Here is a 56694-nt window from a genome sequence, read left to right on the forward strand (position 1 = left end):
TGATGAACACCTCCATAATAAAGAAATGCTTCTTCGATTGAAGTGCTTGAAGTGTTATCCTTTAGTTCTCTTGGTGAACCAGATGCAATTAGCTTTCCATCACGAAGCATTCCCAGCTGGTTGCATTTTTCTGCTTCATCCATTACATGTGTTGTGACTAAGATCGCTGTACCACTCTTGCTTAGCTTATACAGTTCATCCCATATAGATTGCCTGAGAACTGGATCGATTCCTACAGTAGGTTCATCTAGAATGAGGATCTTCGGGTCATGCAAGAGTGCAGCAGCTAAAGACAACCTCCGTTTCATGCCCCCGGAATATTGATTAACGGGTTTTTGCAGGAAGTTTGTAAGGTTTACGAGGTCTGATGCCTGATCGATCCGTTCTTTTTGTTTTTGTCCCTTTAAACCATAAATAGAGGAGAAAAATTCAAGATTTTCCTTTCCGCTTAATTCTCCATAAAGAGCATCAGATTGAGCCATAAATCCAATTTGTGACATGGTGTTAAGTTTTGGCATATCCGAATCAAGAACACTTATACTGCCAGTTGTTGGGGTTTCGATCCCTGCAATCATCTTAACAAGTGTTGTTTTCCCAGCACCTGATGGACCCAGCAATCCATAGATTTCATTTTTGTTCACCGTTAAATCAATGTTCTGTAACACTTGATGAGATCGATAATTTTTAGAAACATTTTTCACTTGAATTACGGTTTGCATATGGAAACCACCTCCAGAATTAAAGTGAGTAATCACTCATTAATAAATATCATATGCGGTAGGATTCAAATCGTCAAGTGAGTACTCACTCATTTTCATGTGAGGTTATAGTGGGAAAATTTGTAATCAAATTTCTGTTAACTGAAAAAGCTATTCATTTAGAAAAATAGGAACACTTAAGATTCGTTTTTCCAGGGAGTAAGGGAGTCGTTCTCTCGATAGGATCTAGACAAAGCTTTGTATTTGAAGCGATAAAATTGGAAAGAACCATTCACAGGTAAAGGGAATGGTTCTTTTTTATGCTTTAGTTAGAGTCTTGAGCTTTTTTGTAACGATATTGCTGCCATCTGAACCTGATAAAGCACCCGATACAAAAGCCAAGTATGGCTACGAACGAAGCTGTTGCAACCATTATAGTAGCAATCCAAGCTAGAGTACTCCATCCCATTAAATGACTTAAAAATCCTACAGTAAGGAGTGAGATCGCAATCAATTGATTAAACTGTTGCTGATCTTTATCTTCTGGAATGTATTCAGAAGGTTTCTTTTTCAAGAATAATTTAGCAGCTCTCATTATAGGATTGTAATCGAAGAACATACCTAGAAGTCCAGCAATTAAAGGAAATAACAAAAGCCAAGTTTGACCAGAAAGCCATGTTGCTAGCGTTGATAAAAAAATGAACCACTGATTTGTTCGCACTAAAGGTCTTGGAATTGAAATGGAGGAGTGGGACATGTAAATCCGACCTTTCTCATAGGTTTAGTTATCTTATTGTAAATGTATTCGTCAGTAATGTGAAGTGTTAATCCTTATTAATGAAAGAAGGGGATTGTTTGTTATAACAAGAATGTCTTATAGCGAGGTGAGAATAATGAAGATAAAAAGAGACGATCGTGATGTGCATTTTCAGTATGCGAAGGAGATTGAGGAAAAGCTAAAGAATGATACTTTTGCAGAGTGGTTAGGTATTGAATTAGTAGAGGTTGGACCAGGAACGGCAGTAGCACAAATGACAATCTCTGAAAATATGCTCAATGCTCATGGTACAGCACATGGTGCTGCATTATTTGCCATTGCTGATTTTGTCTTTGCTGTAGCATGTAATTCCTATGGAAAAACATCAGTAGGACTTTCTGTAAATATTGGATATCACGCTGCATGTCAAAGTGGTGATAAAATTACAGCAAGAGCTATAGAGATTAAACGTAATCATAGAACTTCTTGGTATGAAGTGAGAGTGGAGAACGATAAAGAGCTTGTTGCTCATGTGAGCGCTCTATCTTATCGGAAGAATGAATATTTTGTAGGGACAGAAGAAGGGTAAGTGGATTCACAAACCTGAAAACAACAAACGACGAAGTGAGGTTGGTACGGCCTCACTTCGTCGTTTTCTTATATTATCTTAACGTTTTTTTAATATATTTTATTGTCTTTCTTAAATCTTCTGCTGTTGGTCGTCCGAAAGGTCCTGTTTGAATATCAAAATAGACAACTCGTTTTTGATCATCAACTAAAAATAACGCTGGTTCTCCATGTTCACCATGATCTTCATATAATTTTCCGTTATGGTATTGAACCCCATATGTTTCTCCCGCCACACGCTCTGTATCACTGAAAACAGGAAAAGAAAGGGAATGTTTGTCCTTCATCTTCTTTAGATTTTGTTCTTCATCAGTAGAAATCGCGATGATGTGAGTATTCAATTCTTTGAATGTATCAATATTTTGCTCTAGCTCTTTCAATTGATCATTACATACCGGGCACCATTCACCACGGAAGAAGACAAGTAAGTGAAAACGATCATCTTTTTCAAGGTGATTGTAAAAGGAGAAAGATTCTCCGGTTTCGGATTTAATAGTAAAGTCAGGTGCAGTGTCTCCTGTTTGTAACATGTGAACATCCCTCCAAAATAAGTTTCTTCTTTAGGTATTCCTCTTGCAGAAAATTTTAAACTCTTAAGCTTTTTAATTCTAAAAAAATCACTCTTCATACTAGGTCATATCTACGTCTAGATGAGGAAAGAAGTAATAAAATAAGAGTCTAATCAATGACTTTATTCCTATTTTAAGTTAAAACTTTTAAAAATTAGTAGTTTATATTTGTTTTTGTTAGAATAGTAAAATTCTTCTTTATTTTCTGTAAATTGGGCTCTATATTAGAAATTGTAGTTCAACACCAAATTAGAGGAGTGAAGTAAATGATTAAGAAGATTGCCACGATGGCAGCGGTTTTACCATTAGTAGTTTCACTTGCAACACCAGCGGCAGCTGCAAAAAGCACAGAGGTGAAAGCAAAGGTTACACCTCAAGAAATTATCGTAAAATTTAAAGACAGCGTGTCAGAGTCAAAAGTAAAGTCGCTAGCAGTAAAAGGAAAAGATGAAGTAAAAGAAAAAGGCTCTAAGTTTCATGTAATCAAAGTAAAAGACGGAAACGTAGATGCAGCCATTGCAGAATATGAAGCGAGTGGAGATGTAGAGTATGCAGAGCCAAACTATACATACCATGCGAGCTGGACTCCAAATGACACGTATTTCTCAAACGGAGTACAATATGCACCTCAAAAAGTAAGTGCTCAATCAGCTTGGGACATCACACGCGGTTCATCTACTACAAAAATAGCAATCATTGATACAGGTGTTGATTACAATCATCCTGATCTAGCTGGAAAAGTCATTAAAGGGTATGACTATGTAAGTGATGATTGGGATCCAATGGATCAGAACGACCACGGAACACATGCTGCTGGTATCGCAGCAGCTGCAACGAATAACGCTAGAGGTATCGCAGGTATGGCACCAAACGTATCTATCTATGCTGTACGTGTACTTGATGCGAACGGAAGCGGATCTCTTGATGATGTTGCGAACGGAATCTACCATGCTGTAGATAACGGATCAAAAGTAGTTTCACTAAGTCTTGGCGGACCTGGATCTGCAACTTCATTACAAAACGCAGTAAACTATGCGGTCTCTAAAGGAGTAGTTGTAGTTGCCGCAGCAGGTAACGAAAACACTTCAGCACCTAGCTACCCAGCATACTATTCGGGTGCCATTGCAGTAGCTGCAACTGACCGCAATGACCTTCGTGCTTCTTTCTCTAACTATGGATCTTGGGTTGACGTTGCTGCTCCTGGTGTAGACATCGCTTCTACTGTACGTAATGGAGGATATGCTTACATGTCTGGTACATCCATGGCTTGTCCTCTAGTAGCAGGTGTTGCAGGCTTACTTGCTTCACAAGGAAGAAGTGCTTCTAATATCCGTGCTGCAATCGAGAACACTGCAGATCCAATCTCAGGAACAGGATCTTACTACTCTAAAGGTCGTGTAAACGCAGCAGACGCAGTACGCTACTAATCTTTTATTTATGCTTTCAAACTTCCAAGGCTAGATTTGTTCTAGCCTTGGAAGTTTTTTATTTGCCATAGTTTAATAGAACTAGCAAATCTCGTCGAATCGTGTTGGAATTTAAGGATAAGGACATATGTTCGCATTGCGTAAAATGTCGATGTAGACTTAATAGCTCATTTTAAATACAGGACTTGTGGTAACTTTTAACAATTTGGTAGAATAGTAATATAAATCCTCAACTAGAATCTTTTTTCTTACGTGTATTACATTCTATAAGAAGGGAGGTTCAGAAATTCCCCTTGTATTTCCTAGCGTCACTTTCTTTACAAAACATTCTTTTTAAATAAAAAGGAGGTAAAGATGATGAGTGAAGTTTGCTTAATTCCGTTTGTGTTAGAAGAAGTCATAGAAGAATCAAAAGAAGAGATTCCATACGGAGTCGAGATGATCAATGCACCAGCTTTTTGGCGTGAAGGTGAAAAAGGACAGAGTGTGGTTGTTGCAGTACTAGATACAGGTTGTGACACGAGCCATCCGGAGCTTGCTGAAAGAGTCATTGATGGACGGAATTTTGTTGATGGGAATAAAGAAGATTATCAAGATGCCCATTATCACGGAACACATGTTGCAGGTACGATTGCAGCTACTTTAAACAATGCCGGTGTAGCTGGTGTGGCTCCAGATGTGAAACTCTTGATCTGTAGAGTTCTTGGTAAAGATGGCGGTGGATCATATCAAGGAATCATCGATGCTATTGATTACTCAGTCAAATGGAGAGGAGAAAACGGAGAAAGAGTACGTGTGATCTCGATGTCTCTTGGTGGACCGACGGATGTACCTGAGTTACATGAATCTATTCAAAGAGCCGTATTGGAAGATGTGCTTGTAGTCTGTGCAGCAGGTAACGAAGGGGATAATAAGGAAAATACGAATGAGCATGCTTATCCTGGCGCGTATAAAGAGGTCGTTCAAGTGGGTGCAGTGGATGCTAAAATGAAACTTGCTCCGTTTTCAAACACCAATGATGAGATTGACCTTGTTGCTCCGGGCGTTGATGTTGTTTCAACCTATCCAGGAAATAAATATGCAAAGTTATCTGGAACTTCTATGGCGACGCCTCATGTATCGGGAGCAGCTGCATTACTGATTGAACGAGAAGAAAAATTGTTTGGCCGTGAACTTTCAGAAGCGGAGGTTTACGCTCAATTGGTAAAAAATACGTTAAGTATCGGATTAACAAAGAAAGCAGAAGGAAATGGATTGCTAGTTTTAAATGCACAAGAAAAAGCAGTTTGCGATCAGGAGAATTTAAGAGCGATGAGAACTCCTATTGAAACGGCTGCAGCGAAAGAGTCAGATTCATAAAGTTTGCCCCGTTTCTTAGGAAGAAAGGGCGTGTATGGGGATGGCGTACAAAATTATTGCGTTGCTGATCAGCTTTGCGACACTATGCATTAGAATCTATGAAGAGATGAGCAGACGAGCAAAGAATCGGGCAAAAGAAGAAGAGCTTCAAAAGAAAAAGAAAAGAAAGCGAAAGAAAGCAGTAAAGAAAAAGGAAAAGGAAAAGGAAAGTGCTTAAATGAATAGATGGAATAAAAGCTGATTCAGTGAGATGAGGTATTTTCACATGGATTAGCTTTTTTGTCGTTTTTTTAAGTACTCAGAAAAATGTGTTCGTATTTATTAATGCTCTTTGAAAGCAGTTGATTTCTGCTCCAGGTTGTTCGCTTTTCATTGGGGGAAAAAGTACTGGAAAGTTGCTTCTATGATTTGAAAAGAAGTAATATATGAGCACTACTGTAAAATAGAGAGGAACGTAACTATGCTTTTATTAGGCATTCTACTTGTAATTGTAGCTGCTGTATTTTTATTTATGATGTTTCATCCTGTTTTTGGAAAGAAACCTTCAAAACATGATAGGAGCACCTATGAACCAGTTGAACACTATCAAAAAGGTATTTTTACCAATCAGATAGAAACAGTGATGACTTCCGACCTACGCTCTATGCTCCCTGTATTAAAAGAATTTTTAAGTGGAAGCCCGAATCGTCAGCCTAAGAAAGCAATTCCTATACACTCGTTTCAGTTACCTGAAAAAGCAAATCATGAAACAAGGGTAACTTGGTTTGGACATTCAGCATTATTGATAGAGATGGAAAAAAAACGCATACTCATCGATCCAATGTTCGGCTCCGCGCCATCCCCGGTTCCCTGGTTTGGAAACAAACGTTATAGCAAAGAACTGCCTTTTAAAATTGAAGAACTTCCCCAAGTAGATCTAGTGGTTTTGTCACATGATCATTATGACCATCTGGATTATGGAACCATCAAACAACTCAAACATAAAGTGAAACAGTTTGTTGTCCCGCTTGGTGTTGCTGGACATTTAAAGAGGTGGGGAGTGGAACCAGAACGTATAAAGGAATGTAATTGGTGGGATGAAATAAAAGTCGGTGAAATTTCATTAATCTGTGCGCCAGCACGCCATTTTTCAGGAAGAAGCATAACTGATCGTAACTCAACTCTATGGTGTTCTTGGATTATTCAAGGAAAGCAATCTAACATTTATTTTAGTGGAGACAGTGGATATGGGCCACACTTTAAAGAGATTGGAGATCAATATGGACCATTTGATCTCTCTTTAATGGAATGTGGACAATATCATGAGAAGTGGGCTGCGATACATATGATGCCTGAAGAAACAGTACAAGCGCACATTGACGTAAGAGGCACAGTCATGATTCCAATCCATTGGGGAGCTTTTACACTATCTCTGCACGATTGGACAGACCCTGTTGAAAGAGCTGTAAATGCTGCCACAAAAATGAATGTTAAAATATGTACACCTCAGATTGGTGAGACAGTAACTCTTGGCTCAGAGTTACGATCTAGCTCCAAGTGGTGGAGAGAGAATACAAATTTATAAAAAAGAGTGCTCTTCACTTTGGAGGGCACTCTCTGCATGTATTCATTAACTTTTCCACAATTCCATCAGAGGACCATCACTTCCAAAAAGAGGATCTTTATCAGGTAAGGGTACGAGCATAATATCATCTAATACAGCAGGTCGATCAGCAGGTTCACCCTTTTTTAAGTTGTGCTCCATACCGTTTGGGTAAGCTCCAGCTACTTTGAAATCCGTGCTGCTACCGATACACTTATGTCCAGTACCAGCAGGGAGTACGATGACATCCCCTTTTGAAACAGTAACTGACACGCCATCCTCTCCTCCAAGAAGAAGGACAGCCTCGCCGCTCATAACTCCGAGAACTTCATGTGTATTGCTATGATAATGATGATAATCAAAAACACCGTTCTTCCAACCATTTGTCCAACCGTTTTGTTCAAAAACGTCTAATGCATCCTGTGGCTCTTTTAATTTACCTACGTATAGCAAAACTGGCCAGGAAGGATGATTCGGAATCTTCCCATCGTCTGTAAAGAATAAAGTTTTGACATCTTCGCTAAGCATTTTCATACCATATAACCCCTCCCCTGTTTTCGTATCCATTCCCTTATTTTTATGAAAAGAAACCCGTCTTCTTTCGGAAAAAATTATAGGAGAAAAAAGAAAATAAGAGCAATAATGCGAAATTCCTCAATAAATGACGAAAACTTATGTGTTAAAAAAAGTTTTCTTTTATGTGAAAAGAGGTATTAGATAGTTACGTATGATAAATGTTAGTGAAAGGTGGAAATCAGTATGAAGTACAAAGCGAAGGACTGGCTCCGGTTAACGCCGAATGAGAGATACCTGCTTTTATTCGCTGTTTCCCAACTCCAGAAAAAGCTGAGAGCAGGTTAAAAGAACCAAAAAAATAAATTTAAGGCGTTTTCGTTGCCACAACTCCCCCTTGTTTGGTTAAAATAAGAATACAAGATAAACAGGGAGGAACACAGGATGATGACTGACCTCAATACATGGTTCGATAAAGGCATGACACGCTATGCATATATCCATTCAATGAAAACACACAAGGAAAACTTGCTTACGATATATAATTCATTCGTACTGCCTGAACCTATGAAAGATGCGTTGCAAGGCATCCAAAAAAACCGGTTGAGAGCGATCGTTATTACCGAAGATTGGTGTGGCGATGCGATGTTGAATCTTCCTGTTTTTATGCGCATGGCAGATGAAGCACTTATAGATATCCGCTTTATCTTACGCGACCAGCATCCGGAATTAATGGATCGATACTTAACTGCAAAAGCAAAATCAATTCCCATCATCATCTTTATTGATGAAAAGGGCAAAGAGGTTGTAAAGTGGGGGCCGCGTGCACCAAAATTGCAGCAGATCGTAGAAGAACGCAAAAAGAAGATACCTTCTAAAGAAGATCCACGATATGAAAAAGCATTCAAACTATTTGCTGATCGTATCTCTAGTTTGTTTACGACTGACCATGCTCTTTGGGAAGAAGTAAGCCTTGATATCATAAAAAAATTATTAGCTAAACTTAATGTTAACAGCCTGTAAATAGGCTGTTTTTTGTTTTGTGTTAAAATGAAGAAATTGATGCCATATAAAAGAATTAAGTTTGAGGTGTACGATGAAAAAGAAAGCAAATGTTATTATTCTCGCTGGCTTTTTAGGAAGTGGAAAAACAACGTTACTCAAACAGCTGCTAGCGTATGAAAAAGAACATAATCATAAAACGGCTGTGTTGATGAATGAGATCGGGAAAGTTTCAATAGATTCTGATAGTGTTCCAGAAGATGTGCCACTAAAAGAACTTCTCAACGGCTGTATATGCTGCTCTTTATCAGATCAGCTTGAAAAACAGCTTTGGGGACTTTGTAAGGAAAATGAACTGGATACTTTGATCATTGAAGCAACAGGTGTAGCTCATCCTATAGATGTTCTTGATGCCTGTTTGTCACCGTATCTAATCGACAATTTACAGATATCAGGAATTATTTCAGTCATGGACGCGCCTCGATGGTTGGATCGTGAGGGAATGAATGTTCAGGCGAAAATGCTCATGATGGAGCAGATCAAACACGCCGATTACATCGTGTGGAACAAAACAAGCGCTTTGACGGAGAAACAGAAGAAGCAACTGACGAGTGATTCAACAAGGTTGAATGAAGGAACTCCTTTTGTATTAACAGATTTTGCAAAAGTAGAACTATCTCAACTTTTTTTACTTTCGGTAAAGAAACGATCAGAACATCAATCTGTGTCAGCAGAAAAACTAAAAGTGAAAACATTTATGTATATGTTTGAAGCACCTGTGAATAAAGAGTTGTTTGAACACTGGCTCAGAAATGTACCTTCATCAATCTATAGAATTAAAGGGTATATTCAATTTATAGATCAAATTTATCTCTTTCAGTACTCATATGGATTGCCTACATATGAAAAAGAGTTGATGAAGATGCCGCTAAGACTTGTTTTTATTGGTGAAGATCTTGATCCTGATCAGTTAACTAGAGGGCTGAGTGAAGTTGAAGTAAGAAGTAAATAGAGAAAAGAGAAAACACTTGTGACTTTAGGGTAATAAGTGTTTTTTTGTTTTTAAGTTTTCTGATGAGAAAAAGAGGATGCACGATTCCATGTAGCATGAAGATGATCCCAAAGGAAAGCAAAAACATTCCTAATCCTATTAGCCACTTTTTGTACAATTGAATCTCTCCTTTGTAAAGAAATTCGGTTTATTTTATGCTATTCTTTTATTATCATTATTTTCCAATCCTTATTGAAGGAGGTGCTATGATGAAAATGAACTTAATGACTCATGACCATCGAAACATTCATTCTGAGATCTATAAAATGAAGATGAGACCAGTTGCTGTTCGTGAGATACCAGCTATGAAGTATGTTACGCAAGAGATGAACACGAAATATCAAATGGATTGGGCAGGTAGACCTGAACCAGTTGATGAGCAATGGATCGTCTGGAAAGTCGTAAATCAGCTTAAACATTTAACAAAAAATAAGTTGAGATATAAATTTACTCTTATGCCTCACGAGATTTTATGGCATGAGAAGAATGATAGCAGATCTCTTACAACTCAAATGATGCAAGTACCTGATTGTATAACCGAAGAATTATTTGATGAAGCATGTTTTCACGTTGAAAAGAGATTAGGAAAGAAGCTTTCTACACTACAACTCATTTCTAATGAGTCGCTCACTTGTGTTCAAAAGTTACATAGAGGTCACTATCGAAACTCAATTGAGACTTTAAGTGAAATCATGAACTTTGCTGATCAAGAGAGTCTTTCACTGAAATCAAGTTATAAAGAAATCTATTTAACTCCTGCAATGAAATGTCATAAACCTGAAACATGGCAAACAGTTGTGAGTGTGGAGATTAATAAAAGTCAGCCAGGAGTACGAAATGAATGAAGACAAAATTAAATTTAAATTGGAATTAAAAGAAGATAAGGAATCAACCTATGCATTTCGTTTAATATTTACTTTCTTGATCGTTTGTCTTTTGTTTGTTCTTGTTGTAGATATAGATGATCAAAGTGTTGAGACACAAGGAATTGCTAGACAGTGGGGAGAGGCCAAGTTAATAAATAATGAATCAATGCAATATACATTACTCTCCGATTCAGAAAAAATGAAATACGTGGATATAATTTCAGAAACTAATAAAGAAGAACAACCTACATACTCATTTAAAGAGTTAGATCAGTTTGAATATCGTATAAATAGTAAGGAATATATTTACAAGCTTCACTACTACAAAATGGAATCCTGTGCAGATTGTCAAAAAGATGTATGGGTTCGTATAAAGAAAGAGGATTCCGGTTGGTTTGTATCTCATACGAACTATTCAGAATCTAAAGCTGAAAAGAAGATTCGTAACGTGCAAGGAGAGCAGATTCCTACTTCTGAAAAACAAGAAAAAGAATTGGAAGAAAATAAGTCTTTTATCATGAGGTGGCTGAATTAGCTTTTTAAAACAAGGAGTGCTTATATTGAAATATCGATATTGGGGAATTACGTTCGTTATTATAGGTGCACTAATTATGCTAAGTTCTTTTATGATAGATACTGAACATGAAAGGCTTATTTGCATAGGTGGGGGTAGTTTATTCTTCATCGGTACTTTGTTAATACCGGATTATGTAGTTAATTCTAGAAGTCATACGAAGGATAGGTAAGAGCTGCATCGTTATGAGTGCAGCTCTTTTTCTTTCAACAAATCATTGAGGGAGGCAAATATATAATGAGGAGTTACACCTAATACATCCATTGGCTGATTTCCTCTATTGATCCATGCAGTCTTAAAACCATATGTTGCTGCACCCGTTATGTCCCAATAGTTAGAACTCATGAATAAGATTTCATCTCGGTTTACTGCTAACGTCTCTTGAGCATACTGATAGGCAGCAGGTGCAGGTTTATATTGTTTAACATCCTCAATGGATAATATATCTAGAACATCAGTCAGTTCTCTCTTTTTAACTAGTGGCTTAAGCATCTTATATGTTCCGTTAGAAAAAATAACTTGTTTTACATTATTCTTTTGTATCTTATGAAGAGTGTCGTGAACCTCTTCATAGACTTGCAACTCTAAATAAGCTTCCATTAAGGAATCAAGTGCATCTTCTTTGCATTGTAGAGAGAATTTTTTTAAAGTATATAAAAGAGCATTGCGTGTGATTTCGGAAAATGGAATGTATGTTCCAGTTAGTTGGTGAAGCATGAAATACTCTACTTGTTTTTTTCGCCACTCTTCACTAATGGCAGCACCATGACTACTAAAAAGAAATTCGGCTTTTTCAGTAACTGAATGTACATCGAAAAGCGTTCCGTATGCGTCATAAACATAGGCTTTAATTGTCAATGAAGCACCTCCTCATAATACAAGGTTACCCGAAATCATAGCTGCTTAACTTCAAAAAAAATTTTTAAAAAATTTAGGTGAATTTCCCTGTCATTGAGGGAATAGATAACAATGAGGTGATAATAATGAAAATGCAATTGTATCTATTATTTGGTTTTATCTTCGCACTGATCATAGCAACATTCGCGGTCATAAACGTTGGTGATGTAGAGATCAACTACCTCTTTGGAACTGCCAACTGGCCATTAGTACTCGTCATTTTAGGATCAGCCGTAATCGGTGGCCTATCAGTCGGACTATTTGGTCTGATTAAAGTAATTCAACTGCAGCGACAAGTGAAAAAGTTGCACCAGATCCATAATGAAAAAGAATCTTGGAAAGAGGAACGTATTATTGAAAATTCTGCTGAAACTGAAACTCCAACAGAAGAAATTCCTCATGAAAAAGTAGATGAAAACAAGTAGATGCTAAAAAACCCTGTGATTAGTCTTAAGAGACTTCTCTCAGGGTTTTTAAAATGTTACTAACTTATACTTGAAAGCGGTCACAAAAAACGGTAAGATAACAACTAATCAATTCCAAAACGTTTTGGAGGATGCGAATGGCTACAATTAGAGATGTTGCAAAAAAAGCAGGTGTATCTGTTACAACGGTTTCGAGAGCGTTGAACGGCTACTCTGATGTAAACGAAAAGACAAGGGAAAAAATTAAGGTGATCGCTCAAGAACTTAATTATAGTCCCAGTTTGCTAGCTCGAAGTCTTGTGATGAAAAAGACGAAAACCATTGGATTGCTCGTATCTGGACTTCGAATTGAAGGAAGTAAAGATAATTTTACCTTTGAAGTACTCTGCGGCGTTAATGACTGTGCTGGAGAGCTTGGATATGAACTAGTATTAATCAGTACAGATTCAAAAAAACAACAGGAAAAAACGTATAACCAGCTGTGCAATGAAAGAAAAGTAGAAGGGGTGATTCTGCAAGGAATTAAAACAGACGATCCTTATTTGGATGAGGTATTAAAAAGCGATATTCCTTGTATTCTAATCGATATACCGATTGAAAGTGAATCTGTTGGATATGTTACAACCGACAACAAAGGCGGAGCACAAACAGCGGTAGAGCATCTCACTGATCTCGGACATAAAAACATTGCGATGATTAATGGGCACAGTCAAGCTTTTGTCAGCCGGGAACGGTTAGCAGGCTATCAGGAAGCATTACAGAATAAAGAAATTCCTTTCAACGAAGAGTATGTTGTAAACGGTGCTTTTTTAGAGGAATCGGCAGAACTTGAAACAACCAAACTATTAAGTAAACACCCTGAGATTACAGCGCTGTTTTGTGCCAGTGATCTAATGGCGATGGGGGCTATGAGAGCCGCTAAAAAGATGGGTAAGATACTACCAAAAGATCTATCTGTTGTTGGCTATGACAACATTATCCTATCCGCTTATTCAACGCCTTCTCTATCTACGATTGCACAAGATCGCTATAAATTAGGGTTTGAAGCTACTACACTTCTAACGAAATTGCTAGAAGGAAAGGAAGTTGAAAAGAATAAAGTTCTTCAGACTGCATTCATAAAAAGAGAATCAACAACCGAAAACCACAGATAGTGGTTTTTACTTAGACCAAAACCGAAAACGTTTTGGAAACAACCATTCTTAATAAAAACAGGAGGATTCAGCAAATGAACTACCGTGTAATCAAAGAAAACGATCTATTTTTTTTAACAGATGACAAAGGTAATATCCCGAAAGAGAATGATTACGGACTAGGTTTGTATACGAAAGACACCCGGTTTCTTAGCAAGTTCGATATCAAGATAAACGGTCAAGATCCCATTCTTCTATCTTCATCTGCGGATGAGAATTATGAAGCTGAAATCCTGCTAACCAACCCTCACATGGAAGAAGACGGAAAACTCATTCTATGTAGGGAATCTGTAGAAATCGAAAGAAAGCGCTTAATTTATGATGGAGTTTTATACGAAACACTTAATCTGAAAAGCTATTATCCAAAGCCGGTAGATTTTGAAATTAGTGTTCATGTTGATGCTGATTTTACTGACATGTTTATTATTCGCGGGTTTCAATATGGTGAAATTGGAAGAAGGACGGGCGAAGAAGTTACAGAGAACTCTATCAATTATTTTTATAAGGGCGCAGACGATATTGAACGTGGGACGAGAGTTCAATGGGATCGAGATGCAAAGTCAGTTGATAGGGACGGATCTATCGCATTTGATTTTCATTTGAATCACGGTGAGACCGAGACGGTTACGTTTTCTGTAACTCCAGAAATAAACGGGAAATCAGGAACAGTTATGGATCCTAAGAAAGCGCTTCAACTACTTAAGACTTCATACAAAGATTGGGAAAGAGACACAACAAAAGTTCAAACAGATCATAAGCCTCTTCAACGACTTGTTGACAGAGGAATTATGGATCTTCGCGTATTGCTAACAGATATTGGGCATGGAGCATTTCCGGTCGCGGGGTTACCTTGGTTTGGTGTTCCTTTCGGAAGAGATAGTTTGATCGCTGCGCTTCAGATGCTTGCCTTTAATCCTGAAATCGCAAAAGGCACTTTATTAACCATGGCATCTCAACAAGGTACTAAGGTAGATCCATGGCGGGATGAGCAGCCTGGAAAGATTATGCATGAAATTCGTTACGGAGAACTAGCTTCTACAAACCAAGTTCCTTTTACACCTTATTACGGGACGATTGATGCAACACCTCTGTTTTTGGTTCTTTTATCTGAGTATACAAAATGGACAGGTGATTTAACTTTGGCAGATCAACTGCAGCCGAATGTAGAGGCTGCACTGAATTGGATCGATGAATATGGTGATCGTGATGGTGATGGATTCGTAGAATATCATCAAGAATCGAGTAAGGGAATCGCGAACCAAGGGTGGAAGGATTCCGGAGATTCTATCGTGCATCGAAACGGAGATTACGCTGAAACACCGATCGCGTTATCAGAGGTTCAAGGTTATGTATATCAAGCTAAAAACGGTATCGCCGCCATTTTCGAAGTACAAGGAAAAGTGGAGGAAGCAAACAGACTTCGTAATGAAGCTGAAAAGCTAAAGAGATTGTATGATGAGAAATTCTGGATGGAAGAGCAAGGGTTCCATGCGATTGCGTTAGACAAGGATAAAAAACAGGTAGGTACATTAACGACCAATCCTGGTCATGTTCTTTTTGCAGAGATGCTGGACGATCATAAAGCAAGTAAGGTGATAGAAAAACTTGTTTCACCTCGTTTTTTCTCTGGTTATGGTATTCGAACGATGGCAGAAGAAGAAGCCGGGTACAACCCGATGAGTTACCACGATGGTAGCATATGGCCACATGACAACAGCATGATTTTGCTTGGAATGAGTAAGGTTAACCACCAAAGGGATGCAAACACTGTGATATCAGGATTGATTAAAGCTGCTAGTCACTTTGAATACGACAGACTTCCTGAGCTTTTCTGTGGATATGGTTCTAAAACAGGAAGAGCAGTAAAATATCCGGTCGCGTGTTCACCTCAAGCTTGGGCTGCAGGAACACCATTAGTTTTCATCCAAACCATTCTTGGTTTATTTCCTGATAGTTTAAATAAAGTCGTTCACCTCTCTCCACACCTGTTAGAGAACATGAATGAGCTTAGAGTAGATGGAATTAAGATTGGCGAAGGACATCTTTCTGTTCATGTTCGACGTGAGAAAGAAAAAACGATAGTGGAGATTAAAGAGAATACGACAGGATATCAAGTGATTCAAAAATAGTGTGATTCATCACCTTAGTTTAGTTAAAGAAGGGAGCTTGAGAAAATGAGGCGTACAAAGTGGCTGTCTACGTTAAGTATATCTTCATTGCTTCTAGCAACGATATTATCTGGCTGTGGAAATGAAGAAAGTCAATCAGAAAAAACAGAGATCGTACTGAGTGGATGGGGAGGGAATCCGACTGAGAAGAAACTTTTAGATGAAGTCCTTTCAGATTTTGAAAAAGAACATCCTCACATCGATGTGAAATTGAATACAATCAGTGATCAGTACATGGACGTACTAAAGACCCGATTGATCGGAGGTACTGCAGCAGATGTATTCTATCTTGATGCTTTTGAAGCCCCTGCTTTAATCGAGACAGGCGCTGTTGAACCGCTCAACAAATATGTGACTCAAGACTTTGATCTAGCAGATTTTGAAAAGCCGATGCTTGACGCCTTTAAAAAAGGTGAGGAGCTTTATGGTTTACCAAAGGATTACTCAACACTTGCTCTTTTTTATAACAAAAAGATGTTTAAAGAAGCCGGAATTACAGAACCTCCACAAACGTGGGAAGAAATGGAGTTAGCGGCTAAAAAGTTGACCTATCAAGAAAAGCAAGTATACGGACTTGGTATGCTTCCACAGATTGAACGGATGTATTATATGGCAGAATCTCGTGGTGGACAGGTCATCACAGACGGTCGAGCCACTTTTGCTGACGATAAAGTCGTAGACGCCATTCAGCCAGTTGTTGATATGCACGTGAAAGATAAGACTGCAGCAACACCTTCAGAAGTGGGTGCAGGGCAATCAGCTGGTGAGATGTTCGGTCGCGGCAATGCAGCAATGGTAATGGAAGGAAATTGGAATATCCCGTTTTTAGAAGACACGTTTCCAGAGCTCGATTATGGAACAGCTGAATTGCCGACTGTAAACGGTAAAAAAGGAACGATGTCCTTCACGGTCGGATACGCTATGAATGCAGAATCAGAGCATAAGAAAGAATCTTGGGAACTGATTGAGTATCTCACGGGTAAAGAAGGTATGAAGAAGTGGACGAGCAAAGGTTTTGCACTTCCAACAAGAAAGTCTGTAGCCGCTGAACTAGGATTCGATCAAGACAAACTACGCGGTCCGCTTGTTAGCGGAGCAGAATATGCAACTGTATGGCAGGATGGGCCAACATTGCCAATCGTGATGAACAATTTTAACAATCAATTCCTGAGTGCGTACTTGGGTGATCGACCTTTAAAAGAAGCATTAAATGATGCAGAAAAACAGGCGAACAGAGAGATAAAAGTAACAGAATAATAACTTATGAATCGAGGTGAACCATGTGAAGATGTTATCAAAAAAAGATAGAAGAGAAGCAGGGCAAGGGTATCTATTTCTACTGCCAGCGCTGCTCGTGTTAGGCGTATTTGTAATCGCACCGATCCTTTATGCTGTGTTTCTGTCCTTTCATAAAGTAGAACTGATCGGCGGAGCCACCTACGAGTTTAGAGGTCTTGATAACTTTATGAAAGTAACATTTGATGATCGAGCCATTATTGCACTCAAGAACACGGCTATCTATGTTGCAATCGTAGTGCCAACCCAGACGTTCCTAGCTTTAGTATTAGCAGCTTCATTGAATGCAGGGCTCAAAGGTCAGAAGTTCTTTCGCATCGTATACTTCTTACCAACGTTAACTTCATCTGCTGTGTTAACACTTATTTTTATGTGGATGTATAATCAGAACGGATTGATTAACTATGTCCTAAAGTTCTTAAATCTACCAACGTATAACTGGATTGGTGATCCAGACGTAGCTCTTATCGCTATCATGATTATGAATATCTGGGCAACAGCACCGTTTTTCATGGTTATTTATTTAGCTGCTCTTCAAGACATTCCAGATAGTCATTATGAAGCTGCTGAACTCGACGGAGCAGGTCCGATTCAAAAGTTTTGGCATATTACGGTTCCAAACTTACGGCCGGTAACATCCTTTGTAGTGATCATGGGTCTGATCGGGACATTCCAGCTTTTCGATCAATCTTATATTTTCTCTGGAGGGTCAGGCGGACCGAACAACTCCACTCTAACGGTCGTTCTCTTAATCTATCAATATGCATTTAAGACACTAGGAACGATGGGTTATGCTACAGCTATCGCTTTCATGCTTGCCATCATCATCTTAGTTGCAACCCTTTTACAGCGCAAATTTTCAAAAGAAGAATCACTATACTAAGGAGGAGATACCATGAAAAAACGTACGGCTGGAAGAAAAGCTTTGTATGTAATCCTTGTCGTTTACGCAATCATCACCGTTATTCCGTTTTTGTGGGCACTGTCTTCTTCCTTTAAAACACTTGGTGAGATCGTAAGTGGATCGATTAATTTTATTCCAAAAGACTTTACACTTGATAACTATAAACAGATCTTTACGAGGGAGCCACTATTCGGAAGATGGTTGTTTAATAGTTTGTTCATTGCAACAATCGGAACCCTATTAAACTTATTGTTCAATTCTATGGCTGGATATGCACTCGCAAGATTAAGCTTTCCAGGGAAAAAGAGCATCTTCTTAATGATCTTGGCCGTATTAATGATTCCTTTCCAAGTAACGCTCATTCCAAACTTCTTAATACTTAAAGAACTTGGATGGCTGAACTCGTATCAAGGAATGATCATTCCAGGTGCGGTGAACGCGACGTTTATCTTTATGATGAGACAGTTCTTTATCAATTTTCCAAAAGAAGTCGAAGAAGCTGCTGCGATCGACGGGCTTGGACGCTTCGGTACATTTTTCCGTATCGTTTTGCCTCTTGCAAAACCAGCGCTTGCAGCTCAGACGATCTTCGTGTTCATGGCGTTCTGGAACGACTTTATGAGACCACTCATCATTTTGTCCGATCAAGACATGTTCACTCTGCCACTAGGACTGAACTCGTTCAAAGGTCAGTTCATTTCATTTTGGAACTATATAATGGCCGCATCGATGGTCTTTACTTTACCGATTATTGTCCTGTACGCTTTCTTTAACCGATATTTTGTAAAAGGAATCAAGTTTACAGGAGACAAATAAAATGATTGAAGTGAAACTGGCTTGAGGTGTGGGAACTAAGCACACAGATAGCCAGTTTTCTTGCTAAAAAACCACTAATTTCACGGTAATCTTTTTTTTATTCACGGTAATCAACATTTTATTCACGGTAACTGCACACAATTTCACACATAAAATAATTTAAACGATCTTCGACGATAGTCGACAAGCTCATTAAGTGTATTAATGGAGTAAATCATTCCAGTCTTTTGAATGGTTTACTTATAACATAAATGTTAACCAGATTTCAATTTAAGTTGACGTAATTATGAACCTTCGCTATTCTAAATCGTATACAGAACTTATATTTGGAGGTTTATTAAAGATGACAGCACAAAGAAATGGCTTGAAAACGATCGATATTACGTTAGTCGGAATGTTTGTCGCTCTTATGGCGATAGGTGCAAACATCACGACCATGTTTCCTTTCATGGTGGTTGGGGGAGTGCCGATCACGCTGCAGACCTTTTTTTGTATTCTAGCAGGAGCCTTGTTAGGAAGTAGATTAGGGTCCATCGCGATGAGTGTATACGTATTAGTCGGATTAGTCGGAGCCCCTGTCTTCGCTCAATTTAAAGGTGGCTTTGCAACAGTGATCAGCCCGACTTTTGGATTTTTATTATCGTACATTTTAGTGGCATATCTTACGGGTCTGATCATTGAAAAGTATGGCGGAAAAACTTCTTATATTGTAGCAACACTTGTAGGAACAGCGATTAACTACATTGTAGGGACAAACCTAATGTTCTTGGCGTATAAAATGTGGGCAGATGCACCAGAAGGTTTCACATATTCTATGGCATGGGCGTGGATGATGGTTCCACTACCTAAAGATATCATTCTAGCCATTTGTGCAGCTATGTTAGCTCCGAGAATTAACTTTGCACGTAATAAGACGATTTCTCAACGAACAAAACATGCATCATAAAGGAGTGCAGTAAAGATGATATGGAATGCTCTTGCGAATAAAGTTTTGAGTGGGGAAGAGATTACGAACGAAGAAGCACTTGATATTTTGAATTGTCCAGATGAGGATTTGCTCTTGCTTCTGCATGGGGCTTATCAAATCAGAAAGCATTATTATGGTAATCTAGTGAAACTCAATATGATTATTAATACAAAGTCAGGCGCATGCCCAGAGAACTGTGGATATTGCTCGCAATCTATTGTTTCAACTGCACCTATTGAGACTTATCGAATGATGGATAAAGATGAGATGGTTAGAGGGGCTGAATCAGCTTATAATTTGAACGTTGGAACATATTGCATCGTTGCGAGTGGTCGCGGACCCTCTAATCGAGAAGTAGATAAAGTGGTTGAAGCTGTCAAAGAAATCAAAGATACATATGGCTTAAAAGTATGTGCTTGTCTAGGAATCTTAAAACCTGAACAAGCAGAGCGTCTAAAAGAAGCGGGTGTCGATCGATACAATCATAACTTAAACACTTCAGCTCGGAATCATAAAAATATTACAACGTCTCATACATATGATGATCGAGTGAATACGGTAAACATTGTTAAGGAAAGCGGAATCTCTCCCTGCTCAGGAGTTATCGTTGGTATGCGAGAGACGAAACAAGATGTTATTGATATGGCAAGAAGTCTTAACGTACTAGACGCAGATTCTATTCCAGTGAATTTCTTGCATGCGATCGATGGAACACCGCTAGAAGGGACAGACGAGTTAGATCCACGCTACTGTTTAAAGGTACTTGCATTATTTCGTTATATCAACCCTACAAAGGAGATTCGCATTTCAGGGGGACGTGAGGTGAACTTGAGAAGTCTACAGCCACTCGGTTTATACGCCGCGAACTCCATATTCGTAGGTGACTATCTGACGACGAGAGGGCAAGAGTCAACAGCAGACCATAAGATGTTAGAAGATATGGGCTTTCTGATTGATCGAACTTCAGTTATAGCGCGATAGTTTTTGTTAAAGATTGAAAAGCCACTCGAAGCTTTGTACAATAGGGAGTATTCTATTGTATATAGTGGGAGTGGTTTTTTTGGAAAAATGGCAAAATTGGATGGGGAAAATAAACTGGGCTGAGATTATGCTAGCAGCTGGTTTATGGGCGGCGAAATTCTTATTGATCATCGTCATGTTCTTGGTTATCCGTTCAATCGGTAGACGTGTGATCAACCGAATGTTTGATAAAGCAGCAACACATAGAAAGATGTCTTCAGGAAGAATCATTACGTTGCAAAAGCTTGTGGTCAACCTATTTTCATACGTATTAATCTTTGTTTTTGCTGGTATCTTATTCAAGCAGTTCGGACTTGAAATTGGTACTCTTATTGCAGGGGCTGGAGTAGTCGGATTAGCTATAGGTTTTGGAGCACAGGGACTCGTAAGTGATGTTGTTACCGGATTCTTCATCCTCCTTGAAAAACAGATGGAGGTCGGAGATTACGTAACGATTGGCGGTGTTGATGGAATTGTAGAAGAAGTGGGTTTAAGAACGACTCACATTCGTGCATTTGATGGTACATTAAATTATATGCCGAACCGTGAGATCAGTACGATCGCAAACCATACACGCGGTAATATGCGAGCACTCGTTGATATTGGAATCGCATACGAAGAAAATATAGATAAGGCTCTTGTTGTATTACAAGATGCTTGCGACAAAGTAAAAGAAAAGAACCCTAGCATTATCGAAGGACCGAACGTGTTAGGTGTTCAGATGTTAGGATCCTCCGACGTTGTCATCCGTATTATTTCTAAGACGATAAACGGAGAACAGTGGGCAGTCGAGAGAGAGTTGCGCAAAGCTTTGAAAGAAGCTTTAGACGCAAACGGCATCGAAATTCCGTATCCTCATCAAGTAAATGTAGAAAAAGGAGCATAAGAAAAGCCGGGGTAACGTTCCCCGGCTTTTTTTAATTCTTTTCGATATTCTGTTTTGATAAATATTCGGTCACACTCTTCAGTTTATTCTTATGAGCCATAATATAAAGTATATCGTGAGCGTGAATCTCGGTTCTTCCTGTTGGTGTGATCAATTCGTCACCACGGATCATAGCACTAACGGCAGATTCTTTTGGTAATGAAATTTCTTCAAGTGTCTGTCCAATGATTTTTGCATGTTCTGGTACAAAGAACTCTACGATCTCTGCGTTCGCTTTACCCATTGAAACAAGTTCCAATACATGTGGAGAAGTAGGTTTTTCTTTTTCAGTTAATTTTAATTTCTGTGCTACCCAAGGAATAGTAGATCCTTGGATGAGAGCCGAAGTAAGAACAACGAAGAATACAAGATTAAAGAGTAATTGGCTGTTCTCTACACCTTCAATGAGTGGGAACGTCGCTAGAACAATAGGAACAGCGCCACGAAGTCCAGACCATGAGATAAATAATTTTTCATTTATTGAAAAAGCAGAAGTAGGCATACTTAGAAAAACACCTATTGGACGTGCGATAACAATAAGTACGAAAGAGATCATTAAGCCTTTTAGCATGATATCAACATGAAACAGCTCACTTGGAAAAACAAGAAGACCTAATATGGCAAACATTAAAATTTGCATCATCCATGCGAAACCCTCATTAAATCGTACAATTGAGTTTCTGTATGTAAGGTGGCTGTTACCCATAAACACAGCTGCAACATATACAGCGAGTAATCCGCTTGCACCTGCGAGCATCGTAATGGCATATGTCAGTATAGCAAATGAGAGAGCGAAAACTGGATAGAGTCCACTAGATTCAAGTCGTATACGGTTGATGGCATAAACCGCAAGTTTACCAAAGAGATACCCAAATACAGCTCCCATTCCCATCTGCCAAAAGAATGAAAGAATGAGTCCAAGGATTGAAGTGGAATCTTTTGTGAGCAGTTCTATAAAGGTAATCGTTAAAAATACTGCCATAGGATCATTGGAACCAGATTCTGCTTCAAGCGTTGAAGAAAGCTTTTCTTTCACATTTTTTCCGGCTAATACAGAGAAAACCGCTGCAGCATCTGTTGAACCAACGATTGATCCGAATAGAAAAGCTTCAAGCCAATTAACATCTAATAACAACTTAACAGATACAGCTACAACAGCAGTTGTAAGGAATACGCCAAAAGTTGCGAGTGAAAGTGATGTGGTCAAGATAGGTTTTACGCTTCCCCATTTTGTCTGTAGCCCACCTTCAAATAGAATAATAATCAGAGCAATTACTCCAACAAGCTGACTTAAGTGTGGATCATCAAAATAAATAAAATTAAGCCCGTCACTTCCAACAAGCATCCCTAATCCAATAAATAGAACAAGAGCGGGTACTCCAAAACGAGAAGAAAATTTTGTAGTCACCACACCTAGCAGCAGTAAGATTGCAAGTAATAAAATAAAATAATCTACGTTAAGACCACCTTCGAACATAACAACTCTCCTTTATTTTTTACAATTATGTAGCCCTCCAGTATTCAACAAATCGTTTTACAGTAACAACGACAATTATTGTCTTGTAACAATTGACATTTTAACCAAAAGCGGGTAATCTTGACGGAAGATAATGGTCGTAAAATTACATCACCTTCGTCATTTTTTTACATAAACTATTAATGGAAGTTTTTTCTCCATCATTTCAGGGTAAGTAAAATGTTGAAGAGATTTACAGGAGGGATTGAACGTGTCAGCGGACCATCAAAAAAGAGAAAATTTAATTGCTGATCTATTGTTACATAATATTTATAAGACAGCAGATGGACGTCATTTATACGAGCTTTCTTTGCAGGATCTTGAACAACAATTAAAGGATTTACTATCCCCGCCTGCAGAAGAAAAAGCCACTTAAAATAAGTTGAGTGATAAATGGTAACTAAAACTGGCTCCTATGCCAGTTTTTTATTTTTTTCAAGCTTCAGTTATTTTAAAACTAACATAAATAAAAGAAGACTTCACTCAGGAAGTCTTCTTTTATTTCAATTATTTATCTGTAGAAACATCTTCTTCCCATGCCTCTGTGTTTTTTAGTCCGATGCTAGACGGACGGAAAATAGGATCTTTTCCTTCTTTCTTTTGCTTCATATAGTCACCAAGTGCATTAAAGGCAATTTTTCCAAGCAGTGAAATAGCAATTAAGTTGATGATCGCCATAAGTCCCATGAACATGTCAGCTAAACTCCAAACAAAATCAAGTGATGCTATTGCACCGTAACCAACCATAGCTACAACAGCTATTCGGTAGATGAACAACCAAGCTTTGTTCGTACTGATAAACTCGATGTTAGACTCACCGTAATAATAGTTCCCAACTACGGAACTGAATGCAAACAACATAACGATTATCGCTAGGAAAGGGCCACCCCAAGATCCAAGTAATGTGTTTAAAGCTTCTTGCGTTAAAATAATGCCATCCGCTTCCTTAGAATCATACATCCCGGACAATAGAATGATAAAGGCAGTAGAAGAACAGATCAATAGCGTATCAACAAAAACACCTAGGGATTGGATTAAGCCTTGCTTGACAGGGTGGCTGACATCAGCTGTAGCTGCTGCGTTCGGTGCACTACCCATACCCGCTTCGTTTGAGAACAGACCACGTTTGATACCGTTCATCATCGCTGCACCTAGTGCTCCGCCAGCTACTTCCTCTACACCGAAAGCACCTTCGAAGATCATGCTAAAAACAGCAGGAAGTTCTGTAATATTTGTGATCATCAAAAACAGAGCTACGAGTATATAAAGACCTGCCATGATTGGAACGATGATCTCAGATACTTTCGCAATACGTTTGATGCCACCAAAAATGATAATTGCTGTTACAACGGCTAAGAAAATACTTACATAAACAGGTTTTATATCAAAAGATTGTCCAAACGCACTTGCTATCGTATTCGATTGAACAGAATTAAAGGCAAGTCCGAATGTGATAGAAATTAAAATGGCAAAAATAACACCCATCCAGCGAGCATTCAATGCTTTTTCCATGTAATAAGCGGGTCCACCGCGGAATGCAACGCCATCTCTAACTTTGTAGATCTGAGCTAACGTACTTTCTACGAATGCAGACGCAGATCCGATTAATGCGATCAGCCACATCCAAAACACTGCACCGGGTCCACCTGCCGTAATGGCGAGAGCCACCCCAGCTAAGTTACCAGTACCTACGCGTGAAGCTGTACTGATACAAAAAGCCTGGAACGAAGAAACGCCTTTTTTATCAGCTCTTGCACCTTCACCTAAAAGGCGGATCATCTCTCCTAACATACGGAACTGAACAAATTTTGTTCTCACCGTAAAATAAAGTCCTAACCCAATTAGCATGACAATTAGGATATAAGACCATAAATATGTGTTAACACTTCCAATTAAATTGTTAATCCAATCCATACATACACCTCATTTATTCTTTTGTCTATCTCAGCTGTACACCATTTTTTAATGTAACAAAACCTAACATAATTATCAATTATAATTTTTTCCACTCTCTTTTGGCATGTAAGGTTAGCTGATAAACATTGATGAGCTCCGTTTATTTCTTCCAAATAAATATTCCCTGAAGTATGTAGGAACAAACGGTATAAATGGAAAAAGATTTCAAGAGTCCAGTATTTTCACCAACCTAAATTTCGTGAATATACTAGATAAAATTGATTGTATTAATCGGAATTAAAGTAGGTGTTAAGGGTGGAAGGCGGAACCCCTTTATTTATACAAAAGTTTTTTCAATCACCAAAACAAGTAGGGAGTCTGTTTCCAAGCTCTCTTAGCTTAGCTAAGAAAATGACGGCTCCTCTATGCTGGGATCATATAGATATCGCTGCTGAATTAGGAGCCGGCACTGGTGTAATAACCAAAGAAATAATACGCAATCTAAAGCCAGGCTCAGAGCTTTATATATTCGAAAAAGATGAAGAGATGAGAAAAAAACTCAAACTAGAGTTTTTTAGAAATACCGTATGTGAAGATGCTCGTCATATCTTAAGTAGTACCGGAAAAGATCAGGAAACACTCGATGCGATTTTCTCAGGTCTGCCTTTTGCAAATTTCACACGCGAATTACAAAACGAGATTGTCGAGGAAGTATACAGGTCGCTACGGCCCGGGGGAATATTAGTAGCATTTCAATATTCTACTCAGATGAAAAGAACATTTCAGAGCATCTTTCGTACCGTTGAAATATCATTTGTGGCGAAAAATTTCCCTCCAGCTTTTGTATATATATGTGAAAAATAAATGAAAGACAAAAAATGATCAGCACGGTTAAGTGCAGATCATTTTTTTGTTTAGCGATAAGAATGGTCCAAATGATCAGAGATTAAATGCTTATGAACCATCGCCTCCATACATGTTATCAGGATAGCAATAAGAAACGAGCCCCACAAAGTGATACTTACACCAGGTAAAGCAAGTCCCAATAGGTAGACAAGTACAAAACTTGAAGCAAAATCGACCGTAAGCTGCTTGCTGTATGAAATGCGAGGAACCATAATATATTCTAGCAATACACCTAGAGGAGCTAATATGACCGTGATCCAAATATAAGGTTGGACAAATTCAAAATCTACACTTTTAAATATAAAGTTAGCTAATATAAGTGCGAGTGGAATACCTAAAATTTTTATCATCAAACTTTGCATGCTCATTTACTCCTTGTCCTAATTAAATTGATAGGGAATCTTATGTTTTTCGAACGCTCTTTTCTAAAAGATTGTTGCTTTGAACTCCTTGTCACCTTTGAAAATTGATTGGAGTGGAAGGTGTGAGACTCCTACGGGACAGGCGGACAGCTGAGACACTTAAGAGTGAAACGTACGAATGTGGCTCAGCGTCTGCCCCGTGGAAAGCGAGCAGCCTGGAACGGAAATCAACACTTCCTAAAGCAACAAAGCTTACGAAAACAGCCTATTCGAATGATGCTAAATCCATCGTAAAAGACCTATAGTTGCAATCTTTAACAGAATGAACGTTACAGCCATGTTTTATACCTTGTTTAAAAACTTCTTCACTGAAGTGTCATAAAACATGAAGGGAGTGGGTATTACTTCTGTAAGAAAGTAATTTACAAGGAGGCTAGAAAGGTGGAGTATTCACTATATAAAAAGGACGGAAAGTTTCCATGTGATGTTACAGTTGATTATGACAATATGGTCTTTACAGTACGGGATAGTGATACGACAGGTGAAGTCTTCAACAGTGCTAGTGAAGTTGCTCAGTGGATTAAACAGCATTGGTCTGTTGAACAGTTTCAAAGACCAGATGACTATTACGATTTAATGAAGCACCTTGAAAGTTCATTAGAGGACGAAACATAATAAGTACAATCGGTATGGCCAAGTTTAAATACTTGGTCTTTTCTTATAGAATCATATGGAAAAACATGTAATAATGGTTGAAACAAAGAATTGGAGATGCCGTTATGAATACTGGAGATTTCGAGATATTGATGACACAGCTTTTTGGAAAGTGGATCAAGGAATTTGAAGATGAGGGTGAATACGGCTTTACGCATAAGGTTGAGAAAGAGATTAAAGTAATCGCTTATGCGACAAATTTAACCCCAGAGACTGTGGAGAAAGCGCATAACAGCGGAGCAGATCTATTGATCACTCATCACGATGCTTGGGATTTTGTTTACGGAATGAAAGAAGTGTGTGTGGATGCGTTAAAGAAACATCATATATCGCATTACTTCACTCATTATCCACTTGATTTTGTGGAATTTGGGACGAGTACAGCTTTATTCGAACGGATAGATATTGATGAGATTACGAGTTTATCCTCATTTAAGGATAATCAAGAGTTGCCAGGCATCGGCATTTTTCATGAGCCACTTACTTTTTTGGAACTAAAAGAACGACTTGAACATGTAATGGAAGAACCAGTAAAAGCATGGAAAAATCACGATCGTCGGATTAACAAAGTAGGTATCCTTACTGGTGCAGGAAATAATACAGCACTCATTGAGTATGCGAAGAAACAGAACTGCGATGCATTTATTACGGGAGAACGAACGTTATATTCTGTTCAGTATGCAAATTTTGCAGGCATTTCCTTATATGTTGGAAGTCACACATATACTGAAATCTTCGGTGTAGAGAACTTAGTTTTTCGAATTCAGAAACATTATCCAAATGTAAAAGTGGTTAGGATAAACGAAGAACATATAGAATCATGTTAAATGTTAAAAACCTTCTATTCTAAGGAGGTTTTTTTCTTTATGAAAAGCAGAGATTAATAAAGGAGTAACTTTGAGCATATATTTTTAATGTTACATAACCGTTTGATATAATAGTATTAAGTAACATCATATAAGGTGGATATTCAGATGGAATATGTTGAAGCTTTAAGAGATATTAAAGAGATCAATGCGATTAAACGTTATTTAAAGAAAAACTCGGTGAGAGATTATGTTTTATTTGTTTTAGGAATCAACACGGGTTTAAAAATTACTGAATTACTTTGCATACAAGTAAAAGATTTAATATCAGAAGATTTAGTCGTTCATGATTTTTATTCTATCCCTAATAAAGAGGGGAATAAAGAGGTATTCTTAAACGAAACGGTTAAGAAGATCATTATTCAGTATGTTGAATGTGCAGATCTAAAGCGAGAGGATTTTTTATTTTTATCTAAAAAAACAAAGTTGCCGATTACTCGACAGCAAGCTTATCGAGTCATTCATCAAGCTGCAGAACATGCAGGGATCAAAGGTAAAATTGGCACGAACTCGCTGCGTAAAACATTCGGCTACCATGCCTATAAAAGAGGAGTAGCCATATCTCTATTGCAAAGGCATTTCAACCATTCAAGTCCTTCTGAAACACTTAAATATCTTGGGATCTCTAGGGAAGATCCCATTAAAACGCAGATTGACGTAAGATTATAAGGGAAAGTGTGGAGGTACTTATGACAGAAGAAGCGATAACAAATGCACAGGCCATGGACCAGATAAAGAAACAACACAAGAAGTTAACGAAAGGAAAACTTGCTACAAGAGCGATCCTCATAACGTTCGGAGCCATACTGATGGCAGTTGGGCTAGAAATATTCTTAGTACCAAACAATGTTATTGATGGTGGCATAGCCGGTATCTCGATCATGCTATCTCACATCACAGGATTAAAATTAGGACTCTTTCTATTCATATTAAACTTACCGTTTATTTTTGTTGGTTATAAGCAGATCGGAAAAACATTTGCGATCTCAACATTATATGGAATCATCGTTCTTTCAATCGCAACTACATTATTGCATCCTGTTCCACCATTTACAGACGATTTATTATTAGCGACTGTTTTTGGAGGTATATTTATCGGTGTCGGGATTGGAATGGTAATCCGAAGTGGTGGATCATTAGATGGTACAGAAATCTTAGCTATACTCTCAAATAACAAACTGCCTTTTTCTGTTGGTGAAATTATCATGTTCTTTAATATTTTTATTCTTGGAGCAGCAGGTTTTGTTTTCACTTGGGATAGAGCTATGTATTCACTAATCGCTTACTTTATTGCATTCAAGACGATTGACTTAACGATTACAGGTCTCGAAGAATCGAAGTCCGCATGGATCATTAGTGATAATCATAAAGAGATCGGGGACGCCATCCTTCACCGCTTAGGACGTGGAGTTACCTATCTAAAAGGTGAAGGCGCGTATACAGGTGACGAAAAAGGTGTTGTATTCTGTGTGATCACTCGTCTAGAAGAGGCGAAGCTCAAAGATATTGTCGATGAATTTGATACGAGTGCCTTTCTAGCGATTGCTGATATTGCCGAAGTAAAAGGCGGAAGGTTTAAGAAAAAGGGAATTCACTAAAATAGAGGGAGAGTGTAACTTGTTCGGTATATTGAAAATGGCTTTCTCTGCAGTCGTTCTATTGCTTGCTGTATATGGGTTATCTACAGGGAATCATGATTTAACACCATATACTTCTCTTGGAGTTGCATTATTATTACTTGTTATAGGATTTGAAGAGTGGCAAAAAAAGAAAAAATGGATAAGTTATCTCTGCTTTTTTGCATTTGCTGTAAACCTTTATGTTTCTGTACAATCCTTTATCGTTTAATGTTTTAATGTTAAAACGCCTCGTCTTTTTTCGAGGCGTTTTTTCTTTTGGTTATTTTCGTGTCAAAAATGGATGTGAGAGTAAATATCTTTTAGAAAGGAGCGCTTCTTCTTGTTTCTTGATCGATGATTGTTTGCTCAAACAACCATTTCACTCCTTCTTTTAACGTTAAAGCGACATGATCAGGTTGAATACTAGAAGAAGTATGATTTTGATTCCACGAAGCTTTTCCAGAGCCAGTTTGTACTAATATTGCTATGCAGCCAGCAGATTTGGCAGCAAGCATATCTGTCCACCGGTCACCAATTACGACACACTTTGATAGGTCAAGATTATGATCACTTGCCGCCTCCTTCAGCATGCCGATGGCAGGCTTTCTGCAATCACAGCTCTCTGTATGGTGATGCGGACAAAGATAAACATCATCAAATCCAAACGCACTTAATTCACTGATAAAGTCTTCTACGCATGCATCACCACGACTGATTCCAGGCTGATTAGTGAAAGAAAAAACGGAAATTTTATGAAATTTGAGTGTTTGAATCACTTCTTGAGTAAAATGAAAAAGTTTAAAATCCCCTGGATATTCTATCTGGTCTGAACCGCCAATCGTTCCGTCACGATCTAAAAAAACAGCTTGAAAAGCTCCATTCATCTATATCAGCTCCTGATTAAATTTGATTGTTGCATTCGGACATCGTTTACTAAGTTCTTGTAAAAACTCATCCCTATTCTTAGGGGAGATAAGAGCCATTCCAAACTGATACGTAATATTGATACGTTTTAAGGATAGAGCTGGGCTGGAAATTGGATTCAATGTTTTATGGGCAGATGAAATTTCACGATATGGGATTCTTTTGTTGATCGGACCACATCTAATGATCAGTTCTTTTTCTTCTAAAACGTAGTAGGTTGTAAACCAAAGCCAACTGATAAACGAGATCAAGGAAAGATTAATAATGATTGTAATCATTATTCCTAACAGATCTGCTTTTTCTGAAAGTAAGGCGTATGTACTGATATAAGCGCCATAAACGATGGCGCCAAATAGAATCAATCCAAGCCACCAATCTTTTTTTGAGGGGTATTTCATTTTGTGACAACTCCTTTAAAAAGAATAATAGATATGGGAACTTGTATGCTTTTAGGTAGATAATAATTAATCAAAAAAGGAAGTAGGTTAGGGAACAAAGTAACGATTAGTACAGAATAACCTATCAATCGAAGGAGCGAGGAAAATACATCCTTTTTATTCCATTATAATGGAAGTAGAGTTGAATCTGGAGACTTATTGTTTTTAGGAAGTTAAATTTCTCGTATTTTATTTGTTATGGAACTTTTTACATATTCAGTCGTATTGATTAATAGGGTAAAGAAGTAAATGTTAAAAAAGGGGATAGTTTATGAACATCTTGTTATTTTCCATCATTGTGGGTCTAGCCGCAGCATTAGTGATCTTTCCGATCTCTAGCGGCAAAAAGCCTGTAAAAAAAGAAAAGAAGAACAACCTTACTGGTACTATGATTAGTGTTACTATTTGTACCATTCCTGCAATATTTGTTTTCTATTATATAACGAATCTGGATCGCAATTTTTCGTCAATCTGGATACTTGCGATTATTGTTACAGCCATCGGTGCGTTTTTTGCGAAAGGTAAAGAAAGGTTGATCAAGCTGGCTTTGTTCCTTATTAGCTTGATCATTGGTATCTTTTTTCTGTCTGCTGGATTATTTAACGCTAGTGAAAAGTATCAGTCATCCAAAATGGCAGAAAAGACAGAAATCGAGTCATTTGATGAGAAAGAAACTCCGGCAAGTGTTCCGCCCAAGTTTGCAAGAAATAAAATGAGAAAGTCTTTCGGGCAAGTGCCAAACACAAGCTTTTATGAATTAGGAAATCTACAAATTCAAAAAGTGGACGGAAAATACGTCTATATTGCACCTGTTGAATTCTCTGGACTTTTTAAGTGGTGGAATGGCGATGTGACCCCAGGGTATTTTACATTGAGTGCTACCGATTCTTCGGCCAACCCGAAGTTTATTAAATCAGAAATGACTTATACACCATCTTCTTATTTTAATAAAAACGTTGAACGACATATGCGCTCAAGTTATCCAGAATACATTTTCTATGGCGATCCACAACTAGAGATCGATGATGATGGAAAGCCGTTTTATATTCGCTCCTATGGAGAATTCATATCTGCGCGTAACGGATTTAAAGTAAAAGGTATTGTCGTAACAGATCCTGAAAATGGAAATACAAAAAATTATCACATCAAGGACATTCCATCCTTTATTGATGGCGCCGTATCTCCAGAAACAGTTAGCCTGCAAAACAGTTACTTTGGTAATTATGTGCATGGATTCTGGAACAGTAAATTCGGTAAAAAGGATGTGAAGCTTCCATCTGATGAAGGAACGGAAGCTAATGTAAGCCCAATCTTTGATGAGAATGGTGATATGTTTTACTTTACCGACTTTACAAGCCCGAAAGAGGGAGTCGACTCTATGCTCGGTTATTCATTAACAGATGCAAGAACGGGGAAGGCGACCTATTTTACTGGTAATCTTGAAGAGTCTTATATGGATTCTGAAGGAGCTTTAGAGATCATAGAAAAGAAGTTTATCGAGAAAAAATGGGACGGTGAGATGCCCGTATTGTATAACTTCTATGGAGAAGCAAGCTGGCTGACCCCTGTTCTAGATTCGAATGGATTCCTACAGAACTATTTTATCGTCTCTGCCGCAAACCCAGAAATCTCTGTTTATGCAAATACACCAAATGCTGCAATAAAGCAATACAAAACCGCTTTACAGCGAGGTGGAGGTACAGTTGATGGAACATCGGATGCAGAGGAAAAACAGATAACAGGTGCCGTGCTTCGCGTTTATAAAGAAAAAGTAGGGGATTATACGATTGTATCCTTCTTGCTGGATAACCGTAAGAGCTACATCGTATCTTCAGAAAACAGTCCTCTAGCTATCTATTTAAAAGAACAAGATAAAGTTAACGTTACTTATCAAAATACGGGTGAAGCATTTTTACCTGTAACAGAAATGACAATAGAAGGTTTAGAATAATTGATGATAATAAAAAGGCAGAGCACAATTCATTGTGCTCTGCTCTTTTGTTAAGGTTGTGGAATATATCTTCGTGCTCCTGAGAATTCTACAGCATAAGCAGGTGTTGAGATCGGATCGAGTCTTACTGTAGATGCAGTGTTCGGAGAGTGGATCATCATACCGTTCCCGGCATACATCGCTACATGATGAACGCGTCCTTTTCCTTCATCATAAGCAAAGAACATGAGATCCCCAGGCTGCAGTTGATCTTTATCAACGATCAGCCCTTCCTTAGATTGCGGGCCTGAGTCTCGTGGAATTGTTATGCCGTTTGCTTTATGGATGGTGTGTGTAAACCCAGAACAATCAAATCCAAACCCTGAAGCTCCAGCCCATAAATAAGGAAGACCTAGAAATTTCTTAGCTTCTTCTACGAGTTCTTCGCCTGTTGGAACCGGAATATCACTTTCACTTCTATATACTTTTGCATCTTTCGCATTAAGCCAACGAACTTTTCCTTGAGGTGTTAAAACGGCAATCGTTTTTCCTAGTTTCTTAATAACTGGCAACTTCGTGTTGTAGCTTAATTCAAGGTCTTTTTTATGTCCAAATGGTCCTTTAGAAAGCCAAGCAGTTGGACTTGTAATCAATGCAAATTGTTTTCCTTCAGCTTTTTTAAAGTGCTCAGAGTAAGTTAATTGTGCTAACGGCATCCACCCTGGATATCCAAGCTCATTTCTAGGGGTAGGCTGGCCATAGACCGCAACTTTTACCCAATCACCTTGATGTTCCAAAATATGTACTTTTTGACCATATAGCGCTTGTGTTTCAAGTTCGCCTACTAACCAAAGCTTTTCTTCATACGTCATACTGGTTGTCCAGCTTCTTAAGTCAACGGGGTAAGAAACCGATGGATCATCAACAGGTCTTGCTGCATCTGGTCCTACCCAAAGGGTTGCTGCAGCAACATTCACATACATATCTTTCCCAACAATATCTTTGTTTGTTGCTCCTTTTTCAGCTGAAGCTGTGTTTGAAAATATACCAAGTAACACAGCAAGTGAAAATAATATTTTTACTATTTTTTTCATAGCACCTTCGCTCCTTTTTCTATTTTTCTACATCATTCGTGTTTTTTGTTTGGCATTCCTTTTATACTTGCAAAAGATAAGTCGAATAGCCTTATGTATGTTTTGGATCATCTGTAGCTTATGTACTAGAAATGATAGATTGCAGGTAAAAAGAGGGATGAAAAAAACACCTCCTTTAAGAGGTGTTTAATAGGTCTAGCCTATTAAAAAACGGTTTGCATCCATAAGCTGATTTCCGTAAACAACAAAAGCAGACAAGACTCCTGCTAACAATAGATACATGATCAACACGATCACTTTTGTTTTGGTGTTTGAGACGTAATAGTTTTTAGTTTGTTCAAATTGTTTCTCGATGTTTGCTTTTTCAGATAACAAGCTTTGTTCATACGCTTCAAACAAGCTGCTGTGGCTAAAGTTTGAAAGCTCTGGTATAGTTGCCAACTCTTCAGGATCAGCTTCTTTATACATGTTATGAATATATTCTTTCTGACGTTGATTGCTCTCATATTCTTCTAAGAGTGTTTGTAGGAACCGTTCACGGTTGTTTAAAATTTCTATTTCCACTAATGTACGATGTTTACGAATTTTCTTCTTATCCTGCAGAACAGGGAACGAATACCCGGTTGGCATGTTTCGCTTTAGTCTATCTTTTGCAACACGCACATCTTCTAAATAAGTACCGATGATATAACCAAAGTTCGGCATGTCCTTGTATTCATTCATCTCCTGATTAATCACAGTGGGTTTATCTTGTTCTGATTGAAACAAAGTAAGCGTTTCTTTCAGTTTGTTTTGTTCAAAGTCTTCACGAACTCGTTTCCACCATGTTAGGATACCGAAAATGAAGATTAAGAAAATGATTGGGTCAGGTGATATGAACAAATAAGGCAGAACAAGTAATAAACCAATAAACCAGATCTTAGTAGACAGAACTCCAACAATTCTACCGCCATCGAGTGGTGAGACGGGGAACAAGTTAAATAGGTTGATCATTGCCCCTAAAAAGATGACCAAGCCCCAGAATGGTTCTGCAGTCGTTTCATACAGAAACACAGCTGGCAAGAAAGATAATAACCCGAACAACGGTCCTGCATAAGCGATATAGGCTTCGTCTTTAGCATTTTTAGGCATCTCTTTCATACCGATCGCGGCACCCATAAACGGGATAAATATCGCGGGCGATGTTTTTATTCCTTTTTGTTTAGCAGCGACTAAATGGCCCATCTCATGCACAAAAATTAGATATACGATTGCTACTGCGAATTTCCAGCCATAAAATGCCGCGTATGCACCAAGTGATATAAACATGGAGATGAGTGTTGCGAATTTCCCTAATTTTAGTAGGGTGAACACCCACTTTAATTTACTTAACAGAAACAAACCTATTCCCGCTATGATGGTCCATATACGGGATTGGTTTTGTTTTTCAGCTTTTTGAGCCATGTATGAATCCCCCAACTATAGTTTCTTATTTCTATCTTAAAGGAAATACGTTAAAAGGGGAAAGAAGTTTCTCTTTTAAGAAAATTCCTTAATAGACGGTTTTTTGATTGAAAAATAGGGGTATACGACATTTAAGTACCCCTCTATTGATAGGAAAGTGTTGCGAATGCTGTTATAGATAAGAAGGAGTGATGAGTTTGGCTCTACATGACCATCCATATATTAGTGATGCATTTGTTATGAACAAAGCAGAAGTGATTAAAGCAGTAGAAGGATATTTATTACGCGAAGGCTATGAAACTGAAACGTGCAATGAGATTGACGGTGTAGATTTGATTGCAACAAATGAATATCATACACTTCTGATCGCAGCGGAAGGGAATATGTCTGAAATAACTGGCTATCAAAACCAGAATGAATTTTGTCTGAAATTTGTAAATCTGCTAAAAAGTCATGAAAAAAACCCTGCTAAGACATTAGTACTTGCTCATCCCGACACTCCAAGTTATCGTGAAAAAGCAAATACGATCAGACATGCATTGGATGATTTAGGAATGGTAAGATTTTGGATTAAAGAAGATGGAACGATAGAGTGGGAATAGAGTTGCTCAACAAGAAAAGCACCGGAAAAATTCCGGTGCTATTTTACTTTTTCGATTGTATCATGGCTAGCTTCGTATAATTCAGGCAAAACTTCCATCTCTTCAATTTCTCGCTTCGTTTTTTCAGTTCCTAATAAGTAGAGGTTCCTAAACAATTCGTACACAAGCTTACTGTCTTTTCCTCGATGGTATTCAGCATGTGATTCAGAAAAGTGTCTTTTCGGTGAGAAAATATCCAATCCTTCTTGTTTATTGTTAGCGTGCATTTTTGCAAACAGATGCTCTAGCTGTTGCTTTTCATCATAAGAAGCTTGAATTTCAAAATAATGCACATGATCATCAGTTGGAAGAGGCTGCATATCGCCTTTAGCTGTTACATAAAACGTTCCTTTTTGTTCCATTCTCGAATACCTCCTTTTTCCTTTTCATACCTCTAGTAAGCTATTTTGAAACCTATTACGTAGAAAAGAAAAAAAGAAGCTAAATACTCTTAGCTTCTTGTCCATATAGATCAGCGTTCTTTTTTAGTAAGGAATAAATGTACATATCATAATAATGATCTCCAACTCTTTGGTGTTCGTGAAGTAATGCTTCTTCTTGAAAACCAAGTTTCGTTACAAGTGAGCGTGAAGAATTGTTTTCCGGTCTGATCACAGCAGCAATTCTGTTAAATTCGATCCCATTGAAACCATAATGAAGAATCGCTCGTAATGCCTCGTTCATAAATCCATTATGCCAATATGCTCGATTTAGTTCATAGCCGAGTTCTGTTCTTCTGTCTGATTTGCTCCAATTATGAAATCCGCATGTTCCAATGAGTTTATCTTGTTCTTTTAGAATGATTCCCCAACGGATGGAGCTTCCTGTTGTAAATCCTTTTTCGAACGCTTGAATAAGCTCAAAAGCTTCTTCCTCTGTTTTTAAAGGTTCCATTCCATAGAATTGAAGTGCGTCACCATCAGAGAAGGTTTCGTATATTTCCTTTACATCTGATTGAATAACGGGTCTTAGTCTTAGTCTATCGGTTTCAATGACTGGAAAATGATCGTATGTATTCAATAATTACCTCCTGTATTAAGAAATAGATTTTAACGACATCTCTTCAATAAATAGTTGGGTTAAGTATGGATCCCATTGTGTACCTTTTCCATCCTCTAAGATAGCCAATGCTTTTTCATGGGTCATCCCTTTCCGGTATGGTCTATCAGATGTCATTGCATCATAAGCATCGGCTACAGCAATGATTCTTCCGAAAATAGGGATGTTTTCTCCAGCTAGCTGTTCAGGATAGCCGTTACCATCATAGCGTTCATGATGATAACGAACACCAGGAAGCAGTGGTTGCATCGCGTCATAAGGCTGAACTTGCGCTAGGATGTCAGCACCTATTACTGGATGCTTTTTTATTTGTTCAAATTCTTCTGAAGTTAATTTTGATTCTTTCAATAAGACGACATCGGGTATACCGATTTTTCCTATATCATGCAAAAGAGCTGCTTTTCGAAGTTGTACCAATTGTTGAAACGGCAGTCCTGCCATCTGACCGATCTTCATTGCATAATCGGCAACTCGTAAGCTATGCCCCGCTGTGTAAGGATCTCGTGCATCCAAAGTGGCAGCCATCGTCGCGAAAAAACTTTCGAGCAGCTGTTTGTTTTCATGTTCACGAGATTGTATAGCTTGAGCCATATGATTAAAGCCTTTTATAAGTTTAGAGAACTCATCTGAATACAGATCGTTGACTTTCGCATTAGAATTTCCGGTGCGGACCTCATGCATGCCTGTTTGAAGTTCGTTCATAGGCTGTTGAATATCTTTAAACAATAAGTATGCTCCATAGATAGCAAAAGAAATACCGATCAATAAGATGAAGAAAGCCCAACTCCAATACGATCCGTTTACAGGTGCGGATAAATGATATAAGCGTACTTGATTCGCGAGTGCGAACAACAGCAATGGAAATGTTCCAATAAATAAGGTGCTCCATTGAATTTTTCGTTGAATAGATATGTGTTTAGAGGTTGCTAAAGACAATATCTTCCCATGGTCCTTAAGCGTTCTTTCCTGAATATTTCGAAGCACAGGCTGAACCGCTTTCGTCGTCAAAAAGAATTCAATGATCGCATGCATACCTGCCACTAAGATAGCTCCGAGTGATGCGAGATACATGTAATAATAGGGTAGTGACAAATAACCTGAAGAGATCGCTATAGCTGTTAGACATAGTGCAGGTATAGATAACCCAAATAAATGTGGACCAAGAATTCGTTTAACCGTTCTAATCGGGAAATGATGCGCGTGAAAATATGCTTTTTCTGCGAGCTGTATGGCAGGTTGTTGTTTCGAGAAATAATTTTTAAAAACGGCTGTATGCATACGGAAAAAAACAAATTCAAGAGAAAACATAATCATACTAGAAATAAGGAGAATACCACACAAAACTAAAAATTCGAATGTTGATAAACGGAGTGTGGTAAAAACAAATACCCCTCCGACTCCTAATACGGCAGCGGTTGAACCAATCACGTAATTTTTTAATAAACGTTTTTCAAAATTCTCATATATCTTCATGTTCCCCCGCCTTTCTTACTATGACTTTTAAAAGATATTATTAGCATACCTTACAAAAAGTTGGAAAAAAAGCGATTTTTCAACACTTTTTAACATTTTTTGATAATAACTAGGTAATACGCTTCATTTATGAGTTGTGGGTTCAGAAGAAATGAAAATTATTGATAGTGATTGACTGGAGAACAAGAAGGTTTGGCACTAAGTATAGCATGTATGATAGTGGTGCAAAATACACAGGATGGATAATTATTAGTAATAACGGGTATGAAATGGTATACGGAAGTAGGAAGGGAGATTGAATCATGGCATTATCTACACAAGAAATGGACCATTTTAAGCAAATTTTATTATCACGAAAAGAAGAGATAAAAGGAATGAGGGAAAGGAACGAATCATTTGGTAATGATTCAGAATTTCCGAAAGAATCAACAGGTGAACTTTCAAATTATGATAATCATCCTGGTGATCTTGGCACTGAATTATTTGAAAAAGAAAAAGATATTGCGTTAAATGATCTTCATGAAAAAGAACTTGAAGATATAGATGTAGCTTTAAAAAGTATTGAGACAGGTGATTACGGAGTTTGTAAAACGTGTGGCCAAGATATTTTAAAAGAGCGGTTAGAGATCGTACCTTATACGCTTTATTGTAAAGAACATAGCCCTGCACAAAACTCATCAGATGATCGTCCGATTGAAGAAGAGGTAATTGGACCTGATTATAAAACAAGAAGCAATGACAATAAAGATGCGACGTACTTTGATGGAGAAGATGCATGGCAGTCCGTTGCTAAATATGGTACGAGTGAAACTCCTTCAGACTTTACTGATCCTGATAAAAGAGATTATAACGAGATGTATGAAGACTCTGATGATGATGACGGTTTTGTAGAAGACTATGAAAGTTTTGTTGCTACTGATATAACAGGAAAAGAAAGAAATGTTATCCATAACAGAAATCATGAGGAATATGAAGAAGAGTTGGACAGGGAAGAGGAGAAGCAGTCAGATAGAGAAAAATATGATAAGTAAAGATACAAGGCGCTGTCTATTTTAGACAGCGCCTTATGATTTATAAAAACAATTTTAATAATTTATACGTAAGGAAGCTAGAGAATGCAAGCAAACCGATTCCAGCCAATCTTGTTAGCCATCTAATTGTAAACTCATTAATCAGCGTACGAAAAAAATGAACGGTAAAGGCCACGTTAAGGTTCCATAGAATAATTCCTACTATTATACAAAAACTTAACCCCATTCTTAACAATTCACTTGTTGCAGAAGGTATGCTTTGAAGTGAACCACCATAAACACCAAACCAAAACATAAAATTATAGGGATTCATAAGAGCGATGACAAAACCTGTCAAAAAAGGTTTTTTGTCGTCTTTTGTATTTTCTTCGATTAAAAGCAAGGATGTAACGGAATTTCTAATGGTTGAAATTCCTAAGTAACTAAGCATCATAATACCGGTTATCAACATGCAGACTGTAATCCATCTCTCATGTAGGAAAGGCGAGAGTCCTAGGAAGATAAATGACATAAACAATATATCTGCACAAACAGCCCCGATTCCAACGAGCCAAGATGGCCAAAAACCACCGTATAATCCATTCTTAATCATCTCAAGTTTAACAGGGCCGATTGGAATAGCTAAACTGATACCAAGCGTAACAAAATGAATACTCAATATCATGATTTCGTTCAAAGGGTGCCCCCCTTTTTCATGTGGCTTGTCTAAGGTACTTACAAAATATGAGATTTAGATCAGAAATAGTACGGAAGGAAAAATTAAAGTCACATCGAAAATGTAATGTAATAGGAAGCACAGTCTGAATATAAGGAGATTGTAATGTGAAAAAAGAAGGTTTGCTTATTGTTGATGTTCAAAAAGGATTTGATGAAACAGATTTCTGGGGAGAACGAAATAATGCAAATGCTGAAGTGAATATGCTTATATTACTTGGTGCCTTTCGAGAGGTAGGATTGCCTGTCTTTCATGTTCAGCACCAATCAGAAAACGAACACTCTCCATTGCATCCTTCAAAATTAGGTTATCAGTTGAAAACAGGATTTGAACCTAAAGAAGATGAACTTCTTTTTATTAAGAATGTTAATAGTGCATTTATTGGTACAGAGCTTAAAGACGCATTAGATAAAGAGGGTATCGAACACATTGTGATAATAGGTTTAACAACAAACCATTGTGTATCTACAACCACAAGAATGGCAGCAAATTATGGTTTTGGAGTGTCTTTAATCCATGATGCAACTGCTGCATTTAAAATTCATTCCTATGATGGAAAAGTGTTCTCAGCTCAAGATGTCCATGAGTCTGCTCTTGCTCACCTTCACCAAGAATTTGCGGAAATAATAAGTACAGAAGAAGCTTTAACACGATGGGTGAGGACTTCTCCTTACATGCAATAACAGACATAGACAATATTCCCCAGGAAATGTCGTATACTGCTAATGGTTTATAGGATTTTATTTAGGGTAAAAATGTATATACTAAATTAATCAGAGTAATCTAGAGGTGTCTTACAGATGAATAGTGATCAAATAGAAAAATTGATGAACAATCCAGAACAAGAATTGGAGTTTTGGAGAGAAGAAGATCAGCAGCCTGAACTTGTTAGAATGCGTTATGTTCCACAAGGAGAAAGTGGTTATTTCCAAGTTACTTTCTTAGATGAGGAAGAGGGAATTATCGGTTCACAAGTGTTAGATGAAGTAGAGGATGCTTTGCGTTTTTTAGAGAAAAACAACAATATGAATAAATAGATGAAACCAGAGGGAATCGCCGAGGGAATCGCCCTCTGGTTTTTTAATACTCTCTTTGATTAAAGAAATTTTTTTGCTTGTTTCCATTCTGTAGCATGCTCAATGCATGTTTCTAGTTGTTCAAACTTGCCTTCTTTATGCATTGAAATAATCTTTTGAGCAGTTTTATGTGCAAGTTTCATTTGTTCTTCATTAATATCCCCTTTTTGAAAAGCTTTCATCAACTCATCATCATCTAAAAGAAAGAGCTCTTTGTCAGGAAGAATAACGATATCTAAATATAGGTCATCAAACCAAGGTATACCTCTATCATCAACTCCATGATCCCCACACATATCAATATAGAATTGTACAACCTCACCGTTATCGTCCAATACCGTGGTAATCGTGTAATTTTCTCCCTCAGGAAAATGTTGCATCCATGTATAGCCAGAGTCAGCAATACATATCTTATTCTCTTTATAGTTTACAACTAATGGTTCAGAAACTTGCTTCAAATGAATTGCTGTAACTTTTCCTTTAAAGCAAGAACTTTCTTTATGCGTTACTTCAAAATGTTTGTCTGTGACTCTTTTCCAATTTGGCCGATCTGCTGTTTTATGTTCCATTGTTAACCTCCATATTCTGGTAATATTATAACCTACATTTATTGATTGTAAAAAAGGTTTATGTAAAATTGTGGAGAAATATGTAGATAGAATGGTGTGAAACGGAGGGGTTGTAAATCATGAAAAGCATGCATAGAGAGTTAGAGAATTTTCAACTGCAAAAAGGATGGGAGATTAGTCAAGATGGTGCTGACAAAAGCACGGAATCCCTTTTGCTAAATCACATGCTATTAACGACAGAGATAGCGGAGATTGCTGAAGAATTAAGAAGAATGTTAAATAGAGCGTATGAGATGAAAGAAGAAGGTGTTGAAGGGGAGAAGGCTTTTCAACTCGCAAAGGAAGAAGTTGCTGAAGATATTGGGAAAGAAATTGCTGACAGTATTGCTTATCTTTGCAAGTTTGCAACGTTTTTCCAAAGAGATATCGAACAAGATATTAGAAATAAACTGAACGAAATCAATACTCGTTCAAAATCAAATTTACAGAAACGTATGAAAGAGGAGGTGAAATAGATGGATACTCCGTTTGATCAACATAAGATACAATCACATGATGGAACAATGCTTACAGGTTATGATTATGGCGGTTTGGGGAATCCGTTGATTTTAATTCACTATCTTGGTGGTACAGTGAAAGCTTGGAATCCAGTAATTCCATTCTTGAGAGATCATTATAGAATAATAAGTTACGATCTTCGTGGACATGGGAAATCTGATCAACCCGATTATGGATATTCTTTCGAGGATACCGCGAAGGATTTAGAAAGTGTAATGAATCATTTTGAGATTGAAAAAGCACATCTTGTAGGAAGCTCTTACGGGTGTATGGTAGGGTTATATTTTACAGCGATGCGTCAGGATAGAGTTCTGTCACTCGCAAACATAGACGGCGCGATCATTAACGATACAGGTGAGAATGGTCTTAATGATGAGACGTTAGAAGAGCACCTTGCTAAATTTGAAGGACAACTAGATCCGGATTACGAATCGATAGAAGAATTTCAACAGGTCTATAGAGAGCAATGGTTGCCATGGAATAAGGAACGGGCCAATTATGTAGCAGAATATGAACCACGTATGAAAGAGAACGGAAAAGTAGGTAATATTACTACAGGCCAAACGATGCAGAAGATTATATCCGAAATCTATTATATAGATTTCTTAACTTGGTATAAGAAGGTTCAATCGCCTGTTCTATTTCTACCCGCAGAAAAAGAAGGACATTTCCAACAATCATTAAAGTTCATTGGTCAGGCAAAGGTAGGATTGCCTTACAGTGAGACTGTGATTATCCCTAATTCAACACATCTAATGATGTTTGATCATGCCAAAGAACTAGCAGCGGCCATATTAAAGTTTCACTCGGAAATACCTGTTTCAGAGAGATCTTTTAGATGATTGCTAGAAGAGGGCTCCCTACAATGAGGGGAGCCCTTTTCTATTTATTAGTCTTCTTTCTGCACATGCTGATGCGAGTTTCTTCGTTTATAGAACTGTTCAAGAATCATACATGTTAGCATCCCCATGATCAGGCCGTTGCTTAATAGCGTTACGATAATATTTGGCCATTCTTTTAAAGCGGCAGCAGGAATGAAGAGACTCCCGATTCCAACCATTAGAGAAGTACTGATAATAAAGAGATTATTTTCCGACTTTAGCTCGGATCTATATTCTTTGAAAGCTAAACCAATCATACTAGAAAAAGGGAGGAATATGGTTGCATATCCTACCGGAGCAGGAATACCAGCAAAGAAAAAAGTAAGTGGCGGAAAAAAGCTAATCAAGATAATAAGTGCGTTTCCTATAATGAATGCTAGTTTGCTGAACATTTTTGTAGTTAGGATGAAGCCTGCTGAACCTGAGATAGGTACACTTGCAACTGCTGAAAATAGACCAGCTATCCACGTGTTTATACCCATCATGATTGATGATCGATTATAATTGATAGGTTCATAATCTTTTTTCTCTGTTTCATACGCTTTTTCGACGACGTTAATACTAGCTACCATGTTCGTAAGTAAGAGCATGCCTACGAATAGAGAAGTTATTATCGTTCCGGAAGATAGTTCTGGCATCCCCCAAGCTAGTAACTCTGGAAAAGCAAAAGTCGTATTGCTATGCATCGTTTCTTTTGTTAAGTTCAAGATTCTGAACAATCCCCAACCAAGTAACAAAGAGATCAAGATGGAATAACTTCTTAACCATTTCACACGAGACTTTCCTAGAACGATAGATAAAATTAAGATGAAGAGTGATGTGAGAGCCACTTTGCTATCTGCACCTTCCTGCAGATATCCAATCCCGAGCATACCTTTAATAAAAGAACCACTCAACTGTGAGACGAGAAGGATTAAGTAAGTGCCGGTAACTAAAGGAGTAAAGAGAGCTCTGACCGAACTTATGATGCGAAACATTCCAAGCAGTAGAAAAAGAACGCCGCTGATCAGCATTCCCGCTGTAAGTTGCTGCAGCCCGTCAGCAACCGTTAATGCCCCTGAAGCTACAATCCCCGCGTAAACGGTAAAAACACCCCACCATAATCCAGCAGGTCCTTCATTGATCGGAAGCTTATGTCCGAAAAGTGCTTGCAGAATCGCAGACACTCCAATAATTAAGAATGAACGTTGTAAAAGATCTGCAGTCTCTGCTTGTGTCATTCCAAATGCATCACCAATAGCGATAGGAGCTACTAAACTACCCGCAAGGATAAAAACCATCCATTGAAGAGAAGAAAACGTTAATTTCATGTAAACACCTTCTGTTATGTATTTCGTCACTATTCATTATAGACCTTTCACTTGATTCGTAGAAAGGAAAGATGTTTATAAATGTAGGTATAGCGGGTAAAACTCCATAAAGCAAGAAAGTATTGATAACGAACATTAGAAAAAATTGTGAATTATTTTATTTGTATACCCTCAAAAAAATGGTAGTGGCCGAATTATATAGATACAGGTTAAGACGACCACAAACAAAGGACGATTCTAATGATGCATAAACTTACACATGATGATGTCATTCAATTGTTAGAGAAACATCTATTAGACTTTGAACAGTTTACGCCTTACTTGTTTACTTCACAGTGGATTCATTCTTTTTGTAAGGATAAAGAAAACGGAAATGAGTTCGAAGTAAAATGGGATACATCAGGACAAGAATTGTTCTTCCGACTGTTGGACAACTTGGATTATGATGATCAATGGAAATGGCTTGGCACATTTCAATACACAGAAGAGGTGAAATCATGAGAATTGATGGACAACAACCCGTTCAGCGAAAATATGATGTGAATAAAGTGTATCAGCAGCCTTCTGTAAAGCCGCCATCATTTGCTAAAGACGAACTATACATATCTAACGAGGCAAAAGTGCTGCATGAAAATGCTCAATTAAACATAAGAGAAAAGAAATTATTAGATATTAAAAAACGCATTGATGCTGGTGAATACCAGATCGATGCGCAAGCAATCGCAAAAAAGATCTCACAATTTTATTCCAATTAAACATTACTTATTTTGATTGTCGTTTTTCTGTCTTAGCAGAGAAACGGCATTTTTTATGAACTCAGGAATCGGAACATTCATTCTTCCTGCATTCTCAATGATTGATAACAATTCATTGGATAAATAAAAAAAGATAGTAGCGGAATGAATGTAATTTCCACCTAGCAATTGGTCGAGAGAATGGGCTGCTGCGACGATCGCAAATATGATCATTTTTTTTAGTATTCCTCTAAAGCCCTCTTTGCTGTTTAATCTGCCTTCGTAGGCTGAAGCAGCCATACCAGTTAAATAGTCTAATACAATAAATACGACAAGTGTCTTAAATAACATGCTTGGTGTACCAAATAAGAAGCTGGCAACTGCTCCTAATGATACTACAGTCATGTTGTATAGCATGGACCATTTTTCCACTCGATCGTTCCCCCTTTGAACTCCAATTTGTATAGTATATGTTTGTACAATCCAATTCGATTTGGCGATTACCTACTACTCGTCCCCTAATTTTTTGAAGCTTTATTTCAAATGTGTTAAATAGTCGAAAAATTAAAAAAATATAGAGTCAGACACGCACTATATCTGTTACAATGAAACAAATCCGGAAAGGGAGGAAAGAAATGCAATGAATAAAATTACGTTAGGCTTGCCTCCACATTGCCACAAAGTAACTTGTGACGGAAGAATGATTAAGATTAAGGATCCTGGTAACAACAAATGGGCGTTTCCGCTCTCTGGTACTGAAAATGCAGTTGTTGATCAAGTGAACGATGAGACAGGATTACTTACCATTCATGGAAAGGATAAGATACTCGCGACACTTGAGATGCCGATTCGTTTTTGTGAAGTGGGCAGAGGCTGGCTCCTTGATAAACTACCTAAAAAGAAACGTGTGAAAATAAAATAAATAACCTTAAAATATCCGCACAGCAGATTCATCTTGCTGTGCGTTTTCCATGTATAAGTGCATATTCTTGTTGAAAAAGAGCTATGAAAGGAAAAGAAATAATCAGGAAAATAAAATGAAAGAAGGAAAAAAATGTTATAATGATTTTGGATACGTGTAGATGGGGTGAATGTATTGGGGAAAAAACACCTGCCTGCACACTTAAATCACATTGCTTGGAATCGAAAAATCATAAATGTATTTTGGGTTGTAATCTTTGTGTCAGTGTGTGTAGAGGTCATTAATAGTTTTTTTACATCTAGGCCATTACAAGAATTTATTGGGATGTACATTGTTCTGCCGACAGCACTTTTGATTTTTATGGTTAGTTTGGCTGAATGGAGTTTTATAAAGAAAACAAAATACATAGATTACATCATTATCTGGACAGCGAGTATGTTCTCCGCAATTTTAATCAGCGTGCACTATGAAATGTATGTCATGTATACGAGTCTGTTTTTCCCTATGCTGATATCGACCATTTATTTTAAAAAGAAGAAAGTGTGGCTGTCGTTTGCTCTTAGCTCACTTACCTATCTGCTGATCTCCAATTTCCATCCGGTCTTAAGAAATATGAATGCTGTCATGGATCAGGTCTCTATGATTTGCATTCTCTTAACATCAACAGCAATCTGTGTTGGAATTATGAGTAGAGGGTATGAGATGGCGAAAGAGCTTAACAAAGCGCAGGCAGATCATCAAGATTTAATGGTTAAGTCAACAATTATGGAGAAGCAAGTGAAAACAGATGCACTAACAGGTCTGTATAATCATATGGCGTTTTATGAATATATGGATGTGTTGTTGCTTCAAGCAGAAACGTACCATTATCCCGTCCATTTAGCGGTGATGGATATTGACAATTTTAAGAAGATCAACGATACATATGGTCACGGAATTGGAGATGTCGTCTTAAAACGAATTGCGAAAGCGATAAAAGATAATGTCACTACAGATGATTTTGTCGCACGCTACGGCGGAGAAGAATTTGTTGTTATCTTAAATGATATAAATGAGGAAGAAGCTTTTACTTTATTAGAAAAAGTACGATTGGTCATACAAAGGCTTGAACACCCTGAAGTTAAGGAAGAACATATAACAATTAGTACAGGGTTGCAAACGTACAGAAGAGGCATGCATAAACAGGCATTCTTTGAAGGTGCCGACAATAGCTTGTACGTTGCAAAGAGGCAAGGGAAGAACAGAGTCATTACTGAAGGATACAGTGAAGCTATACATATTTAATAAGTCACTTATTTGCAGCAAGAGATATCTTGCTGTTTTTTCTTTTTCTTCTAAAATCCTTGTCCATGCATATGTTTGTAAAAGATATGGCCATGGAGGTGAGGGCATGAGTAGTCGAATGAAACAAATACTGCAGATAGCCGCCACTTACATCGGCACTGTTGTCGGTGCTGGGTTTGCTACTGGAAGAGAAATCGTTGAATTTTTTACTAGATACGGCTCAGCTGGATTTGCCGGCATTCTGATCAGTGGTTTTCTTTTTATCATGATTGGTACAAAGCTAATGATCATGGCAAAGCGACTAGGTGCAACTTCTTTTGATGAGATGAATCAATACTTGTTTGGAGCGATTGCCTCAAGAATCGTCAACGTTTTAATGATGATCATGCTCTTTGGAGTCACTGGAGTCATGTTATCAGGTGCAGGGGCATTGTTTTGGGAACAACTTCATCTTCCGTTTCAATTGGGAATTGTTTTTACACTACTCGTAACCTATTTAGTTATGAAAAAAGGCATAGAGGGGATTCTTTGGACAAACTCATTGATTGTCCCCATCATGATATTCTTTTCTATCGTTTTGTCGGTATCAATGTTTGATCTATCTGAAGGTAGGCAGCTGTTTGTTGAAAGTGACTTTGTTGGAAATTGGAGATGGCTTGTAAGTTCATTTGCTTATGCAGCATTTAACTTAACCCTTGCACAAGCTGTCCTTGTTCCTTTATCACGAGAAGCTAATGATGAATCGGTTATTAAGTGGGGTGGCTTTTTAGGTGGCTTAGGATTAACTTTTATTCTATTAAATAGCCACTATGTCCTCTATTCTGTTCCGCGTGTATTGAGTTATGAGATACCAATCGCGGAAATAGTAGGAGGTCTCGGCGTAGCTGTACATTATATTTTTGTGATTGTGATCTATGGGGAGATTTTCTCAACATTAATAGGTAACATTTTCGGACTAGCAGGTGCATTGCAAAGAAATGTTAGGTTATCCAATCAAGTCATCTTAATCGCTTTGATGACAGGAAGTTACTTGTTGAGTCAAGTAGGCTATTCTGAGCTTCTTCATTATTTGTATCCAATCTTCGGTATAATCGCAATTATTTTTTTAGGTGTTGTTTCTGCTAAAAAACTAACTTGATGCATATCGTTTATATAGGATTGTTTTTTTAGATGTTGTGAAATTGTTGGAAGGGAAAAGAGCCGATGGCGTATTACAATAAATTAGTGCGAGATAAAATACCAGAACTGCTTGAACAGGCTGGCAAGAAAGGAACTTTTCGGATTCTTGGAAATCAGGAGTTCGAAACAGAACTGAAGAAAAAGCTAACAGAAGGTGTGAAAGAATATCGAGAAGCCAAAAATGAAATAGATGCTGCGGAAGAACTGGCGGAGCTGTTTGAGATCTTGATCGCATTAACGAAAGTACATGATCTTACTCTGAGAGAATTGGATGAGATCAGGCAGGAAAAGGCTCAAAAACAAGGGCGTTTTCACGAGCGTCTCTTCCTGATCAAGGTAGAAGACTAAAGGGGTCTGACCCCAGACAAATACAAATTTAAAAAATTTGTATTTGTCAGAAATACATACTTTGACTACACTGTATACTCGTAATCTATATTCCTATCAATACGGGCTAAAACAAGCTAACGCACTGCTTGTTTTAGCTCTTTTTTCTATAAATAAAGAAAAAACATGCAAAATAAGTTTGACAAACAAGCATGAAACAGCATAAGATTAGAGTACCACGTGGAAATAAGAGGTAACGGAGGAAATTATTATGTTTTCTGAGGAAAGAAGAGAAAAGATTTTAGAAGTGCTTAAGAATGAAGGTCGAGTGCTTGCAAAAGAATTATCTGATGCCCTCCAAGTTTCGATTGATTCTATTCGCCGGGACTTATCATCTCTAGAGGATAACGGGCTACTTAAACGCACACATGGTGGCGCAATTCCTGTTACAGAAGTAAAAAAAGGACCTACATCAAACGCAGTTCGTTTTGGAGAAGGATCTAAGTATGAGAGAGCAATAGCGAAGGAAGCTGTGAAGTACATCAAAGAGAACGATACTATTTTCCTAAGTGGAGGCGGAATGCACCATGAGATTGTAAAGCATCTTCCACACTACCGATTAACTGTTGTGACGAACTCTCTTGTAACAGCTGAAATACTTCGCGAAAAAGATAACATTGATCTTTATGTGGTCGGAGGAAAAGTGAAGAGATCAGGAAATATGACGGATGCACTAGTAACAAATCTGATCGGTCAGTATTCGTTTGATGTTTCATTCGCAACAGGTGGAGGGATCTCTGAAAGAGGTATCAGTACGGCGACGCCTGAAGTAGCTGCTTTTATGAATGCAGTTGGAATGGTCTCCCGTAAAAGTATCGGTGTATTTCCACATTACAAAATAGGGGTTAACGCGTTTGCGAAAGTTGGGCCAGTTTCCAATTTAGACGTTGTAATCACAGATGATGATGCGCAAAGAGACCATCTGTCAGCCATTGAACAGCAAGGAGTTAGTGTAGTAATTGCTCAATCAGAATTAAGCCAGCAGCACTCAGCTTCAGAAACAGAATAATTTTCTTTTTTATAAAAGACCCCCAAATGTGGAGGTCTTTTTATTATTCGTTACTCATCATTAAAGCGAGGTCTCCTACTTCTGACGAAAGGAATACAAGTGGTCCACCTGTTCCTATTGATCCATTTTTTGAAGAAGGTAACGTTATCCTTTCGTCACCTATCGTATTTCGAAGATCCGTTCGTAAATGATCGGGTTCATTTTTTGTTTTAATCGTAATATCACCAAGATTGGATTTAGCGATAATATCTTTCTTTATATGAAGAAGGTGTATGTCGATATCACCAACGTCTGACTTTGCTGACACAACACCAGTTACATCTTCAAGAAGGATATCTCCTAGATTTGTTTGAAGATCGATGTTATTAGCTTTAATAGCGTGCATCTTGATGTCTGATGTATCTGAGTTTACTTGAAGTCTTTTATACTCAGCTTTGGGAAGTTTAATGAGTAATTCGTAATCACCAGAGAATAGCGAGAACAATTTTGTATTCTTTTTTTGTATAGCTTGAATCGTTAACTTGTTTTTATTATTTTTTACAGAGAGTGAAAAGTCATCGGAGAATTTCTTTTCCGTCTTTCCTTTCATCGATATACTTATTTGATCACCATTATGAGGCAGAACAAATACATCTCCTACACTGCTTTCAATCTTAATTTCGTTAATGGAGGAGGCAACAATCGATTTTTGCTCATTTATTTTTGCAAGATTAAATGGAGATTCACCCATCATAAATAGAACGGCATTGCCTATTATTGAAATACCGATTAAGAAGTAAGCTGTTCGTAGTATCTTTTGAATCATGAGTATCTCCTCCTAATGATTCTCAGGTTGTAGGTAAGGTATCTTAAGATTAATTTGTAAACAATTCTTGATGATTTGATCGAACCTACTAGCAATAAGAGTCCTAGACCTACTAAACCGAAAATAAGAAAAATATCCTTTAAGAAGTTGATCGTTAATCCGTCTTGAATGAGCAAAAGAATTGGTGATATGAGGAATGCACCTGATATCACGATCATCACGAACGGCCACAATAATAGTACGATAAACGGTGCTAAGACAAAAATAAGGTTAAATAAGCCTAATCCCAATGTTGCAGCTACTGCACGAAATACATTCGTTAAAGAAGGATCTTCTTCTGCTTTTGTAATTTCTGTTTGTGCGAGGATTTCCTTGGCGATCTTGGCAGGACTTCCTAGACCTTTAATGATATCTTCGTCTGTTCTTCCACTCTCATAACCCATCTCAAAATATTCTTCGTAATCATCTAAAACTTCTCTTTGTTCACTAGCTCCAAGTGGTTTTATGTTTTTTGCTATTTGCTGTAAAAACTGATTTTTGTCCACATTATTCCTCCTCTAACATTTCGCTTACCCCTTTTGTAAACTGTTTCCATTCATCCACAAGAATTTCTTTCATCTCTATTCCTTTTTCTGTAATCTTATAGTACTTTCTCGGTGGTCCTTCTGTAGATTCCATAAGATAAGTGGAAAAGAGGCCTTCTTTTGTTAATCTTCTAACGAGTGGATAGATCGTACCTTCTGAGATCTCGAATTTTTTGGATATCTCTTCCACTAATTCATAGCCATATCGATCTTTTTGTGAAGTGAGAACTAAAACACATAGTTCAAGAACCCCTTTTTTAAACTGAACGTTCACTAAATACATCACCACTTTACTTAGTACTGTTTATTGCAAGGTACTGTCAAAACAAATATTACCATCTTTATCTTATGAACTCAAGCCTGAATTTGGAAAATTTAAAAGTAGACTATAAAAAGATTTGGCTTTCAAAAGTAAACACCTTATAAAAATTGTGACAATGGAATTCACATCTGGAAATAGAGTGTTAGATTTTATTACACATGAAAGGTTATGGATGTGAGATTAACTTATCCTAATAAATAGAAGGAAGTTCAGTGAATCAAATTTGAAATGAGGTGATTACGTTGTTGCATTCTTCTCATTTTTCATCAGAAGAAAAGCTTATGATTCGTGAACTGAAGAAGAAAATAAGACATGAATCGAATGTAAAAGAAAAAAAGGAACTTGAACGACAGCTCAATAATCTGATCGAGAAAGCTTTTATCAAAAAACAGTTATCACGGCGAAAGGAACTCTGAATTTTTCCGACTCTATAGAACACATTTTCAAAAAACTGAATTAACTGTCTTTTTAGCGAGGTAGTGACAGCTCAATGCTGTATGTGTTAAAGTGACACTAGTCTTTTTCAGATGGACATTTTGTTTTGTAGGTTTTTTTAGGGAGTGAACACAACATGAATCAAGACGCAGCATTGAAAAAAGATATTGGGCTTTCCGTAGCCATGTCCATCGTTATTGGAACGGTTATTGGATCAGGGATTTTTATGAAACCTGGAAGTGTGCTTGAGTATACAGGAAATTCCAACCTTGCACTATTAGCTTGGGCTCTTGGAGGGTTGATCACGATAGCTGGCGGATTAACGATCGCTGAAGTGGCAACGCAGATTCCAAAGACAGGTGGTTTGTATGTCTATATGGAAGAAGTTTACGGTAAGCTCTGGGGATACTTGAGTGGTTGGGTTCAAACTGTTATTTATGGGCCGGCGGTAATCGGTGCTCTAGGATTATATTTCGGTTCGTTAATGGTTCATTTATTCTCATGGAAAGAATACTTAGGACCTTGGATTGGAATAGGAACTGTACTTTTTCTCACCGTCGTTAATAACTTTGGCACAAAGTATGGAGGTTTTATCCAAAATATATTTACGATAGGAAAACTGGTTCCGATCGTGCTGATCATTGTTTTTGGATTAACACAAGGAAATGAACAGATCTTAAATGCTTCAAGTGGGGCAGTTGTTGAAATAACAATGGGTGCAGCGATTTTAGCGACACTTTTTGCTTATGATGGCTGGTTGATGGTTGGATTCGTAGCAGGTGAGATGAAGGATCCCGGAAAAACGTTACCTAAAGCTATTATTGGTGGAATCTTGGTCGTTATGGCAGCATATCTGTTAGTTAACATTGCACTGTTTCACGTTTTACCTGCTTCAGAAATCGTAAGACTAGGAGAGAATTCTGCATCAGCAGCAGCAACGATCCTTTTTGGACCACTAGGCGGGAAACTAATAGCAGTCGGCATCGCGGTATCCATATTTGGTTGTTTGAACGGTAAGATTTTAACCATTCCACGTGTTCCTTTTGCTATGGCAGAAAGAAATCAGCTTCCGATGGCAAAAACGTTCAGCTCAGTCAGTGAAAAATATGGTACTCCTATCGCTGCTACGTATTTGCAAGTAGTAATTGCTATTATGATGATGATTGTTACAGATCCAGACTATCTATCAGAGATGGCTATATTTGCGGTTTACATCTTTTATATATTTGCTTTTTATGCTGTGTTTAAACTGCGTAAACGCAATAAAGACCAAAAGCGAGTCTATAGCGTACCGTTATTTCCAGTCGTTCCTATTTTCGCGATCTTAGGCTCTTTATATATTGTTGTCGCGACTATACTCAACGACCCTATTGATAGTTTTACGGCAATCTTTATAACTGTTGCTGGACTGCCCGTTTATTACTGGCTAGAGCGTAATAAAAAACAAGACTCCTTATAAAGGAGATCTTGTTTTTTTGCATGATAAAACCCGCCTAAAACAATAGGCGGGTTATTCAAGTAATCGTTTATACGCTTAATAATTCTTTCATTTCACGATAACGTGAAGATAGACTAGCTGGTGATACGCCATACTTTTTAGCCGTTTCTGCTTGAGTTGAAGCGATACCTCTAATGTCTTTTGAGACGAGGTAATCAAGAGCAGCCGCATAGATCTCTTCTTTACGGATAGCAGGCTTACTTTCTGTAATGTACTCGCTCCAAAGCTTTTCTGCTTCTTCAACAACTTCTGTCTCAGCGTTCGCTTTAACGAGTTCAGTTACAGCGTTGTATTTTTCATCTTTCAAATCCGTTGCTTCTTCCGTTTTTTCAACTCTTGACGTTGTTGTACCAGTTGCTGTGTTCTCAGGTTGAGACTGAGGCACACCAGCACTAATATCAATCAAAGAGAGCTGAAGTACAGCAGGGAACTCGCTTCTAAATATTTCGTTCGCATCGCTTTGTGGCTGAATATCTTCTATCGCAGCTTTTAACGGTGGAAGTTCAGTCATAGGCATTTCCACATATCCAACATAAAACTCATGGTTGATGCCGTTTGAAACGAGTGTTCCAAGTAGAGCACTTTCTGTTTTTGGCTTTTCAGCAGCATTGATTGTTACATCATACACAGCTTCTGTCCAAATATCCTGTACGGTAAAGATGAATCCTGTCTTCTGCTCAATTACTTTATAAAGGGATGGTGAAGCTGTTGTCCAACCAGCTAGTATTTCCGCGACTTCTGGTTTAACAGCGTTCTTCACTTTCTCTACATAAAGTTGTACAGGCGTTTTATTATCCTTAATCTCTGAGCAGAAAATTTCCCAACAAACTGCAATATTTGCGTATGTTTGTTCTTGCTCTTTAGCCACAGGGTACTTTTTCACATACTTGGATGTACGTTCAGCTAAATCCTGCTGATAGTTCTCCAAGGCATATTTGATGAGTCCTTCTTGATGGAAGGATACTTCACGTGTTTGCTCTTCTTTATGTAAGCAACATTTTTTATATTTTTTTCCGCTGCCACAATAGCACGGATCATTTCTTCCTATCATTGACATGCTATTCCTCCAGTAAACCACTTACTTATCCTGTACATACTAGCATAAATCGGTTTTTTTTCAAACTACAAATCATCAGACACTATTTTATCACAAAAATGTCTCAGAAAAAATCATTCAATAGGTTGGTTTTTTTGGGAACTGAAACCTTTTTCTTCTAAAAAGCGTCTAAGCGAAAAAGGGGGTATCACGATATGTGGGAAAAATGGAAATTGTGGGTATTTGTTGCTGTACTTCTGTTGAGTGCATGCAGCAGTGAGAGCAGTTCGAAAAGTGATAAAGCTATAGATCAAGATAGTGGTGGGAAACAGTCAGAAGCCAAGGTAGAGAGTTCATCAGAAGAGGGAAGTAGGAATGGTGAATCAGATAATGATAAAGCGGAACAGCAACTAAAAAACCAAAGGAAAGTAATTTATAACGCTGATCTCATGATCGCAGTGGATAAATTGCAAAGCTCGATGGAGACTGTTCGAGAAACGGCAGAGAAGACAGGCGGATATATGGTTGAGTCTCCTACTAGTATAGGTGAAAAGAATGATGAATCTGGTGTGATGGTTGTTCGTGTGCCGATGAAAAGTTTTCGTGTGTTTTTAGATGATGTTCGAAGTTTAAGTAAAGGAACACCACACGAAAATGTTACTGGAGAAGACGTTACAGAAGAATATGTTGATCTGACTTCACGGTTGAAAGCAAAGCAACAAGTTAGGGAACGTCTTGAGGCTTTTATGAAGGACGCACAGAAGACAGAAGACTTATTAAAGATATCTGGTGACCTAGCTGCCGTACAAGAAGAGATAGAACAGGTAGAAGGGCGCTTAAACTTTTTGAAAAATCAAAGTGATTACTCAACGGTTACGATACAATTTGAAGTGAAAAATTTAAAAGCGCAAGAACTTCAAACAGAAGGGTTAAATACGTGGGCAAAAACGAAGGTGCTTTTTATGGATACGGTAAACTTTTTAATGTCTGCGATTTCATTAATTGTAGTGAGTATTTTAGGATTAGCACCGATTTGGCTGATTGTAATTATTGTGGTTTATGTATGGTGGCGGAGACGAAAAACAGAACAAAAGAAAAAGCCGGAATCACCGACAACTATGTCTTAAGAGATATGTGTTTAACCTGTCAGTAACTGGGACGTCAGAAACACCCTCTGCAGCACGGATGATCCGTTTGCTGAAAGGGTGTTTTGGCTTTTACGGCACCTTTTAAGTGGTGTGCCGTTTTAAAGCACTAGCTGAGAAACGCTTTGTATTCTGCGCTTAATTTCATAAAACGTTCTTTATCTTTTGTATCCAAGGCAATGTCAATTTCTCTCTCATAATACGCTTTGTAATAATTGTGAAGGGCCTCATCTAATACCATTTGGGCAATAAGGCTGAAGGCAAATGGGTCTCTTTTTTGTTGTTTGTATTGCACCATCTCATTTTGGTTCTTGTTAAAAGAAGTGTTTTTGTCTTTCATCCTGTTTCCCTCCTTAAAATTATCTCCCTATCCAATTAACCTTTTATGTTTCTAGGTTTCTACTAGTATACTGAGCAAGATGCCTAATGACAACCATTTTATTTGAAAATTCTGAAAAAATTTATACATTGTATCTAAAGTGCTATGTTTTCACCACCTTTTGGGAAAAATGTTAATGATTTGTCATTTTTATTTCTGTTCGCTGCTCTTTGTTACAATTGTTTAAATTCTATTTTTTTTATGTTGTAATAGTGTGTTAGTTATTATTTCCCCGTATTTAAAGATGGTTAAACTTTTTGAAACACGTAACCTAAAAATAATTGACATTGTTGTTTATGTATGAGTAGGATTGTGTTAA

General features: G+C 37.8%; 67 protein-coding genes and 1 pseudogene (2 of these 68 only partly in view). 43 read left to right on the plus strand and 25 right to left on the minus strand.

Annotated features, from left to right (window positions below; genetic code table 11):
- Position 1, minus strand: a 1-nt sliver of a protein-coding gene (locus tag IHV10_RS03335; RefSeq protein WP_197127314.1) for an ABC transporter permease. Its footprint begins 1037 nt before the window's first position; only 1 of the gene's 1038 nt is visible here; only part of the start codon is in view: it crosses the left edge, with 1 base visible at position 1; its stop codon lies off the left edge, out of view.
- Positions 1 to 719: the 5' portion of an ABC transporter ATP-binding protein gene (locus tag IHV10_RS03340; protein WP_197127315.1), read on the minus strand. It extends 10 nt beyond the left edge of the window; 719 of the gene's 729 nt are visible here — the first part of the coding sequence; its start codon is at positions 717 to 719; its stop codon lies beyond the left edge, outside the window. Before IHV10_RS03340 ends, IHV10_RS03335 begins: the two co-directional genes overlap by 11 nt.
- 304 nt (positions 720 to 1023) lie before the next feature.
- On the minus strand, positions 1024 to 1455 hold the full coding sequence (locus tag IHV10_RS03345; RefSeq protein WP_197127316.1) for a DUF4395 domain-containing protein: 432 nt from the start codon (positions 1453 to 1455) through the stop codon (positions 1024 to 1026).
- A 136-nt stretch (positions 1456 to 1591) separates the two neighbouring features.
- Between IHV10_RS03345 and IHV10_RS03350 the strand changes: the two genes are divergently transcribed.
- Positions 1592 to 2044: a PaaI family thioesterase gene (locus IHV10_RS03350; RefSeq protein ID WP_197127317.1), complete on the plus strand. Its 453-nt coding sequence runs from the start codon at positions 1592 to 1594 to the stop codon at positions 2042 to 2044.
- A 73-nt stretch (positions 2045 to 2117) separates the two neighbouring features.
- Here IHV10_RS03350 and IHV10_RS03355 read toward each other — a convergent pair whose 3' ends face one another.
- Positions 2118 to 2612, minus strand: a complete 495-nt coding sequence (locus IHV10_RS03355; RefSeq protein ID WP_197127318.1) for a peroxiredoxin family protein — start codon at positions 2610 to 2612, stop codon at positions 2118 to 2120.
- Positions 2613 to 2917: 305 nt separating this feature from the next.
- Here IHV10_RS03355 and IHV10_RS03360 point away from each other — a divergent pair, with 305 nt between their 5' ends.
- From IHV10_RS03360 to IHV10_RS03375, 4 genes are all read left to right on the plus strand, one after another.
- Positions 2918 to 4078, plus strand: a complete 1161-nt coding sequence (locus tag IHV10_RS03360; RefSeq protein ID WP_197127319.1) for a S8 family peptidase — start codon at positions 2918 to 2920, stop codon at positions 4076 to 4078.
- Positions 4079 to 4435: 357 nt separating this feature from the next.
- Complete coding sequence (locus IHV10_RS03365) at positions 4436 to 5437, plus strand: S8 family peptidase (RefSeq protein ID WP_305069414.1); 1002 nt, start codon at positions 4436 to 4438, stop codon at positions 5435 to 5437.
- 40 nt (positions 5438 to 5477) lie between these two features.
- Entirely contained in the window at positions 5478 to 5654 is a 177-nt protein-coding gene (locus tag IHV10_RS03370) for a hypothetical protein (protein ID WP_197127321.1), read from the plus strand.
- A 243-nt stretch (positions 5655 to 5897) separates the two neighbouring features.
- Positions 5898 to 7001 (plus strand): MBL fold metallo-hydrolase, encoded by a 1104-nt coding sequence (locus tag IHV10_RS03375; RefSeq protein ID WP_231619407.1) that lies wholly within the window; start codon positions 5898 to 5900, stop codon positions 6999 to 7001.
- A gap of 45 nt (positions 7002 to 7046) precedes the next feature.
- On the opposite strand, the gene IHV10_RS03380 is transcribed toward IHV10_RS03375, so the two are convergent.
- Positions 7047 to 7553: a cupin domain-containing protein gene (locus tag IHV10_RS03380; protein ID WP_197127322.1), complete on the minus strand. Its 507-nt coding sequence runs from the start codon at positions 7551 to 7553 to the stop codon at positions 7047 to 7049.
- Positions 7554 to 7976: 423 nt separating this feature from the next.
- On the opposite strand from IHV10_RS03380, the gene IHV10_RS03385 reads away from it, so the two are divergent.
- The 4 genes from IHV10_RS03385 to IHV10_RS03400 all read left to right on the plus strand — a co-directional run bounded on the left by IHV10_RS03385 (position 7977) and on the right by IHV10_RS03400 (position 10986).
- Positions 7977 to 8555: a thioredoxin family protein gene (locus IHV10_RS03385; protein WP_231607455.1), complete on the plus strand. Its 579-nt coding sequence runs from the start codon at positions 7977 to 7979 to the stop codon at positions 8553 to 8555.
- A gap of 73 nt (positions 8556 to 8628) precedes the next feature.
- A complete protein-coding gene (locus tag IHV10_RS03390) occupies positions 8629 to 9546 on the plus strand; it encodes a CobW family GTP-binding protein (protein WP_197127323.1) in 918 nt (305 codons plus the stop codon).
- A 245-nt stretch (positions 9547 to 9791) separates the two neighbouring features.
- On the plus strand, positions 9792 to 10430 hold the full coding sequence (locus IHV10_RS03395; protein WP_197127324.1) for a hypothetical protein: 639 nt from the start codon (positions 9792 to 9794) through the stop codon (positions 10428 to 10430).
- Positions 10423 to 10986: a hypothetical protein gene (locus tag IHV10_RS03400; protein WP_197127325.1), complete on the plus strand. Its 564-nt coding sequence runs from the start codon at positions 10423 to 10425 to the stop codon at positions 10984 to 10986. The genes IHV10_RS03395 and IHV10_RS03400 overlap by 8 nt, the downstream gene beginning before the upstream one ends.
- A 222-nt stretch (positions 10987 to 11208) precedes the next feature.
- Here IHV10_RS03400 and IHV10_RS03405 read toward each other — a convergent pair whose 3' ends face one another.
- Positions 11209 to 11883, minus strand: a complete 675-nt coding sequence (locus IHV10_RS03405) for a haloacid dehalogenase type II (RefSeq protein ID WP_197127326.1) — start codon at positions 11881 to 11883, stop codon at positions 11209 to 11211.
- A gap of 125 nt (positions 11884 to 12008) precedes the next feature.
- Here IHV10_RS03405 and IHV10_RS03410 point away from each other — a divergent pair, with 125 nt between their 5' ends.
- From IHV10_RS03410 to IHV10_RS03450, 9 genes are all read left to right on the plus strand, one after another.
- Positions 12009 to 12347, plus strand: a complete 339-nt coding sequence (locus IHV10_RS03410; protein ID WP_197127327.1) for a LapA family protein — start codon at positions 12009 to 12011, stop codon at positions 12345 to 12347.
- 137 nt (positions 12348 to 12484) lie between these two features.
- Positions 12485 to 13501: a LacI family DNA-binding transcriptional regulator gene (locus IHV10_RS03415; RefSeq protein ID WP_197127328.1), complete on the plus strand. Its 1017-nt coding sequence runs from the start codon at positions 12485 to 12487 to the stop codon at positions 13499 to 13501.
- Positions 13502 to 13575: 74 nt separating this feature from the next.
- Complete coding sequence (locus tag IHV10_RS03420; protein ID WP_197127329.1) at positions 13576 to 15669, plus strand: amylo-alpha-1,6-glucosidase; 2094 nt, start codon at positions 13576 to 13578, stop codon at positions 15667 to 15669.
- Between the two features lie 45 nt (positions 15670 to 15714).
- Positions 15715 to 16965: an ABC transporter substrate-binding protein gene (locus IHV10_RS03425; RefSeq protein WP_197127330.1), complete on the plus strand. Its 1251-nt coding sequence runs from the start codon at positions 15715 to 15717 to the stop codon at positions 16963 to 16965.
- Positions 16966 to 16996: 31 nt separating this feature from the next.
- Positions 16997 to 17887, plus strand: a complete 891-nt coding sequence (locus tag IHV10_RS03430; protein ID WP_144703621.1) for a carbohydrate ABC transporter permease — start codon at positions 16997 to 16999, stop codon at positions 17885 to 17887.
- 12 nt (positions 17888 to 17899) lie between these two features.
- The gene (locus tag IHV10_RS03435; RefSeq protein ID WP_153238839.1) at positions 17900 to 18724 is read left to right on the plus strand and encodes a carbohydrate ABC transporter permease; all 825 of its coding nucleotides are present in this window, start codon (positions 17900 to 17902) and stop codon (positions 18722 to 18724) included.
- 343 nt (positions 18725 to 19067) lie between these two features.
- Complete coding sequence (locus IHV10_RS03440) at positions 19068 to 19670, plus strand: biotin transporter BioY (protein WP_197127331.1); 603 nt, start codon at positions 19068 to 19070, stop codon at positions 19668 to 19670.
- A gap of 15 nt (positions 19671 to 19685) precedes the next feature.
- Positions 19686 to 20672 carry a biotin synthase BioB gene (bioB, locus tag IHV10_RS03445; protein ID WP_197127332.1) on the plus strand — a complete coding sequence of 329 codons (987 nt, stop codon included), beginning with the start codon at positions 19686 to 19688 and terminating at the stop codon, positions 20670 to 20672.
- Between the two features lie 100 nt (positions 20673 to 20772).
- Positions 20773 to 21597: a mechanosensitive ion channel family protein gene (locus tag IHV10_RS03450; protein ID WP_197128185.1), complete on the plus strand. Its 825-nt coding sequence runs from the start codon at positions 20773 to 20775 to the stop codon at positions 21595 to 21597.
- Positions 21598 to 21628: 31 nt separating this feature from the next.
- Here IHV10_RS03450 and IHV10_RS03455 read toward each other — a convergent pair whose 3' ends face one another.
- The gene (locus IHV10_RS03455) at positions 21629 to 23113 is read right to left on the minus strand and encodes a potassium/proton antiporter (protein ID WP_197127333.1); all 1485 of its coding nucleotides are present in this window, start codon (positions 23111 to 23113) and stop codon (positions 21629 to 21631) included.
- A 250-nt stretch (positions 23114 to 23363) separates the two neighbouring features.
- Here IHV10_RS03455 and IHV10_RS03460 point away from each other — a divergent pair, with 250 nt between their 5' ends.
- The gene (locus IHV10_RS03460) at positions 23364 to 23528 is read left to right on the plus strand and encodes a Fur-regulated basic protein FbpA (protein ID WP_312035158.1); all 165 of its coding nucleotides are present in this window, start codon (positions 23364 to 23366) and stop codon (positions 23526 to 23528) included.
- Positions 23529 to 23659: 131 nt separating this feature from the next.
- On the opposite strand, the gene IHV10_RS03465 is transcribed toward IHV10_RS03460, so the two are convergent.
- Entirely contained in the window at positions 23660 to 25066 is a 1407-nt protein-coding gene (locus tag IHV10_RS03465) for an alanine/glycine:cation symporter family protein (RefSeq protein ID WP_197127335.1), read from the minus strand.
- Positions 25067 to 25363: 297 nt separating this feature from the next.
- Here IHV10_RS03465 and IHV10_RS03470 point away from each other — a divergent pair, with 297 nt between their 5' ends.
- Positions 25364 to 25912 (plus strand): class I SAM-dependent methyltransferase, encoded by a 549-nt coding sequence (locus tag IHV10_RS03470; RefSeq protein ID WP_370629639.1) that lies wholly within the window; start codon positions 25364 to 25366, stop codon positions 25910 to 25912.
- Between the two features lie 50 nt (positions 25913 to 25962).
- Here IHV10_RS03470 and IHV10_RS03475 read toward each other — a convergent pair whose 3' ends face one another.
- Positions 25963 to 26316 (minus strand): DUF2512 family protein, encoded by a 354-nt coding sequence (locus IHV10_RS03475; RefSeq protein WP_197127336.1) that lies wholly within the window; start codon positions 26314 to 26316, stop codon positions 25963 to 25965.
- Positions 26317 to 26438: 122 nt separating this feature from the next.
- Here IHV10_RS03475 and IHV10_RS03480 point away from each other — a divergent pair, with 122 nt between their 5' ends.
- The 6 genes from IHV10_RS03480 (at position 26439) to IHV10_RS03505 (ending at position 29744) form a co-directional block, all read left to right on the plus strand.
- Positions 26439 to 26621, plus strand: a complete 183-nt coding sequence (locus tag IHV10_RS03480; RefSeq protein WP_197127337.1) for a hypothetical protein — start codon at positions 26439 to 26441, stop codon at positions 26619 to 26621.
- A 136-nt stretch (positions 26622 to 26757) separates the two neighbouring features.
- A complete protein-coding gene (locus IHV10_RS03485; RefSeq protein ID WP_197127338.1) occupies positions 26758 to 26991 on the plus strand; it encodes a hypothetical protein in 234 nt (77 codons plus the stop codon).
- 104 nt (positions 26992 to 27095) lie between these two features.
- Positions 27096 to 27857 carry a Nif3-like dinuclear metal center hexameric protein gene (locus IHV10_RS03490; RefSeq protein ID WP_197127339.1) on the plus strand — a complete coding sequence of 254 codons (762 nt, stop codon included), beginning with the start codon at positions 27096 to 27098 and terminating at the stop codon, positions 27855 to 27857.
- Between the two features lie 147 nt (positions 27858 to 28004).
- A complete protein-coding gene (locus tag IHV10_RS03495) occupies positions 28005 to 28565 on the plus strand; it encodes a tyrosine-type recombinase/integrase (protein WP_197127340.1) in 561 nt (186 codons plus the stop codon).
- Positions 28566 to 28585: 20 nt separating this feature from the next.
- Positions 28586 to 29494 carry a YitT family protein gene (locus IHV10_RS03500; protein WP_370568779.1) on the plus strand — a complete coding sequence of 303 codons (909 nt, stop codon included), beginning with the start codon at positions 28586 to 28588 and terminating at the stop codon, positions 29492 to 29494.
- Positions 29495 to 29513: 19 nt separating this feature from the next.
- On the plus strand, positions 29514 to 29744 hold the full coding sequence (locus IHV10_RS03505; RefSeq protein WP_197127341.1) for a DUF3953 domain-containing protein: 231 nt from the start codon (positions 29514 to 29516) through the stop codon (positions 29742 to 29744).
- Positions 29745 to 29835: 91 nt separating this feature from the next.
- Here the strand turns inward: IHV10_RS03505 and IHV10_RS03510 are convergent, their stop codons facing one another.
- A complete protein-coding gene (locus IHV10_RS03510; RefSeq protein ID WP_197127342.1) occupies positions 29836 to 30399 on the minus strand; it encodes an HAD-IIIA family hydrolase in 564 nt (187 codons plus the stop codon).
- Positions 30400 to 30837 (minus strand): PH domain-containing protein, encoded by a 438-nt coding sequence (locus IHV10_RS03515; RefSeq protein ID WP_197127343.1) that lies wholly within the window; start codon positions 30835 to 30837, stop codon positions 30400 to 30402.
- Between the two features lie 310 nt (positions 30838 to 31147).
- Between IHV10_RS03515 and IHV10_RS03520 the strand changes: the two genes are divergently transcribed.
- Positions 31148 to 32827: a hypothetical protein gene (locus IHV10_RS03520; protein WP_197127344.1), complete on the plus strand. Its 1680-nt coding sequence runs from the start codon at positions 31148 to 31150 to the stop codon at positions 32825 to 32827.
- A gap of 50 nt (positions 32828 to 32877) precedes the next feature.
- Here IHV10_RS03520 and IHV10_RS03525 read toward each other — a convergent pair whose 3' ends face one another.
- On the minus strand, positions 32878 to 33900 hold the full coding sequence (locus IHV10_RS03525) for an NlpC/P60 family protein (protein WP_197127345.1): 1023 nt from the start codon (positions 33898 to 33900) through the stop codon (positions 32878 to 32880).
- Between the two features lie 881 nt (positions 33901 to 34781).
- Positions 34782 to 35343, minus strand: a pseudogene (locus IHV10_RS22715) (site-2 protease family protein); the annotation flags it as partial.
- Positions 35344 to 35540: 197 nt separating this feature from the next.
- Here IHV10_RS22715 and IHV10_RS03535 point away from each other — a divergent pair.
- Complete coding sequence (locus IHV10_RS03535; RefSeq protein WP_197127347.1) at positions 35541 to 35945, plus strand: hypothetical protein; 405 nt, start codon at positions 35541 to 35543, stop codon at positions 35943 to 35945.
- A gap of 38 nt (positions 35946 to 35983) precedes the next feature.
- Here the strand turns inward: IHV10_RS03535 and IHV10_RS03540 are convergent, their stop codons facing one another.
- The 3 genes from IHV10_RS03540 to IHV10_RS03550 all read right to left on the minus strand — a co-directional run bounded on the left by IHV10_RS03540 (position 35984) and on the right by IHV10_RS03550 (position 38516).
- A complete protein-coding gene (locus IHV10_RS03540; RefSeq protein WP_197127348.1) occupies positions 35984 to 36346 on the minus strand; it encodes a hypothetical protein in 363 nt (120 codons plus the stop codon).
- 79 nt (positions 36347 to 36425) lie between these two features.
- Positions 36426 to 37004 carry a GNAT family N-acetyltransferase gene (locus tag IHV10_RS03545; protein WP_197127349.1) on the minus strand — a complete coding sequence of 193 codons (579 nt, stop codon included), beginning with the start codon at positions 37002 to 37004 and terminating at the stop codon, positions 36426 to 36428.
- 15 nt (positions 37005 to 37019) lie between these two features.
- Positions 37020 to 38516, minus strand: a complete 1497-nt coding sequence (locus IHV10_RS03550) for an HD domain-containing phosphohydrolase (RefSeq protein ID WP_197127350.1) — start codon at positions 38514 to 38516, stop codon at positions 37020 to 37022.
- A gap of 302 nt (positions 38517 to 38818) precedes the next feature.
- Between IHV10_RS03550 and IHV10_RS03555 the strand changes: the two genes are divergently transcribed.
- The gene (locus IHV10_RS03555; protein WP_197127351.1) at positions 38819 to 39547 is read left to right on the plus strand and encodes a TraR/DksA C4-type zinc finger protein; all 729 of its coding nucleotides are present in this window, start codon (positions 38819 to 38821) and stop codon (positions 39545 to 39547) included.
- Positions 39548 to 39587: 40 nt separating this feature from the next.
- Here the strand turns inward: IHV10_RS03555 and IHV10_RS03560 are convergent, their stop codons facing one another.
- A complete protein-coding gene (locus IHV10_RS03560; RefSeq protein ID WP_197127352.1) occupies positions 39588 to 40223 on the minus strand; it encodes a LysE family transporter in 636 nt (211 codons plus the stop codon).
- A gap of 146 nt (positions 40224 to 40369) precedes the next feature.
- Between IHV10_RS03560 and IHV10_RS03565 the strand changes: the two genes are divergently transcribed.
- Together IHV10_RS03565 and IHV10_RS03570 are read left to right on the plus strand one after the other, a co-directional pair.
- Positions 40370 to 40945 (plus strand): cysteine hydrolase family protein, encoded by a 576-nt coding sequence (locus IHV10_RS03565; protein ID WP_197127353.1) that lies wholly within the window; start codon positions 40370 to 40372, stop codon positions 40943 to 40945.
- 117 nt (positions 40946 to 41062) lie between these two features.
- Entirely contained in the window at positions 41063 to 41299 is a 237-nt protein-coding gene (locus IHV10_RS03570; RefSeq protein WP_197127354.1) for a hypothetical protein, read from the plus strand.
- 59 nt (positions 41300 to 41358) lie between these two features.
- On the opposite strand, the gene IHV10_RS03575 is transcribed toward IHV10_RS03570, so the two are convergent.
- On the minus strand, positions 41359 to 41907 hold the full coding sequence (locus IHV10_RS03575) for a DUF402 domain-containing protein (RefSeq protein ID WP_197127355.1): 549 nt from the start codon (positions 41905 to 41907) through the stop codon (positions 41359 to 41361).
- 119 nt (positions 41908 to 42026) lie between these two features.
- On the opposite strand from IHV10_RS03575, the gene IHV10_RS03580 reads away from it, so the two are divergent.
- Positions 42027 to 42422, plus strand: a complete 396-nt coding sequence (locus IHV10_RS03580) for a hypothetical protein (protein ID WP_197127356.1) — start codon at positions 42027 to 42029, stop codon at positions 42420 to 42422.
- Positions 42423 to 43307 (plus strand): alpha/beta fold hydrolase, encoded by an 885-nt coding sequence (locus tag IHV10_RS03585; protein WP_197127357.1) that lies wholly within the window; start codon positions 42423 to 42425, stop codon positions 43305 to 43307. It begins immediately after the preceding gene.
- 47 nt (positions 43308 to 43354) lie between these two features.
- On the opposite strand, the gene IHV10_RS03590 is transcribed toward IHV10_RS03585, so the two are convergent.
- On the minus strand, positions 43355 to 44656 hold the full coding sequence (locus IHV10_RS03590; protein ID WP_197127358.1) for a purine/pyrimidine permease: 1302 nt from the start codon (positions 44654 to 44656) through the stop codon (positions 43355 to 43357).
- Between the two features lie 240 nt (positions 44657 to 44896).
- On the opposite strand from IHV10_RS03590, the gene IHV10_RS03595 reads away from it, so the two are divergent.
- Both IHV10_RS03595 and IHV10_RS03600 read left to right on the plus strand, forming a co-directional pair.
- Positions 44897 to 45157 carry a hypothetical protein gene (locus tag IHV10_RS03595; protein ID WP_197127359.1) on the plus strand — a complete coding sequence of 87 codons (261 nt, stop codon included), beginning with the start codon at positions 44897 to 44899 and terminating at the stop codon, positions 45155 to 45157.
- Positions 45154 to 45411: a flagellar biosynthesis anti-sigma factor FlgM gene (locus tag IHV10_RS03600; RefSeq protein ID WP_171005494.1), complete on the plus strand. Its 258-nt coding sequence runs from the start codon at positions 45154 to 45156 to the stop codon at positions 45409 to 45411. Before IHV10_RS03595 ends, IHV10_RS03600 begins: the two co-directional genes overlap by 4 nt.
- Before the next feature lie 3 nt (positions 45412 to 45414).
- Here IHV10_RS03600 and IHV10_RS03605 read toward each other — a convergent pair whose 3' ends face one another.
- Complete coding sequence (locus IHV10_RS03605) at positions 45415 to 45822, minus strand: phage holin family protein (RefSeq protein ID WP_370568777.1); 408 nt, start codon at positions 45820 to 45822, stop codon at positions 45415 to 45417.
- Positions 45823 to 46030: 208 nt separating this feature from the next.
- Here IHV10_RS03605 and IHV10_RS03610 point away from each other — a divergent pair, with 208 nt between their 5' ends.
- From IHV10_RS03610 to IHV10_RS03630, 5 genes are all read left to right on the plus strand, one after another.
- A complete protein-coding gene (locus tag IHV10_RS03610; RefSeq protein ID WP_191752768.1) occupies positions 46031 to 46312 on the plus strand; it encodes a hypothetical protein in 282 nt (93 codons plus the stop codon).
- A gap of 174 nt (positions 46313 to 46486) precedes the next feature.
- A complete protein-coding gene (locus IHV10_RS03615) occupies positions 46487 to 47596 on the plus strand; it encodes a GGDEF domain-containing protein (protein WP_197127360.1) in 1110 nt (369 codons plus the stop codon).
- 106 nt (positions 47597 to 47702) lie between these two features.
- Positions 47703 to 48734, plus strand: coding sequence for a YkvI family membrane protein (locus IHV10_RS03620; protein WP_197127361.1), 1032 nt, complete (start codon positions 47703 to 47705; stop codon positions 48732 to 48734).
- A gap of 65 nt (positions 48735 to 48799) precedes the next feature.
- On the plus strand, positions 48800 to 49123 hold the full coding sequence (locus IHV10_RS03625) for a nucleoside triphosphate pyrophosphohydrolase (RefSeq protein WP_197127362.1): 324 nt from the start codon (positions 48800 to 48802) through the stop codon (positions 49121 to 49123).
- A 250-nt stretch (positions 49124 to 49373) separates the two neighbouring features.
- Positions 49374 to 50171, plus strand: coding sequence for a DeoR/GlpR family DNA-binding transcription regulator (locus IHV10_RS03630; RefSeq protein WP_197127363.1), 798 nt, complete (start codon positions 49374 to 49376; stop codon positions 50169 to 50171).
- 43 nt (positions 50172 to 50214) lie between these two features.
- Here the strand turns inward: IHV10_RS03630 and IHV10_RS03635 are convergent, their stop codons facing one another.
- The 3 genes from IHV10_RS03635 to IHV10_RS03645 are packed head-to-tail and all read right to left on the minus strand — an operon-like array spanning position 50215 to position 51834.
- Positions 50215 to 50976, minus strand: a complete 762-nt coding sequence (locus IHV10_RS03635; protein WP_197127364.1) for a DUF4097 family beta strand repeat-containing protein — start codon at positions 50974 to 50976, stop codon at positions 50215 to 50217.
- Positions 50973 to 51521 (minus strand): HAAS signaling domain-containing protein, encoded by a 549-nt coding sequence (locus tag IHV10_RS03640; RefSeq protein ID WP_197127365.1) that lies wholly within the window; start codon positions 51519 to 51521, stop codon positions 50973 to 50975. The genes IHV10_RS03635 and IHV10_RS03640 overlap by 4 nt, the downstream gene beginning before the upstream one ends.
- 1 nt (position 51522) lies before the next feature.
- Positions 51523 to 51834 carry a PadR family transcriptional regulator gene (locus tag IHV10_RS03645; RefSeq protein WP_197127366.1) on the minus strand — a complete coding sequence of 104 codons (312 nt, stop codon included), beginning with the start codon at positions 51832 to 51834 and terminating at the stop codon, positions 51523 to 51525.
- 290 nt (positions 51835 to 52124) lie between these two features.
- Here IHV10_RS03645 and IHV10_RS03650 point away from each other — a divergent pair, with 290 nt between their 5' ends.
- Together IHV10_RS03650 and IHV10_RS03655 are read left to right on the plus strand one after the other, a co-directional pair.
- Positions 52125 to 52298: a hypothetical protein gene (locus tag IHV10_RS03650; protein ID WP_197127367.1), complete on the plus strand. Its 174-nt coding sequence runs from the start codon at positions 52125 to 52127 to the stop codon at positions 52296 to 52298.
- A 155-nt stretch (positions 52299 to 52453) separates the two neighbouring features.
- Positions 52454 to 53776 (plus strand): APC family permease, encoded by a 1323-nt coding sequence (locus tag IHV10_RS03655; protein ID WP_197127368.1) that lies wholly within the window; start codon positions 52454 to 52456, stop codon positions 53774 to 53776.
- Between the two features lie 67 nt (positions 53777 to 53843).
- Here IHV10_RS03655 and IHV10_RS03660 read toward each other — a convergent pair whose 3' ends face one another.
- On the minus strand, positions 53844 to 54872 hold the full coding sequence (locus IHV10_RS03660) for a YecA family protein (RefSeq protein ID WP_197127369.1): 1029 nt from the start codon (positions 54870 to 54872) through the stop codon (positions 53844 to 53846).
- Between the two features lie 194 nt (positions 54873 to 55066).
- Between IHV10_RS03660 and IHV10_RS03665 the strand changes: the two genes are divergently transcribed.
- Positions 55067 to 55978 (plus strand): DUF4349 domain-containing protein, encoded by a 912-nt coding sequence (locus IHV10_RS03665; RefSeq protein ID WP_197127370.1) that lies wholly within the window; start codon positions 55067 to 55069, stop codon positions 55976 to 55978.
- 127 nt (positions 55979 to 56105) lie between these two features.
- On the opposite strand, the gene IHV10_RS03670 is transcribed toward IHV10_RS03665, so the two are convergent.
- A complete protein-coding gene (locus IHV10_RS03670; RefSeq protein WP_231618116.1) occupies positions 56106 to 56336 on the minus strand; it encodes an IDEAL domain-containing protein in 231 nt (76 codons plus the stop codon).
- Positions 56337 to 56694 lie beyond the last annotated feature (358 nt).

It is taken from the genome of Fictibacillus sp. 5RED26 (assembly GCF_015903895.1).
Taxonomy (GTDB): domain Bacteria; phylum Bacillota; class Bacilli; order Bacillales; family Fictibacillaceae; genus Fictibacillus; species Fictibacillus phosphorivorans.

Coding starts and splice junctions, on each gene's coding strand:
- IHV10_RS03370 (WP_197127321.1), top strand. CDS start 5,478: ATGGCGTACAAAATTATTGCGTTGCTGATCAGCTTTGCGACACTATGC.
- IHV10_RS03590 (WP_197127358.1), bottom strand. CDS start 44,656: ATGAAATTAACGTTTTCTTCTCTTCAATGGATGGTTTTTATCCTTGCG.
- IHV10_RS03455 (WP_197127333.1), bottom strand. CDS start 23,113: ATGTTCGAAGGTGGTCTTAACGTAGATTATTTTATTTTATTACTTGCA.
- IHV10_RS03555 (WP_197127351.1), top strand. CDS start 38,819: ATGGCATTATCTACACAAGAAATGGACCATTTTAAGCAAATTTTATTA.
- IHV10_RS03575 (WP_197127355.1), bottom strand. CDS start 41,907: ATGGAACATAAAACAGCAGATCGGCCAAATTGGAAAAGAGTCACAGAC.
- bioB (WP_197127332.1), top strand. CDS start 19,686: ATGATATGGAATGCTCTTGCGAATAAAGTTTTGAGTGGGGAAGAGATT.
- IHV10_RS03595 (WP_197127359.1), top strand. CDS start 44,897: ATGATGCATAAACTTACACATGATGATGTCATTCAATTGTTAGAGAAA.
- IHV10_RS03655 (WP_197127368.1), top strand. CDS start 52,454: ATGAATCAAGACGCAGCATTGAAAAAAGATATTGGGCTTTCCGTAGCC.
- IHV10_RS03435 (WP_153238839.1), top strand. CDS start 17,900: ATGAAAAAACGTACGGCTGGAAGAAAAGCTTTGTATGTAATCCTTGTC.
- IHV10_RS03375 (WP_231619407.1), top strand. CDS start 5,898: ATGCTTTTATTAGGCATTCTACTTGTAATTGTAGCTGCTGTATTTTTA.
- IHV10_RS03395 (WP_197127324.1), top strand. CDS start 9,792: ATGATGAAAATGAACTTAATGACTCATGACCATCGAAACATTCATTCT.
- IHV10_RS03380 (WP_197127322.1), bottom strand. CDS start 7,553: ATGAAAATGCTTAGCGAAGATGTCAAAACTTTATTCTTTACAGACGAT.
- IHV10_RS03420 (WP_197127329.1), top strand. CDS start 13,576: ATGAACTACCGTGTAATCAAAGAAAACGATCTATTTTTTTTAACAGAT.
- IHV10_RS03400 (WP_197127325.1), top strand. CDS start 10,423: ATGAATGAAGACAAAATTAAATTTAAATTGGAATTAAAAGAAGATAAG.
- IHV10_RS03540 (WP_197127348.1), bottom strand. CDS start 36,346: ATGGAACAAAAAGGAACGTTTTATGTAACAGCTAAAGGCGATATGCAG.
- IHV10_RS03625 (WP_197127362.1), top strand. CDS start 48,800: ATGGCGTATTACAATAAATTAGTGCGAGATAAAATACCAGAACTGCTT.
- IHV10_RS03520 (WP_197127344.1), top strand. CDS start 31,148: ATGAACATCTTGTTATTTTCCATCATTGTGGGTCTAGCCGCAGCATTA.
- IHV10_RS03350 (WP_197127317.1), top strand. CDS start 1,592: ATGAAGATAAAAAGAGACGATCGTGATGTGCATTTTCAGTATGCGAAG.
- IHV10_RS03345 (WP_197127316.1), bottom strand. CDS start 1,455: ATGTCCCACTCCTCCATTTCAATTCCAAGACCTTTAGTGCGAACAAAT.
- IHV10_RS03670 (WP_231618116.1), bottom strand. CDS start 56,336: ATGAAAGACAAAAACACTTCTTTTAACAAGAACCAAAATGAGATGGTG.
- IHV10_RS03425 (WP_197127330.1), top strand. CDS start 15,715: ATGAGGCGTACAAAGTGGCTGTCTACGTTAAGTATATCTTCATTGCTT.
- IHV10_RS03430 (WP_144703621.1), top strand. CDS start 16,997: ATGTTATCAAAAAAAGATAGAAGAGAAGCAGGGCAAGGGTATCTATTT.
- IHV10_RS03635 (WP_197127364.1), bottom strand. CDS start 50,976: ATGATTCAAAAGATACTACGAACAGCTTACTTCTTAATCGGTATTTCA.
- IHV10_RS03510 (WP_197127342.1), bottom strand. CDS start 30,399: ATGAATGGAGCTTTTCAAGCTGTTTTTTTAGATCGTGACGGAACGATT.
- IHV10_RS03410 (WP_197127327.1), top strand. CDS start 12,009: ATGAAAATGCAATTGTATCTATTATTTGGTTTTATCTTCGCACTGATC.
- IHV10_RS03440 (WP_197127331.1), top strand. CDS start 19,068: ATGACAGCACAAAGAAATGGCTTGAAAACGATCGATATTACGTTAGTC.
- IHV10_RS03515 (WP_197127343.1), bottom strand. CDS start 30,837: ATGAAATACCCCTCAAAAAAAGATTGGTGGCTTGGATTGATTCTATTT.
- IHV10_RS03620 (WP_197127361.1), top strand. CDS start 47,703: ATGAGTAGTCGAATGAAACAAATACTGCAGATAGCCGCCACTTACATC.
- IHV10_RS03360 (WP_197127319.1), top strand. CDS start 2,918: ATGATTAAGAAGATTGCCACGATGGCAGCGGTTTTACCATTAGTAGTT.
- IHV10_RS03475 (WP_197127336.1), bottom strand. CDS start 26,316: ATGCAAAGTTTGATGATAAAAATTTTAGGTATTCCACTCGCACTTATA.
- IHV10_RS03610 (WP_191752768.1), top strand. CDS start 46,031: ATGAATAAAATTACGTTAGGCTTGCCTCCACATTGCCACAAAGTAACT.
- IHV10_RS03500 (WP_370568779.1), top strand. CDS start 28,586: ATGACAGAAGAAGCGATAACAAATGCACAGGCCATGGACCAGATAAAG.
- IHV10_RS03525 (WP_197127345.1), bottom strand. CDS start 33,900: ATGAAAAAAATAGTAAAAATATTATTTTCACTTGCTGTGTTACTTGGT.
- IHV10_RS03355 (WP_197127318.1), bottom strand. CDS start 2,612: ATGTTACAAACAGGAGACACTGCACCTGACTTTACTATTAAATCCGAA.
- IHV10_RS03630 (WP_197127363.1), top strand. CDS start 49,374: ATGTTTTCTGAGGAAAGAAGAGAAAAGATTTTAGAAGTGCTTAAGAAT.
- IHV10_RS03550 (WP_197127350.1), bottom strand. CDS start 38,516: ATGAAGATATATGAGAATTTTGAAAAACGTTTATTAAAAAATTACGTG.
- IHV10_RS03390 (WP_197127323.1), top strand. CDS start 8,629: ATGAAAAAGAAAGCAAATGTTATTATTCTCGCTGGCTTTTTAGGAAGT.
- IHV10_RS03450 (WP_197128185.1), top strand. CDS start 20,773: ATGGGGAAAATAAACTGGGCTGAGATTATGCTAGCAGCTGGTTTATGG.
- IHV10_RS03365 (WP_305069414.1), top strand. CDS start 4,436: ATGAGTGAAGTTTGCTTAATTCCGTTTGTGTTAGAAGAAGTCATAGAA.
- IHV10_RS03580 (WP_197127356.1), top strand. CDS start 42,027: ATGAAAAGCATGCATAGAGAGTTAGAGAATTTTCAACTGCAAAAAGGA.
- IHV10_RS03465 (WP_197127335.1), bottom strand. CDS start 25,066: ATGGATTGGATTAACAATTTAATTGGAAGTGTTAACACATATTTATGG.
- IHV10_RS03490 (WP_197127339.1), top strand. CDS start 27,096: ATGAATACTGGAGATTTCGAGATATTGATGACACAGCTTTTTGGAAAG.
- IHV10_RS03415 (WP_197127328.1), top strand. CDS start 12,485: ATGGCTACAATTAGAGATGTTGCAAAAAAAGCAGGTGTATCTGTTACA.
- IHV10_RS03600 (WP_171005494.1), top strand. CDS start 45,154: ATGAGAATTGATGGACAACAACCCGTTCAGCGAAAATATGATGTGAAT.
- IHV10_RS03570 (WP_197127354.1), top strand. CDS start 41,063: ATGAATAGTGATCAAATAGAAAAATTGATGAACAATCCAGAACAAGAA.
- IHV10_RS03660 (WP_197127369.1), bottom strand. CDS start 54,872: ATGTCAATGATAGGAAGAAATGATCCGTGCTATTGTGGCAGCGGAAAA.
- IHV10_RS03385 (WP_231607455.1), top strand. CDS start 7,977: ATGATGACTGACCTCAATACATGGTTCGATAAAGGCATGACACGCTAT.
- IHV10_RS03665 (WP_197127370.1), top strand. CDS start 55,067: ATGTGGGAAAAATGGAAATTGTGGGTATTTGTTGCTGTACTTCTGTTG.
- IHV10_RS03495 (WP_197127340.1), top strand. CDS start 28,005: ATGGAATATGTTGAAGCTTTAAGAGATATTAAAGAGATCAATGCGATT.
- IHV10_RS03585 (WP_197127357.1), top strand. CDS start 42,423: ATGGATACTCCGTTTGATCAACATAAGATACAATCACATGATGGAACA.